Origin of the sequence: Pseudoflavonifractor phocaeensis, from assembly GCF_016901955.1 — a bacterium.
Lineage (GTDB): Bacteria > Bacillota > Clostridia > Oscillospirales > Oscillospiraceae > Flavonifractor > Flavonifractor phocaeensis_A.
Map to the genome: position 1 here is coordinate 1 of NZ_JACJLC010000009.1, position 56892 is coordinate 56892.

At 57.6% G+C, this 56892-nt stretch carries 54 protein-coding genes and 3 pseudogenes; 17 read left to right on the forward strand and 40 right to left on the reverse strand.

Features of this window, described 5'->3' with window-relative positions; translation table 11 throughout:
- The coding region (locus H6B51_RS03435) for a hypothetical protein (protein ID WP_204882344.1) at positions 1–215 on the reverse strand (215 nt) is incomplete at its 3' end.
- 80 nt (positions 216–295) lie between these two features.
- On the opposite strand from H6B51_RS03435, the gene H6B51_RS03440 reads away from it, so the two are divergent.
- On the forward strand, positions 296–475 hold the full coding sequence (locus H6B51_RS03440) for a hypothetical protein (protein ID WP_204882345.1): 180 nt from the start codon (positions 296–298) through the stop codon (positions 473–475).
- Between the two features lie 53 nt (positions 476–528).
- On the opposite strand, the gene H6B51_RS03445 is transcribed toward H6B51_RS03440, so the two are convergent.
- From H6B51_RS03445 to H6B51_RS03480, 8 genes are all read right to left on the reverse strand, one after another.
- On the reverse strand, positions 529–1212 hold the full coding sequence (locus tag H6B51_RS03445; protein WP_204882346.1) for a hypothetical protein: 684 nt from the start codon (positions 1210–1212) through the stop codon (positions 529–531).
- 42 nt (positions 1213–1254) lie between these two features.
- Positions 1255–1977: a helix-turn-helix transcriptional regulator gene (locus tag H6B51_RS03450; protein WP_204882347.1), complete on the reverse strand. Its 723-nt coding sequence runs from the start codon at positions 1975–1977 to the stop codon at positions 1255–1257.
- Between the two features lie 81 nt (positions 1978–2058).
- Complete coding sequence (locus tag H6B51_RS03455; protein ID WP_204882348.1) at positions 2059–5115, reverse strand: type III restriction-modification system endonuclease; 3057 nt, start codon at positions 5113–5115, stop codon at positions 2059–2061.
- 4 nt (positions 5116–5119) lie between these two features.
- Positions 5120–5944 carry an RES family NAD+ phosphorylase gene (locus tag H6B51_RS03460; protein WP_204882349.1) on the reverse strand — a complete coding sequence of 275 codons (825 nt, stop codon included), beginning with the start codon at positions 5942–5944 and terminating at the stop codon, positions 5120–5122.
- Positions 5944–7947 carry a site-specific DNA-methyltransferase gene (locus H6B51_RS03465; protein WP_204882350.1) on the reverse strand — a complete coding sequence of 668 codons (2004 nt, stop codon included), beginning with the start codon at positions 7945–7947 and terminating at the stop codon, positions 5944–5946. Before H6B51_RS03465 ends, H6B51_RS03460 begins: the two co-directional genes overlap by 1 nt.
- Positions 7948–7963: 16 nt before the next feature.
- Positions 7964–8668, reverse strand: coding sequence for a hypothetical protein (locus H6B51_RS03470; protein WP_204882351.1), 705 nt, complete (start codon positions 8666–8668; stop codon positions 7964–7966).
- A gap of 1 nt (position 8669) precedes the next feature.
- Positions 8670–9314, reverse strand: coding sequence for a DUF4391 domain-containing protein (locus tag H6B51_RS03475; RefSeq protein ID WP_204882352.1), 645 nt, complete (start codon positions 9312–9314; stop codon positions 8670–8672).
- A 15-nt stretch (positions 9315–9329) separates the two neighbouring features.
- The gene (locus H6B51_RS03480) at positions 9330–12089 is read right to left on the reverse strand and encodes a DEAD/DEAH box helicase (protein WP_335342099.1); all 2760 of its coding nucleotides are present in this window, start codon (positions 12087–12089) and stop codon (positions 9330–9332) included.
- A gap of 66 nt (positions 12090–12155) precedes the next feature.
- On the opposite strand from H6B51_RS03480, the gene H6B51_RS18285 reads away from it, so the two are divergent.
- Entirely contained in the window at positions 12156–12362 is a 207-nt protein-coding gene (locus H6B51_RS18285; protein ID WP_335342100.1) for a hypothetical protein, read from the forward strand.
- A gap of 240 nt (positions 12363–12602) precedes the next feature.
- On the opposite strand, the gene H6B51_RS03485 is transcribed toward H6B51_RS18285, so the two are convergent.
- Together H6B51_RS03485 and H6B51_RS03490 are read right to left on the reverse strand one after the other, a co-directional pair.
- Positions 12603–13880, reverse strand: coding sequence for an ATP-binding protein (locus H6B51_RS03485; protein ID WP_204882354.1), 1278 nt, complete (start codon positions 13878–13880; stop codon positions 12603–12605).
- A gap of 92 nt (positions 13881–13972) precedes the next feature.
- Positions 13973–14488, reverse strand: a complete 516-nt coding sequence (locus tag H6B51_RS03490; protein WP_204882355.1) for an SLOG family protein — start codon at positions 14486–14488, stop codon at positions 13973–13975.
- 96 nt (positions 14489–14584) lie between these two features.
- On the opposite strand from H6B51_RS03490, the gene H6B51_RS03495 reads away from it, so the two are divergent.
- On the forward strand, positions 14585–14794 hold the full coding sequence (locus tag H6B51_RS03495) for a helix-turn-helix domain-containing protein (RefSeq protein ID WP_101691877.1): 210 nt from the start codon (positions 14585–14587) through the stop codon (positions 14792–14794).
- A 1404-nt stretch (positions 14795–16198) separates the two neighbouring features.
- Here H6B51_RS03495 and H6B51_RS03500 read toward each other — a convergent pair.
- Positions 16199–16372, reverse strand: a complete 174-nt coding sequence (locus tag H6B51_RS03500) for a SelB domain-containing protein (RefSeq protein ID WP_204882356.1) — start codon at positions 16370–16372, stop codon at positions 16199–16201.
- Between the two features lie 305 nt (positions 16373–16677).
- On the opposite strand from H6B51_RS03500, the gene H6B51_RS03505 reads away from it, so the two are divergent.
- The 3 genes from H6B51_RS03505 to H6B51_RS03515 all read left to right on the forward strand — a co-directional run bounded on the left by H6B51_RS03505 (position 16678) and on the right by H6B51_RS03515 (position 18490).
- Positions 16678–17445 (forward strand): winged helix-turn-helix transcriptional regulator, encoded by a 768-nt coding sequence (locus H6B51_RS03505; RefSeq protein WP_204882357.1) that lies wholly within the window; start codon positions 16678–16680, stop codon positions 17443–17445.
- Between the two features lie 455 nt (positions 17446–17900).
- Complete coding sequence (locus H6B51_RS03510) at positions 17901–18308, forward strand: RNA polymerase sigma factor (protein WP_204882358.1); 408 nt, start codon at positions 17901–17903, stop codon at positions 18306–18308.
- Positions 18305–18490 carry a helix-turn-helix domain-containing protein gene (locus tag H6B51_RS03515; RefSeq protein WP_204882359.1) on the forward strand — a complete coding sequence of 62 codons (186 nt, stop codon included), beginning with the start codon at positions 18305–18307 and terminating at the stop codon, positions 18488–18490. Before H6B51_RS03510 ends, H6B51_RS03515 begins: the two co-directional genes overlap by 4 nt.
- Positions 18491–18595: 105 nt before the next feature.
- Here the strand turns inward: H6B51_RS03515 and H6B51_RS03520 are convergent, their stop codons facing one another.
- The 14 genes from H6B51_RS03520 to H6B51_RS03585 all read right to left on the reverse strand — a co-directional run bounded on the left by H6B51_RS03520 (position 18596) and on the right by H6B51_RS03585 (position 30564).
- Positions 18596–19264, reverse strand: a complete 669-nt coding sequence (locus tag H6B51_RS03520) for a DUF7168 domain-containing protein (protein ID WP_204882360.1) — start codon at positions 19262–19264, stop codon at positions 18596–18598.
- 109 nt (positions 19265–19373) lie between these two features.
- Positions 19374–19802 (reverse strand): hypothetical protein, encoded by a 429-nt coding sequence (locus tag H6B51_RS03525; RefSeq protein ID WP_204882361.1) that lies wholly within the window; start codon positions 19800–19802, stop codon positions 19374–19376.
- Positions 19803–19839: 37 nt separating this feature from the next.
- On the reverse strand, positions 19840–20079 hold the full coding sequence (locus H6B51_RS03530) for a hypothetical protein (protein ID WP_204882362.1): 240 nt from the start codon (positions 20077–20079) through the stop codon (positions 19840–19842).
- Complete coding sequence (locus tag H6B51_RS03535; protein ID WP_204882363.1) at positions 20076–20666, reverse strand: sigma factor-like helix-turn-helix DNA-binding protein; 591 nt, start codon at positions 20664–20666, stop codon at positions 20076–20078. The genes H6B51_RS03530 and H6B51_RS03535 overlap by 4 nt, the downstream gene beginning before the upstream one ends.
- Positions 20638–21477, reverse strand: coding sequence for a hypothetical protein (locus H6B51_RS03540; protein ID WP_204882364.1), 840 nt, complete (start codon positions 21475–21477; stop codon positions 20638–20640). Before H6B51_RS03540 ends, H6B51_RS03535 begins: the two co-directional genes overlap by 29 nt.
- Before the next feature lie 39 nt (positions 21478–21516).
- Complete coding sequence (locus H6B51_RS03545) at positions 21517–22602, reverse strand: DUF932 domain-containing protein (RefSeq protein WP_204882365.1); 1086 nt, start codon at positions 22600–22602, stop codon at positions 21517–21519.
- A 26-nt stretch (positions 22603–22628) separates the two neighbouring features.
- Positions 22629–23387 (reverse strand): hypothetical protein, encoded by a 759-nt coding sequence (locus H6B51_RS03550; RefSeq protein ID WP_204882366.1) that lies wholly within the window; start codon positions 23385–23387, stop codon positions 22629–22631.
- 105 nt (positions 23388–23492) lie between these two features.
- Positions 23493–23906 (reverse strand): single-stranded DNA-binding protein, encoded by a 414-nt coding sequence (locus H6B51_RS03555; RefSeq protein ID WP_204882367.1) that lies wholly within the window; start codon positions 23904–23906, stop codon positions 23493–23495.
- A 337-nt stretch (positions 23907–24243) separates the two neighbouring features.
- Positions 24244–24486 (reverse strand): hypothetical protein, encoded by a 243-nt coding sequence (locus H6B51_RS03560; protein WP_204882368.1) that lies wholly within the window; start codon positions 24484–24486, stop codon positions 24244–24246.
- A 98-nt stretch (positions 24487–24584) separates the two neighbouring features.
- Entirely contained in the window at positions 24585–28436 is a 3852-nt protein-coding gene (locus tag H6B51_RS17590) for an S-layer homology domain-containing protein (protein ID WP_243421115.1), read from the reverse strand.
- 100 nt (positions 28437–28536) lie between these two features.
- Positions 28537–29064, reverse strand: a complete 528-nt coding sequence (locus H6B51_RS03570; protein WP_204882369.1) for a hypothetical protein — start codon at positions 29062–29064, stop codon at positions 28537–28539.
- A gap of 2 nt (positions 29065–29066) precedes the next feature.
- Positions 29067–29762: a hypothetical protein gene (locus H6B51_RS03575; RefSeq protein ID WP_204882370.1), complete on the reverse strand. Its 696-nt coding sequence runs from the start codon at positions 29760–29762 to the stop codon at positions 29067–29069.
- Positions 29763–29791: 29 nt separating this feature from the next.
- Positions 29792–30196: a zinc-finger-containing protein gene (locus tag H6B51_RS03580; protein ID WP_204882371.1), complete on the reverse strand. Its 405-nt coding sequence runs from the start codon at positions 30194–30196 to the stop codon at positions 29792–29794.
- A gap of 20 nt (positions 30197–30216) precedes the next feature.
- Positions 30217–30564 carry a hypothetical protein gene (locus tag H6B51_RS03585; protein ID WP_204882372.1) on the reverse strand — a complete coding sequence of 116 codons (348 nt, stop codon included), beginning with the start codon at positions 30562–30564 and terminating at the stop codon, positions 30217–30219.
- Positions 30565–30737: 173 nt separating this feature from the next.
- Here H6B51_RS03585 and H6B51_RS03590 point away from each other — a divergent pair, with 173 nt between their 5' ends.
- Positions 30738–31031: a type II toxin-antitoxin system RelB/DinJ family antitoxin gene (locus tag H6B51_RS03590; RefSeq protein WP_204882373.1), complete on the forward strand. Its 294-nt coding sequence runs from the start codon at positions 30738–30740 to the stop codon at positions 31029–31031.
- Positions 31024–31332 (forward strand): type II toxin-antitoxin system RelE/ParE family toxin, encoded by a 309-nt coding sequence (locus H6B51_RS03595; RefSeq protein ID WP_335342101.1) that lies wholly within the window; start codon positions 31024–31026, stop codon positions 31330–31332. The genes H6B51_RS03590 and H6B51_RS03595 overlap by 8 nt, the downstream gene beginning before the upstream one ends.
- 37 nt (positions 31333–31369) lie before the next feature.
- On the opposite strand, the gene H6B51_RS03600 is transcribed toward H6B51_RS03595, so the two are convergent.
- From H6B51_RS03600 to H6B51_RS03650, 11 genes are all read right to left on the reverse strand, one after another.
- The gene (locus H6B51_RS03600) at positions 31370–32734 is read right to left on the reverse strand and encodes a C39 family peptidase (protein ID WP_204882374.1); all 1365 of its coding nucleotides are present in this window, start codon (positions 32732–32734) and stop codon (positions 31370–31372) included.
- A gap of 22 nt (positions 32735–32756) precedes the next feature.
- Positions 32757–33911, reverse strand: a complete 1155-nt coding sequence (locus tag H6B51_RS03605) for a hypothetical protein (protein ID WP_204882375.1) — start codon at positions 33909–33911, stop codon at positions 32757–32759.
- A gap of 11 nt (positions 33912–33922) precedes the next feature.
- On the reverse strand, positions 33923–35038 hold the full coding sequence (locus tag H6B51_RS03610) for a S1 RNA-binding domain-containing protein (RefSeq protein WP_243421116.1): 1116 nt from the start codon (positions 35036–35038) through the stop codon (positions 33923–33925).
- Between the two features lie 5 nt (positions 35039–35043).
- On the reverse strand, positions 35044–36942 hold the full coding sequence (locus H6B51_RS03615; protein WP_243421117.1) for a VirD4-like conjugal transfer protein, CD1115 family: 1899 nt from the start codon (positions 36940–36942) through the stop codon (positions 35044–35046).
- Positions 36908–38038, reverse strand: a complete 1131-nt coding sequence (locus H6B51_RS03620; RefSeq protein WP_204882376.1) for a hypothetical protein — start codon at positions 38036–38038, stop codon at positions 36908–36910. The genes H6B51_RS03615 and H6B51_RS03620 overlap by 35 nt, the downstream gene beginning before the upstream one ends.
- 165 nt (positions 38039–38203) lie before the next feature.
- Entirely contained in the window at positions 38204–38845 is a 642-nt protein-coding gene (locus H6B51_RS03625) for a DUF6100 family protein (RefSeq protein ID WP_204882377.1), read from the reverse strand.
- Positions 38842–39375 (reverse strand): DUF5697 family protein, encoded by a 534-nt coding sequence (locus tag H6B51_RS03630; RefSeq protein ID WP_204882378.1) that lies wholly within the window; start codon positions 39373–39375, stop codon positions 38842–38844. Before H6B51_RS03630 ends, H6B51_RS03625 begins: the two co-directional genes overlap by 4 nt.
- Positions 39362–42292: a VirB4 family type IV secretion system protein gene (locus tag H6B51_RS03635; protein ID WP_204882379.1), complete on the reverse strand. Its 2931-nt coding sequence runs from the start codon at positions 42290–42292 to the stop codon at positions 39362–39364. Before H6B51_RS03635 ends, H6B51_RS03630 begins: the two co-directional genes overlap by 14 nt.
- Positions 42293–42304: 12 nt before the next feature.
- Positions 42305–43927, reverse strand: a complete 1623-nt coding sequence (locus tag H6B51_RS03640; RefSeq protein WP_204882380.1) for a hypothetical protein — start codon at positions 43925–43927, stop codon at positions 42305–42307.
- A 10-nt stretch (positions 43928–43937) separates the two neighbouring features.
- Positions 43938–44648, reverse strand: a complete 711-nt coding sequence (locus tag H6B51_RS03645; protein WP_204882381.1) for a hypothetical protein — start codon at positions 44646–44648, stop codon at positions 43938–43940.
- 3 nt (positions 44649–44651) lie between these two features.
- Complete coding sequence (locus H6B51_RS03650; protein ID WP_204882382.1) at positions 44652–45035, reverse strand: fimbrial protein; 384 nt, start codon at positions 45033–45035, stop codon at positions 44652–44654.
- 398 nt (positions 45036–45433) lie between these two features.
- Between H6B51_RS03650 and H6B51_RS03655 the strand changes: the two genes are divergently transcribed.
- Positions 45434–46882: an ATP-binding protein gene (locus H6B51_RS03655; RefSeq protein ID WP_204882383.1), complete on the forward strand. Its 1449-nt coding sequence runs from the start codon at positions 45434–45436 to the stop codon at positions 46880–46882.
- A gap of 75 nt (positions 46883–46957) precedes the next feature.
- On the opposite strand, the pseudogene H6B51_RS03660 reads toward H6B51_RS03655, so the two are convergent.
- Positions 46958–47407 (reverse strand): annotated as a pseudogene (locus H6B51_RS03660) (IS3 family transposase); the annotation flags it as partial.
- 21 nt (positions 47408–47428) lie between these two features.
- On the opposite strand from H6B51_RS03660, the gene H6B51_RS03665 reads away from it, so the two are divergent.
- The 8 genes and pseudogenes from H6B51_RS03665 (at position 47429) to H6B51_RS03700 (ending at position 55840) form a co-directional block, all read left to right on the forward strand.
- Positions 47429–48829, forward strand: a complete 1401-nt coding sequence (locus H6B51_RS03665) for a relaxase/mobilization nuclease domain-containing protein (protein WP_204882385.1) — start codon at positions 47429–47431, stop codon at positions 48827–48829.
- 274 nt (positions 48830–49103) lie between these two features.
- Complete coding sequence (locus H6B51_RS03670) at positions 49104–49382, forward strand: hypothetical protein (protein ID WP_204882403.1); 279 nt, start codon at positions 49104–49106, stop codon at positions 49380–49382.
- On the forward strand, positions 49372–49956 hold the full coding sequence (locus tag H6B51_RS03675; RefSeq protein WP_335342102.1) for a TetR/AcrR family transcriptional regulator: 585 nt from the start codon (positions 49372–49374) through the stop codon (positions 49954–49956). Before H6B51_RS03670 ends, H6B51_RS03675 begins: the two co-directional genes overlap by 11 nt.
- Positions 49953–52730, forward strand: coding sequence for an immunoglobulin domain-containing protein (locus H6B51_RS03680; RefSeq protein ID WP_204882386.1), 2778 nt, complete (start codon positions 49953–49955; stop codon positions 52728–52730). Before H6B51_RS03675 ends, H6B51_RS03680 begins: the two co-directional genes overlap by 4 nt.
- 439 nt (positions 52731–53169) lie before the next feature.
- A pseudogene (locus H6B51_RS03685) lies at positions 53170–53593 on the forward strand (sigma factor-like helix-turn-helix DNA-binding protein).
- A 193-nt stretch (positions 53594–53786) separates the two neighbouring features.
- A complete protein-coding gene (locus H6B51_RS03690; protein ID WP_204882388.1) occupies positions 53787–53987 on the forward strand; it encodes a hypothetical protein in 201 nt (66 codons plus the stop codon).
- Positions 53988–54096: 109 nt separating this feature from the next.
- Positions 54097–54273 (forward strand): hypothetical protein, encoded by a 177-nt coding sequence (locus H6B51_RS03695; RefSeq protein ID WP_204882389.1) that lies wholly within the window; start codon positions 54097–54099, stop codon positions 54271–54273.
- 85 nt (positions 54274–54358) lie between these two features.
- Entirely contained in the window at positions 54359–55840 is a 1482-nt protein-coding gene (locus tag H6B51_RS03700) for a recombinase family protein (RefSeq protein ID WP_204882390.1), read from the forward strand.
- A 268-nt stretch (positions 55841–56108) separates the two neighbouring features.
- Here the strand turns inward: H6B51_RS03700 and H6B51_RS03705 are convergent, their stop codons facing one another.
- Positions 56109–56501, reverse strand: coding sequence for a transposase (locus tag H6B51_RS03705; RefSeq protein ID WP_204882391.1), 393 nt, complete (start codon positions 56499–56501; stop codon positions 56109–56111).
- 5 nt (positions 56502–56506) lie between these two features.
- A pseudogene (locus tag H6B51_RS18445) lies at positions 56507–56653 on the reverse strand (hypothetical protein); the annotation flags it as partial.
- Between the last annotated feature and the right edge of the window lie 239 nt (positions 56654–56892).

Below are 56892 nucleotides of genomic sequence, written 5' to 3' on the forward strand. Positions count from 1 at the left end.
TGGGTTGTTGGCATCTTGTACTTTAATCCATTGGCTCGCACGTTTCCGACAATAATTGGTTCGATACTCCCGACAAAATGTGGCTGTGAACTCCCGACGCTAACACTGGTAAATACGGATGAAGTTTTTTCGGCGGTTTTATCTGCGCCGGCATCTGCAAAAAGGATGTGCCGCGAAACCGAACATTTCGCGGCACATCCCTTGATATTGTTCACCGTGATAGGATTTCCTTGTACTTTGAGCAATTATCTGTCAAAATAAAAGCAGATCATTTTAGGTGGAAAGCGAGGTAGGCATGATGTTGGAAAAAGTCCATCCCATACCGCACAATGACCAGCAGCCGGAGAGCGGTCCTTCCCCTTCCCAGGCGTCTCAAGTTGACCAGCGTGAACTGACCGATGACGAGAAGATCGATGCGGCTGCCGCCCGGATTTTGGAAACTTACCGAGATGCGTTTCTGGAGTTGGCGAAATAAGTAGTTGCCCACTTTATGCGCCTCTTAGTCATATGTTCTGCTATGTATTGATTTTAATCAAAACCGTCAAAATACGGATTCTTCTCCGCAAGATTCCGAAGCTTCTCCTTTAACTCCGGCTCTCCGAACCAGTCACAGGCCTCATACAGCATCTTCTGCCCAGTGTCCCAGCAGGCACACCGGAAAATCTGTTCGGCCAGACGGTCGTCGGTTTTCAGCCGCTGCAGCAGTGGTCCCTGGACGAACTGATCCCGCAGGAGGCCGTCCATGTCCCATCCCAAAAACTGATAGGCAACCTCCTTTTCCTGCAGTTTGTCTCCCACCGTGTCCAGCAGCAGTTTCATCATGTCGATGGCCGCCTCCGGGTCTTTCTCGCCAGTCTTGGAAAGAAGGTCCATGGTGTCCATTTCCTCCAACTCTTCCGCCGTCCAGCTACTCACAGCCTCCGGGAAAGCTGCGATCAGCAGATCCCGGCATGCCCATTCATTTTCGTCAAAGTCCCACCGGTGGACCATGTCCTCCAGCTCACTCTGGGAAAAATTACGGGGAGCCTCCTCGTCAGAGGTATCTGTCACTGTAACGGTGACCTGGATGGTGGGTGCGGCTGCTTGCATCAGCTTGGCCTTTTCTGAGGGATGAAGAGACGAGATTGCACCAAAATCACCGCACCAGCCGCACTCCCAGCGAGTACCCCGAATCATCACGGGACTTCCACAGTGCGGACATCGAATTGCCATAGACAACGCCTCCTTTCTGCTGTCATTGTACCGAGAAACCGACTATTTCGCAAGAAAAGAGTCGACCTCTTCTGCACGCTTGCGCAGCCAACTCTGAAATTCCTCGGCTAAACTGATTATGTGCTCTGTGTCCAGACCTGGCTGATCATCCTCCGTTTGGCGAGGAAGGTCATCTTTTTCGATCCCACCCAGGGCCAGTGCCAAGGCCAGTTCTACCTGCATCATCAGATAGAAACAGTCCATCTTCCGATCCTTGGGGTGCTTTTGAATCGCCTCCAGAGCATCCGTCATACCACCCAGAATGCACCGCATACGGTTCATGGCCACATTGGAGTCCCACGCTGTCCACCGGGAACGATCTTTTGGAAACACCGCCTCACGCAGGACATCCAGCATCTCCTCCAGTTCCCGACGGTCCAGAACCATCTGCTCATCCTGGGTAAACGGCTGGCCGGTTTTCTCACTCAATAGGAAGCCAACAGGCCTCAGCGGATTTTCTCTGAACAGGAAGTGATCGTGCCCGTCATCGTCCCGGTACATGAAACAGGGACGATGGAGCAAGGCGTCCTTCTGCTCCTGGTTGATCTCATCAAACAGTTCCGGCTCCAGGCCGAAAAACCGGCTAAGTTGCTCCTTTCGGGCCTCCGGCAGAGGTTCCCGACGGTTCTCCCACAGATTGATGGCCTGGCGGGTGACACCCAGTTTTTCGGCCAACTGCCCCTGGCTCAGATTGCACCGCCGACGGATAAACGACAGTCCGTTCATATGATCCCCTCCTCATTTTGGCACCATTGTACCGGAACTTGACAGGGGAGGACAAGATGAAAGGTGAAAACACAAGAATAATTATGATACAAGACTAATCAGTTGCTCGAAATCCTTCACCACATCATAAGTAATGCTGCTGTTGCTGATTGCTGCAAAATGAGCCTTGGCACACTCAATTTTTGCTTCCTCCACACCGCGCAGTTCCATAGTGTCATTGCTGCCCTTGGTTTCCGCCACGAAATAGACATGCTTCACAGTTCCTTCGTGGAAGGCGATGGCCCAGTCGGGGCTGTATTTTCCGACCGGAGTGGAGATGAAGAAGGACTTGGGCAGTTTCACATAGAGGGCAACTTTTTCGTTGATGTCCAACTGTCCAGCAAACTTACGCTCACCATCCGAATCATAAATCAGATAGTCATAGATACTTCGGTCCACCGGCATGGCATTCTGCCCCAGTTTTCCTCGCAGGGTTGCCGCAGTGAAGATGTCGGTATCATAGGCCGCATCCAACTTGTTATAGGCGATATGCTGAATGATGGCCGTGGCCTTCTCGTTATTGATGATTTTCCCTGCCTTGAGAATGAACTCCTCCGGATTGAGGCGGAACATGGCAAATTTCTGCGGAGCCATCCCAGCAAGAATCGCTGCAACTGTGGCGCGGGTCAGGCCAGTTTCCTCCACGATTTTACCGACCAGATCGTAGCGTACACTGCCCAGAACGGAATGGTCCGCCACTTCCTGATCCGCTTTCCGCTGCTTGAAGCTTTCTCCCTGGAGCAGCTGATCTTTCGACTGGATCTGCGTCTCCTGCTCCCCATATTCCTTTTTCACAAAGATACGGGATACCTCCAGATGACCGTTCAGCTTGTCAATGGCTTTCTGGATGAGGTCTTTTGTGTCAAAAGAGACTGTATAGAAGGATTTCTGGTTGATCTTCTCCCAGAGGGCCAGGAACTCCTTCTTTTTCAGCTTGTCGGGGTCCACCTTGGCCTCTACATTATTTCCGTGGGCATCCTCAAGCTCCACGGAGTGGCTGTCATAGATGGTGGACAGGATGGATACCACAGAGGCGGCGCAGTCTTTGACTTCCTCGGCCACCTGAACGGTGCCGCTGGCCTTGTCGGCGTAGTACTTGTCCGTCAACTCGCCCCGCTTCACATAGCCGTTGCCGATCAAATCCTCATAGATGGCCTCTGCCAAATCACGAGTGACCTTGACGGTATCCCCGTTGGCGTTGGTGAGTACCTTGTCCATGAACAGCTGCACATCCACTTTCTTGGGCCGGTCGGCCAGGGACTCGGCAAGGCCGGACTGGAGCGCCTCAGCAAACTTGCCGAAGGCCATATCGGTGACCAAAGTAAGTTTATTCAGTTCCTGCACCTCGCTGCCCAGCACACTCTCGTCCATCCGCTCGCCCTGCTGATTGACGCACAGGCGCAGGCCGCGTCCGATTTCCTGGCGGCTGCGGATCTCCGATTCGCTCTGGGGCTTCAGGGTACAGATCTGGAACACATTGGGGTTGTCCCAGCCTTCCCGGAGGGCAGAGTGGGAGAAAATGAACCGTACCGGCTCGTCCAGGCTGAGCAGCCGCTCCTTGTCCTTCATAATAAGGTCGTAGGCATCGGCGTCATCGGAGGTTTGGGTCTTGCGGTCCACCTTACTCTCCACAAAGCGGGCCTTCTTGCCCTTCTTCTTGTCGATGGAGAAGTAGCCCTGATGTGTCTCGTGGGCGGAGATTTTGTCCAGGTAACTGAGATAGGCCTCGTCGCCGATTTCTCGCTGGAGCTCGCCTACCACATTTTCATACTCTTCCTCAAACATCCGGGCATACTCGCCGTTGCGTCCGTCATCGTTGTCTCCGTCGTATAGGCGGTACTTGGCCACCTCGTCAATGAAGAACAGGCTGAGTACCTTGATGCCCTTGGGGTAGAGCTCCCGCTCCCGGCGGATGTGGGTGCGGATGGTCTCCCGGATCTGGACCCGCCGCTGGAGGGCGGTCATCTGCTCGTTGCCTTGGATCTGTCCGGCATAGAGCTTCAGGCCATTGAGAAAAGTGACAGAATTGTCCCGACCGTCAATGCCGTCGGGAAGGATCACATAGCGGTCGGAGTATTCCTCCAGGCCGTTGGACAGGGCAAAGAGATCATCACCGCCGCTGACTTTTTTGACCACGGTTTTGGTGCCGGTTGCCCCCTTGATCTCGAATCCCAGGCGGGCAGTGGGAGCCTTGTTCTTGTAGAGGTCAATACCCTCCAGATAGACATAGCTGTTGGTGGCGGTGGAGCCGGTGAGGGTGACGCCCAGCGCGGCGATCTTCTTCACCAGATGCTGGTTGTAGGCGTCCATGGCGTCCAGCCGGTACACCATGTCATACTTCTCCTTGTGGGTGGCGGAGTAGCGCAGGGTGAAGAGTGGGTTGAACTTCTTCAGGCTCTCTTTGGTCTGCTTGCCTTCCACGCTCTGGGGCTCGTCGATAATCAGAATAGGATTGGTCTTTGCGATGATATCAATGGGCTTGCGGCTGCGGAAGGTGTCCAGCTTTTTGTCAATGATTCTCTGGTTCTTGCTGGAGTTGAACGCCTGCATATTGATGATCATCACATTGATGGCACTGTCCGAAGCGAAGCGGTCCACCTCGGTGAGCCGGTCGGAGGAGTAGATGAAGAACCGGATCTTCTTGCCATACTCCCCGGCGAAGTGTTCCTGAGTGGTCTGGAGGGACTTGTAGACGCCCTCCCGGATGGCCACCGACGGCACCACAATGATGAACTTGCTCCAGCCGTAGCGGGCGTTGAGCTCGTACATGGTTTTTACATAAGTATAGGTCTTGCCGGTGCCCGTCTCCATCTCAATGGACAGGTTAATCCCCGGCCCGGCCAAGGCATCGGAGGGCTTTAAGCCGCCCCGGCGCTGGACAGCGTGCAGGTTGTCCAGAATACGGGCGTTGGTCAGCTCCGGCACCAGCGGGTGGTTCCGGAAGCCGGTATCCGTCATGTCCAGGTCAGTCTGGACATTGGTCATATCACCTAAATCCAGGCGGTAGGTGGTAGTGCGCATGGGCTGGCCGTTGAACACATCGCAGACCGCCGCAGCTGCCTCCGCCTGAAAGGGCTGGTGTTTGAATTGAAGTTTCATCTAATCATTCCTCAAATGCTTCAAAAACGCCACTTGCATTTTGAACCCGTAATGTATATTGGTGGTCGCAAATATAATATAATTTAGACGATATGGGTTTGCATTTTTGATAGCTAAAAATGGTATAGTTTCTATCTCGTTTCAGAAATTTCCGATCCTCAATTACTTTTGATGATCGGAATGCAATCCCGTCAAAACCAATATTCTTTGCAAACTCACTGATATATTGACATAGAATATAATCTCGGACATCTCCATAGTGTCGATTATACAATCGAGCAAGTGCAAGCACAAAATTGCGCTTCCACTCCAAAACTTTTGTATCTTCCCCCGTAGAGGTCGCACAATAAGAGCAAAAGCTAAGCAAAGTAAGCGGTTCTAATATTTCAATTTGGGCAACACTAACTTCTGACTTTAGGGGTGGTGTTATTTCTGCGATTGCAGTATTGACGCTATGCGCAGCATAAAGATAGATGATTCTATCTGGATTCGCCCGGCCATGTGGAACAATCTTCACATCACGTGGGACAAAACTATCCTCTTCCCCATATCCGTGAAACGAAGAAGTCTTTTCTTTACAATCTTTTTCCTTATTATACAAGCGTGCCCGATAAAGGATCATTCCTTTGGGTAAGGGAATCGCATTATTACAACACTTGGCATACCAGTAAAGAAGTTTGAGAAATCTAAAATCTGTAAAATAGCGGTTTTGCTCCTGAAGCCCCTTTGCCACCGTATCTAAATATTGATTTGGTGTTCCAAAAGAAAGAAAATACTGCCAATCATCCTCGGTCAGGGCCGAGAATTCTGGTAATTCAAGTTGGCTCATTAAATCACCTTCACCTTGGTATCCGGGGAGAGGTTTTTGAAGATCTCCGTCACATTGATCTTGGCGTCGTCGGAGGCGAAGGCGCTGTCCCGGAAGACGGCGCGGAGGGGCTGCTGCTTTGCCATGTACTCCACCACGGAGCGGGGCACATTGGGGCTGAAGCAGGCCATGAGAGCGCCGTTGTCCACATTGTGGACGGTGCAGCCGTCCAGGTCGGTGCTGGTGTGGGGCAGGTGGATCTCCACGCCCCAGTCCAGCAGGCAGGCGTAAAGCAGATCCAGATCGGTGCGGTCGTCTTTGATGTTGGACACCAGGTCGAACATGGACTGCTGCTCCAGCTCCTCCGGCTGGTAGTACACATCCTTCATGTTGCTGCTGTCCACCCGGAAAACCCGGAAACCAGTGTCGATTATTGGAAACTCTTTTTCATAGAACTCATCTGGTAATTTGCCTAACTTGTCACATTCTTCCTGGTGTTCGACATAATATGTAGTTTGATCCCATTCGTGCTGTATAGTCGATATAGTTTCTAAACGAGCCTGTTGAATTTTGTCTCCAGCCCGGCGAATGCGTTCTTTTCCTATTTCGCAAATATTTTTGTAGCCAGCCTTGAATGCCTCTGATTTTTCATCGCAGGGTTCTGGTAGCTGCACCATGATAAATTTGCGGTGTCCACCATCCTCGGCATTGAGCTGCATGACGGCGTGGGCAGTGGTGGCGGAGCCAGAGAAAAAGTCCAAGATGATGGCTTCTTTATCCGTCTTTGTGCAGATGTCAACAAAAAATTTAAGCAAAGGAACAGTTTTGGGAAAACTGAAAACTTTTCCGTCAAAAATGCGAGTTATTTCTTTTGTCCCATCTAATGACATCCCTACATCGTCAGGTAATTTTGTGCTAACAGACATTAAGCCAAACAAATCACCTGCTTTGTCCATATCATCTTCTTTCCAATAGCGCAAGGCGGGTTTTGAAATGTTTAAAAATGAGTAATCCCCAGGAAAAACTATTCTATTTTGTTTATAATAATCCTCAAATGTTTCTTTGCTTATTGCCCAAGTTCTATTCGGATTGGCAGGATATTCTTCACCTGTTTTCGGATTTACTATAGTGAAATAACTATTTGGTCTTTCACTGGCAGTTGTCTGCTTAGTTAAATCATGAATACGCCATGGTTTGCCCGGATAATCTGGAGTTTCATAATACCTTCGTTCAGTCCCATTTACCCTCGCAATAAAATTTGAAGATTTTGCATAGCATAATATCCACTCATAATCCTGAGAAACTCCAAATGGAACATCTGTTTTTGCTGTTCTTTTCCGCCACGGAAATACTGCAACAAAATTTGACGCTCCAAAAATTTCATCGCAAGTCTTTCTTAAATTAGAGTATTCGTTGTCATCAATTGAAATAACCACAGCACCGTCATCAGTAAGCAGATTGCGTGCAAGTGTCAATCTGGAATACATCATACTGCACCAATCTGAATGAAAACGGCCATTGCTTTCTGTATTCTCAAACATCTGGTTTTCATCTTCATCGTACATTCCCATCTGCTCGTTTTCTTCCTGCTGGGAACGCTGGAATTTATCCCGATAGATGAAGTCGTGGCCGGTGTTGTAGGGCGGGTCAATGTAGATCATCTTCACCTTGCCCAGATAACTCTCCTGGAGGATTTTCAGCACCTCCAGGTTGTCCCCCTCGATATAGAGGTTCTGGGTGGTGTCCCAATCCCGGCTGTCCTCCTTCACCGGGCGCAGGGTCTTGGTGATGGGCCGGGCGGCTTCGGCCATAGCTGCCTTCTTGCCCACCCAGGTGAACTCATAGCACTCGTCGCCGTCTACCACATCCCGGCTGAGCAACTGCTTGAGCACCTCAAAATTGATGCCCTTCTTGATCTGCCCGTCCTCACCCCGCATCTCCGTAATGGCAGCGGGGAACAGCGCCCCGATTTTCTCAATATTCCCAGCTACCATATCCGGGGTTTCAAATTTCATGTGTTCCATATAGAAACCATCCTTTTTATCGATTGAATTCGTAAAGTTTGGATTTTATAATTGGAATGTTGTACCCACTTTGCTGCATCAACAGCTTAACTGTTTCCTCTGCATACGAAGGAGCATAGGGAGATATATAAACCGCCGTGATGAGTTCTGGAATATCGACAGAAATCGCATAACCAAATTCATTAGGAGGAGTATCTTCTTGGTGTAAGTAAAGGCAGCGGACTTCATTTTCATGAGAAAAACTCATCCGCTTATATAGGCCCAAATACAATACATTTCCTTCTGGCAGAAAATCAACATCATAGTCAGCATATTTGACAGGGGATATGAATATATCTCTCTTTTCAGCTTTAAATGAGTTTTGTAATCTCGCGGCATCTGTTTTAATTGCCACTCCACCACTTTCGGAATACAAACTCCACATTGCGGCCGATTCAAACGAATTGGCATGAAAACAAGAAACATACATCCTGCTTCGTCCATAATTCTCCATAGTTGCATAAGTAGCTTCTGGTATTACGTTGCCCTTGCCATATACTTCTGGCCTTAATACCGTATTTGCATGAGGATAAGTCCCTTCGTACACATCTTTGAATTTATCGATACGATTAAACCAAAGTGTTTTTGTTTCAATCAGATATGCAAATTTCAGAAAATCCATGTACTTCCAAAGGACCGTTTTATCAGGAACTATTTCCAGATGCTCATGTGTAGTATACAACTCATATCCCCCTCTCCAGTTTCTGTATCTCCCGCCTTAGTTCCATCTGCCGTCCCAGCTGCTTTTCCTTCTTCATCTTTACTTCCAGTTGGGCGATCTGCTTTTCCAGCTTCTCCCGCTGCTGGGTCTGCTCCACCGCCTCCTTTAGGCTCTCACCCTGGGGCGCGTCAATGGCGTCCCCAGCGATCTGGCGGACGATGCTCTCATAGAGGGCATCCATATCCAGGGCAGTGAGATTCAGGGACAAGTCCTCGGGCTTCATCCATTCCGTGTGATAGCTCTGCCGGAGCTGGAAGGCATTGCTACCGCTCTGGCTGGCCTCCTTATAGGTCACATGGAGCCGGACGCTGCCGTCGGGCCGCTCCAGCAGAAACAGAATGTGGTAGGGAATCTGCTTGTCCATCAGCTCCAGCACCCGTCCGTCCAGTTCCTGCCCCTGGAGCGTCAGGCGGAACACCTCGATCTCCCGCACCATCTGGCCGGGGGCGATGTTCATGGTCTCGGGGGAGAGCTTGTTGGCCCAGGTAATCAGCTTCACCTGCTCCACGAAAAGCCGTTTGACCTCAGCGGATACTTCCAGATTTTCATAGAATTTCTGCTTGGGGAACCGGCGGCCAAAGGCCGTTGATTTAGGAAAGTCCAGCATGGTATTACCTCCATTTTATCGGACGACAAGGAAACAAACAAGCTGAAAATCATCCAGCCCGGACACCTGACTGAGCAGAGCCGAGGTGCCGCCCGCCCGGAACAGGCTGTCCAAGTCACTGTCCTCCTTGGTGTCCAGAATGGACAGAACCGCATCCTCCAGCAGACTGGAATAGACGGCCATATTCCGCCCGTCATCGGTCTCCTGATTGAAGGCCCGGTACAGCTCCTCAATGGGCTTGTCCTTGCCACGGCACAGTTGCCGCATGGCGTCCAGGGTGTCCTTGGGCGAAAGGTGGTCGTGGACGGTGACGCCGTCCTCGGTCAGATAGACCAGATAATAGGGATGAAGCCGGTTGCGGTTGTCGATGTTCACCTCGTTGTGGACATTTTTCAGAATGAACACAACGCCAGCCGGAGCATCCGGCGTGGCCGCCGCCACGGCGCTGATGCCGCCGGGGCAAGTCTCCAGCTCCGGGTGGGTCTTGGCGTACTCCATCAGCTCCATGCGGAACTCGTTGAGGCCCAGGTCGGTGATGGACACGCCGGTGCCCATGTCCTCCAGATCAACCACCTCGGTCTGGAGCCGCTGGAGCTGGGCCTTGCGGTACTCCAGGTCGCCCTGTTCCTCGGGGGAGAGCAGGTTGTCGTCGCCGGTGGAAGTCATGACCAGGGCCTTCATGCGGGTCTCCACCCGGGCCTTCAGGTTGATATAGTCATCCAGCTGCATATCCGGCCAGAAGTTGATGAGCTGGATCTGCTCATTCCGGCTGCCTATACGGTCCACGCGTCCAAAACGCTGTACCAGCCGCACCGGGTTCCAGTGGATGTCGTAGTTGATAAGGCAGTCACAGTCCTGCAGGTTCTGGCCCTCGGAGATACAGTCAGTGGCAATGAGTAGGTCGATGTCCGGGCCGTCCGGCATCAGAGCCGCCTTATCCTTGGAGATGGGAGAGAAGCAGGTCAGCACATTGTTGAGATCGGCCTTAAATTTTGGCACTGTCGTGCGGCCACTGACGGAGCCGGTGACCAGAGCGGTGTGCAGACCATACTTGTCATTGGCAAAGGCACTGACATGGTCGTAGAGGTACTCCGCCGTGTCAGAGAAGGCGGTGAAGATGATCACCTTCCGGTTACCGGGGTTGATGGGGTGGTCGATTTTCTCCGCGATGGTAGAGAGCAGCATCTGCAGCTTGCTGTCGTGCTCCGGGGTGATGTCGGCCACCATGTTGACCAGCACATAGAGGGTGTTGAAGTCCTCCTCCAGATCGTGCTGCCAGGTCACATAGTCCATGTCCTCCAGGGCGATTTTCACCTTCTTGCCCACAGTGAACAGATCCATCTCCTGGTCATCAGCGTCAAAGTCCACCGTGCTGGTCAGGTCGTTGAGCTCCAGGGTCAGGCTGGGATCGTAATGAGCGATGGTGTCCAGGGTGGAACAGATCAAGTCTTGGATGCGCTTTAGGGTCAGGCGGAAGGAGTGGACGGAACTCTCCAGGCGCCTGAGCAAGTTGATGCTCATCAGACGGCGGATACCCTGCTCACGTCCCACCTGAGTCAGGCTGTTCTTTCCCTCATGGTTCAGGTCGGCGTACTTCTCCATACGGCTGGGCAGAATGTAGTTGGAGGGGGTATAGATGCTCAAGGTCAGGCTGAGCAACAGGTCATAGATCTCGTCGTATGTAATGGCGTCGCTCAAATCGGTCAGCGGCGGGCGCTTGGAGATGGGCGGCAGCCGTGTGGGAAACTTGCCGATTTCGCCTACATTGTAGTACTTCTCAATGTGCCGCCGGGAGCGGGCGATGGTGACAGCGTCCAGGATCTCGAAGAAATCGAAGTCCAGCATCCGCATGAGTTTGTCGGTGGTACGCAGCTCCACATCCCACTCGCTCCAGGTGTTAAAAGCTTTCTGCGCATTGCGGAAGATCTCCTCTACCGAGCGGGTGGTGTCCAGCTTGTCCCGCCATGCCTCGCTGTTGCCCTCGTAGGCCAGAGCTAGCTGGTTGCGCAGGTCATAGAAGCGGTTGTTGACGGGAGTAGCGGAGAGCATCAGCACGCGGGTACGGGCACCGGGACGGATGACCTTCTCCATCAGGGCGTCATAGCGGTTATATTTTCCCTCGTCGCTATGGCTGCTGCCGCCATTACGGAAGTTATGGGACTCGTCAATGACCACCAGGTCATAGGCACTCCAGTTGATTTTCGAGAGGTCCAGTTCGCCGGAAAACCCTTTGCTGCGGGATAGGTCGGTGTGGTAGAGAACATCGTACCGCAGCCGGTCACCGGCGATGGGGTTATTCACATAGTTGGCCTTGTAGGTCATCCAGTTATCACTGAGCTTTTTGGGACAGAGCACCAGCACCCGCAGGTTGCGGTTCTCATAATACTTGATGACAGCCAGAGCGGTAAAGGTTTTGCCCAGGCCCACGCTGTCGGCAAGAATGCAGCCGTTATACTGCTCCAGTTTGCTGATGATGGCGAGCACGGCATCCTTCTGGAAAGTGTAGAGCTTATTCCAGATCAAACTGTCCTTGAAACCATTTGCTTCGTTTGGCAGGTCATCCTCGCTGACATTCTCCAGAAAATCATTGAAGATATTATAGAGCGCAAAAAAGTAAAGAAACTCTGGGCTGTTTTCCTGATAGGCAGTGGTAATCCGCTCAAGCACCTGCTCCGTTACATCCTGCATCCGCCGCTTATCCGCCCAAAGTTGGTCGAACAACTGCAGATAAGCCTTGCTTTCCGGTGCATCCAACTGCTGGATCATGCTGAACATATTGCCTCCCCGCTCGCAGCCCAGATCTGCCCGAGTGAAGCCGTTGATGGGAGCATACGCCACTGGGTGTTCGTTATCGACGGCAAGGAAACCTGGCATTGTCTCATCAGTGCAGTTGGATTTGAACTGCGCTTTACGGCGTATCCAATCAGCACATTCTTTGGAGATGGTTTTCTGCGTAAACTCGTTGCGCAGGCGGATCTCAAATTCACTGCCATGCAGAGTTTTTTCGCGTGCCTGGCGGGGAATATAGAATTCCCGTTTTTCCTTTGAGGCAGGTTCGGAGAGAAAAGAAGGAGAAGTGAAGATGAATCGCAGTGCGTCCACCTGTTCCAACCGTTCTCTTAATTCTTCATAAGCATAGATGGAAAAGCAGGCTGCAGCAATAGATACTTTACTATGGGAGGTAAGTTTTACCTGCAAGTCATCAGATAATTTTTCTGTAATGTTATTGATGATCTTCATGTGAATTCTCCCTAAATAAAGATTGAAAAGTTTATCCCAGCATAATCCTTACGGCTTCAGCGCCGTCACAGGCACCACGAACACCCCGTCCGGCCGCTGGTACGCCGCGTTGGCCATGCCGCACAGGACACACAGTACTGCAGGCGGCCTGCCCTTGGGATCGGCCTCGATCTGCTTTTTAATCTCCAGCAGGTTTTCCGCCGCGGCGTCAATCTGATTGGCTCCCAGTTTGATCTCGAAGGCGCACCACTGGCCATCCAGCAACTCGACCACCGCATCGATCTCTTGGTTCTTATAGTCCTGGTAGTGGTAGAGCTGCGCCCCAAAGGACTCGGCATAAATCCGCAAATCCCGCTCACATAAAGCCTCAAAGAGGAAGCCCAGGGTCTCCAGATCCCCCAGCAGGCTGGCAGGTGTGGCCTTCAGCAGGGCGCAGGCCAAGGATGGATCAGCAAAGTGCCGTTTCTCTGCCTGCTTCACCCGTACAGAGGAACGGATGCCGGAGGAGAAGGGCGGCTGATTGTCCGTAATAAACAGCCGCTTGAAAATATCCAGGTAGGCTGCCACCGTGTTGCCGTCAATATCCTCGTCGTCGACCGCTTTGATGTCCTTCATCAGCGTTTTATTGGTGACGGTGGTACTCTCATTCCGAGCCAGAGAGCGCAGCAGCAAACGCATTTTCTGGGTATCCCGCTTCACACCGTCCATGCGGTACACATCATCGTCGATGACAGCATCCAGGTATTGGGCCGGAAGCAGCGCCGCCTGTTCCAAAGTCAGGCCCAGACTTCCCGGCCAACCACCCCGAATAATCAGTTCGATCAACTTTTTCAAATCTACCTCACCGGTCATGGCGGGGGTCAGTTTCCCCTGGCACAGTTGCTCCAGGGATACCTTGCCGCTGGAGTCCCCGGATTCCCACAGGGACATGGGGCGCATCCGGAGTCGGGCGATCCGTCCCGCGCCGCTGTGTAGAATCCCCTTGTGGTTCGGGGTCGCGGAGCCGGTGAGGATGAACTGCCCCTTTTGCGCCGTCTGATCCACTTTATAGCGCACCGCGTCCCAGAGAGGCGGTACCTCCTGCCACTCGTCGATCAGCCGGGGCGTCTCTCCCTCCAGCACCAGAGCGGGGGACAGTTCCGCCAACTGGCGGTTCTGAAAGTTTCCGGCGGGGTCGCCGATATAGATCTCACTCTTGCTGTGATAGGAGGAAGTCCAGGTCTTGCCGCACCATTTCGGCCCCTCCACGCAGACGGCGCCGAAGGCGGACAGGTATTCTTCCACCTGATGATCAATAATGCGGGGCTTATAGATTTGTTTGTCCATGGCAGTCACCTCAATGATTCAGTGAAATCATTATACTCTATTCAGTTAAATCTTACAACTCCATTCAGTCAGATTTTTGATTTTGAGTGTGCTCAATTTATTTCGTTGGGGTCAAGGATAATCACGCTGTGTCCCAATTTCTGCGCGTAGCGTATGGTCGCCGTTGTGCCGCCCCGATACTCGCCGTTATAGACGGCCAGCAGAACCTCAGAATGTGCGACAAGAAAGCGATTGCGCTCTAACAAACAATTTTTTTGGAAGATCCGGCTGACATAAATAATGGAATCCGCCTGCGTCAGAATGGCGTGATACCGGGCCTGGGACGTAGCGGACCACTCCGTTTCCTGCCCCTTATAGGGAAGGATGCAGTGCAGTTTGACACTGGGATATTCGGAGCGCAGATGCAAGACAATCTCCGCCGCCAGCAAGTCAACTCCTTCAGCCATGCCGGAGAGGAAATCCGTCACTCCCTCTTGAACCAGCAAACAAATCTGCCGCTCCAACGCAGCTTTCAGTGCGACGCACCGCACATTTGTCTCATTGTAGCCCCAGGGAAGTTTTTTCGGGCGGTGACCGGTGAACGCACAGGCTTTTCTTGCTTTCTTCAAAAAATCATCTCCCGCATTGCATATGGGGATTATATCCCCTTAATAATGCGGATTATAACCCCCATACTGTATGGTGTCAATGATGGGGGGGTGCAGATGATCGTATTTGATAATTTATGGGTGTTGATGAAGGAAAAAGGCGTCTCCACCTATCAGTTGAGAGAAAAATGCGGCATTGACAGCAAAACTATCCGCCGTCTCCGGGCCAACGATAATATGGAGACCAAGACTTTGAACAAGTTGTGTGCCGTACTGTCCTGCGAGATCGGAGACATTGCCAAATATGTCCCGGATGATCCAGCATAAGGCCGCTTCCACACATAAGCTGTGGAGGCGGCTTTCGATTTTCTGTCGAATGAAGTCGAGAAAATTTTCCAGTTAACATTAAATATATGGTTTAATCGCATTGACAAACACAATATATTGTGGTATATAAAAATTACGATTGATTCTTTGCGCGTACTCGGTGGAACTCCGGGGCAGAATTCACCTGTGAGCGAGAGGGGCATCTCGCATTGCGCACGCTGTTAGGTTTGTACGTTTCAGCCGTTTTCCGCCAGGGCAATGCCCTGCGGCTGTTGTCTCCGTTTCAGTGGACAACAAGGGAACCATGTTCATCGGCTGTCTTTTCCTTTGATGCTGTGGTGCTGCGCCGAAGATGTTAACTTCTTCGGATAGCCATGAGAAAGAATACGAGCACTTGTTTGAGGGTGCGAAAAGTTTGCTGCCTGTGTAGATCAGGCACAGAAGGAACTTTTCGCACCCTCTTTTTGTGCGTTCATAGCCCCGCACTCCCGTTGGGAGTTGCCCCAGACTCTGCCAGTCTGCGGTAAGGTGCCAGAAGAACTTATTCTAAAACATGGCCGTCCCCCTTCTCCGCGTCGAGGTGCGAGGAGTGACTTGGGGTGCTGCACCTCGGAGCCTGTGGCAGCAGGCTCACCCCCTCTTTGTTCCGGCACAGTGCCAGTTCGGCAGCAAAGAGGACGCAATTCCCCTGATCCTAGCCGGAGGGATCAACAGACACACGCAGGCTGCGGCCCTTTGCCGCAGCTTGCAGCCGAGCTTCAGCGGTTGTGTCGGCAGTCGCCATCGGTGCAATGCCCACCGATGGCAGGGTCTATCCCTATACTGCACTCGTACTGACCTGGTTCCAACTGAAAAAGAGACAGAGATTCGCCGTTCATGGCTCGCTTCCTGGAAACGCCTCTGCTGCAAGGGGTTCCGAAGCGATTGTCCCCAGGCTTCAGGAAGATTTTCCTAGAGATCCGGCGGAAACAGACGGCTCTGCCAAGGGGCGAACTGCGCCCATCTGAACTACTTATGAAAGAAAAGGAGCACTTTACAATATGACACGATCCATTCAAAACAAGGGCCTCTATCTGGCCCTGGTGAGCCAACTGAACAAACTGGCCCGCCACAATCGTCAGGGCAGCTTCCGCACCAAGGATCGCTATTACGAGGCGTGCAAGCGGTTCTGCGGCTACCTGGCCGACGAGTACCGGCGAAGGAGGGGCCGTCGGTGGAGGAGGCCAGGCCAAAGTTGTGGCAGAAGGCGGCGCCCACCACCAGACCGGTCAGGATCACCAGCAGGTGCAGTTTCAGTTTCGACACAACAGATTACCTCCCAAAGAATGAATGCTGTCTTTATTTGTATGGATGAGGACCGGTGCTCCCGGCCGGTGTCCGATCCGCTTCCGTAGCCGCATAGGTTCAAGCGGAAAACAGGGCTCCGGGGTCGCCGTTGAGCAACACCCGCCGGTCGCCTACCAACTTGGATACCTTGCAGCGGTCAAAATAATCCAGATACATCTGGGCGTATTTGCGGGAAACGCCTAATTTCGTCTGGAATTCGCCCAGCGCCACCGTATCGGTTTGGTCAAACATTTCCACAAAAGAGTAAAAGGCTGTACGACAGACTGAATTTGTGCTGATGCCACTCATGATAGCGCTATGTGATACGCACATATCCTGGGTTGCTTGCGCAGAAATGGTTCCATTGCAGTGTAACACTAAGACACGTCGGCATTTGTTGACTTTGATTTCAACATAATTATAATAACCTTGTAATTTGATGAAAGAGAATAATTTAGTACAATGAATAGGTAATTTATTGTATGATGTGATAGATTGTGGTGTTGGAAAGATATACAACTAATGTACATGTGTACATGTGGATTTGGAGGGCATATATGCGGGACAAGGTTTTAATTGCCACAAATAGTGGGAAGTTGCATCCTGGCCTGTGCGGCTGTGTGAGCCGGGTAGCTTCTATTGTGCACCAGGCTGTGAGTCAAAGGAAAGCGATGGAACTCCTGTCCCGGTTTCAATATAAAATGGTTATATTAGTGTTCAACCCGCAATTTGCCTGCAAAGAAGATATGATCGAGAGATTGCGGGCGCTGAGTAGCGTTCCCATTTGGATAGCCTCAGGGGAGCCTTCCAGGGAAGAAGAAATCCAACTGCTGGACGCTGGTGCGGATCGGTATTTTGCGCTGGATAGCCTGCTGGATGAGGAATATTTCCGGGCCAATGTGTCTGCCCTGCTCCGGCGTATGCGGATAGAAAATTCCGTAGAATACCAGGAGCTCTGGCTGCCGGACTGCGGCCTGAAGGTCAACCGCCGGTTTCACAAGGTCTATATGCACGGGAGGGATCTCCGGCTTACGCCCAAGCAGTATGCGCTGATGCTGATCCTGACCCAGCGCATGGGAGAAGTGGTGGAAAAGGAAGAACTCTATGAACTGGCCTGGAAGTCCTGCTATGATGTGAACGCCGATGAGGCGTTGAAGTATCACATCCGGGAAATACGCAAAAAGCTGGAACCGTTCGGCGCCGGCGGCCTGATTGAGACTGCGTGGGGCGTTGGATACCGTTTTTGCTGGGAGAATGTGTCGGATAACGGCGAATTTTGCGATATTCCTGACAGAATTAAACCTGAAACTGACAAAAATCCATGAGATTCCACATATTATCCACTATTCTGATGCCATGGCAGAGGGAGAAGGTGGAGCGATATGAGACACAGACGGTAAGATCTGCCTCCCAAACAGGGGCAGATCTTTTTTTATCCAAAGCAGCAAGCGGCAGCAAGGGCTGCCAGGATGCCGGGACACGGTGTAAACTGACCGCTTGTGTCGTCCGCTGACGCGGGAAAGGCGCCACCATGACATCTTGCTGATCGGGGCATTGAGAAGGGTAAGCACGCCACGGAGCGGCGGGCAGGCACAGCGGTTGGGGATAGATGGGATTGGCTTTGCCGTCAGAGCCAGACCATATCCTGTTTCCGTGGGTTTCTCAATGCCGGATGGAATTCCCGCAGGCCAACTGCAAGCCGATGTGGCGCGGGATGCCGGGATCCTCCTTATGTTCTGAATGGATCACATTCAGAGCTGGAGCATGAGGAGGAATCCCTATGGAGTTTAGAAACAGCGGCAGATTGGAAGACCAGATCGTGCAGAATCAGTTTACCGCATATCTCCGGATCGCGGTGCGCAGGAAGGTAAAAGATGTTCTGAACAAGAGGAAAAAGTGGCGGCAAACGGAGATGCTTACGGATTTTCAGGAGGTTGGACCGTGGGAATGGCAGCGTGCCATACGCACGCAGGACCCGGCGGAGGTTTTTGCGGAGTTAGAGGCGCTGAAAGCTCTGTTGGCCGAACTCAGTTCCAGAGATCGGGGGATCTTCCTGGGCAGGGCACTGTACGGATGGGATTTTGAGATGTTGGGCAGGGCCTATGGGCTGACCTATCAGGGGACCGCCGCGGTCTATCATCGTGTGCTCCGAAGACTGCGGCAGGTTTTGGGGAGGGAGTGTACATGAGTTTTGTGGACCTGCTGCGCAGGGCCAAAATAAATGACAAAGAGGCCAGAACGGCCATTCTGGAGATGTATCAGCCCATGCTGCTGAAAGAGTCCATTCTGGACGGGGTATTTGACGAGGATTTGTATCAGGAGCTCTGTGTGACGCTGCTACAGTGTGTAGATCGCTTTCAGATCCATTGAAAAGTTAGAATGTACGGAACAACCGGCCGCCCCAGACATGTGTCTGAGGGGGCCGGTTGTTTGATTTCTGGTACCGTGGAGCGATCCCGCTTTATGACAGCTCGGTCAGCTGGCAGAATTCAGCCTGCGAGAGGGGTCAAAGGCTTTGCCATCCAGGTACCCCAATTTACCGCAGTCCGCGTTCCAGCGGGTGTCGGTACGCCTGGCATAGGTGATCTGGGCCATACGCTTGGTGGCATCCTCCACCGCCTGGGGCACGGCCATGACCAGCGCCCATTCCTGGTGCTGATCAGATTGGGCCTGAAAGGCTTCCTTCAGACCCATACAGAATCCCCAGCCGTAGGAGTGGCACATCTGACGCAGCTCCTGGGCGGAGTACCCCTTCTGCCGACGGATGGCTGAACGGCGGGCGGACACACACTCAAAGGCATAGAGGAGAATAGACTTGCAGATCTGGAAATCCTCATCCAAGCCGACCAGACCGATCTCCGTCCGCTTGGCGCCTTTTTGTTTCAGCAGGAACGATTTACAGCAATAGTGTTTGGAAATGGTAGCTGCCAAGGTGGGGGCCCAGGGGGTGGACAACTTGGTGGTGGTCAACCCAATGCCCTCCTTTCGCAGCTGCTGGGGTCCGGAGGGGGTCACGTCCGCCAGCGTCAGTTTGTATTTTGCCATCAACTGGCGGGCTTTGAGGAGCGCCGCTTTGGCCTCCGCCTCATAAGGGCTGTTGGCCAGGGCCAGCAGATGGGCAATTTTATCTGTCAGGCTTGCCATGGAATTTCAACCTCCCGTTTGTTGTGATGATAATAGAAGAAAGGAATCCGCCCGATACGTGAAGCGCGGCGGGCGGATCCCTTTTCAATGAAATTTCACAGCAGATGCTTTACCCGGCCCTGCGTTTGGACCAGCGCTCAGCCTGGCCCTGCTTGAGCCTGGCATAGTGGATCTCGTAGCTGTCGCAGCCGGCGGAGTGGTACCGGCGGAGCGCCCCCGAGTGGAACTGGAACAGCGCGGCCAGACGGCCGGGCTGTCCGGTATCCGGGTCCCCGGGAGTCCGCCGGTAGTCCACGATATGGCCCAGCTCATTCCGTTCCAGGAAGGCCATAAAGCTGTCGTCCTCCACATCCAGGAGACCGTCCGCCAAGTAGGCCTGGTAGCGGGGAAGGGACTGGCCCAGCTCCTGGGTGATGGTGATCCGTCCGGAGCCGTCAGAGGGCAGGAGCTGCACCTTTAGCTGGGGCGTCTTGGAGCAGCACTTGACCTTCAAACGGTAAGTCTTGCCCTGATAAGTGCCAAGTAACAGGGCGTTCATAGTGATTCACATCCTTTTCATGCAGAGTAAATGACGCTCAGGCGGCGGAAGCCACGGCGGGCACCGGCGGCGCGGATTGGGGCGCCGTGGGCGCCAGTAGAAAATAGCAGGTGTTCCTGGTCTCAAAGCAGATCCGTCCCGGGCTGACGCTGCCAATGGACACCACGGTGGTGGTGCGGATCATGCGGCCCTCGTGGATGATGAGGGCCCGTTGGCCAACGGTCAGGGGGCAGATGAGGATCCCGCTGAGGATCCTGGTAGCCTTTTCGGCTTTCATGGGTTCAATCCCTCCATTCTCAGATAGGTTTGATACAGACGCTTCAAGCGCTTGCTGACCCTCCCGGAGGACAGGCCCATAGCCCGGGCGGTGCCGGCAATGCTGTGGCCCTCCAGACGCAGCCGGACCAGAGCGCGTTGCTCCGGTGTGGCGATGCGGAGCAGGTCAACCAGCAGCAGATGGGCGTCCAGTTCCTGCCACACAAGCGCTTCTTTCTCCCGCAGGCAATCAGAGAGCCGGAGCCGTACCGCCAGCTGCCGCTGTTCCGCCCGGAAATAAACAGCCAGACTTCGCCGCATGGCCCGCCAGGCCAGGGTGGAAAACGGATAGCAAGCCAGCTGGGGCTGGGTCAGATAGCGCCGTACAGCCTGGAGATATCCAAGCGCTGCAATATCGTAATATGCCGGAATGTCCAGCTGCCGCCGGATCAGATAATCGTATATCAGGGAATGATGCCGGGCGGCAAAATCCTTCTGTATCTCCGTCAGGGCGGGCAGAGGAGGGGGCCGTCCCTCTGCTGGGGCCGGCCCCTTTGCCTGGGATGACCGCTCCGGCGTGTTACGCGGGCAGTTTCTCCCGTTCTCCATCGATCACACGGGCGTCGGCAAAGTGGGCGCCGTTTTCCGGCAGCCGGAGGGGCTGGCCGTCATCCTCTTCCTCCAGGGCGGAGGCGGACCGCAGGGCGCTGGCACGCTGCTGGTTCATCTGCTTGATGCGCTGAATGAAGTCGTTGGCGTAGGCAGCCACCTGGGCCAGCTCTTCGCCGGTGAAATCACGCAGCTTGGCGAAGGATACCACGCTGTAGTCCTGATTGGTGCGGGCGTTGGTGGCCCGGGTCAGGCTCAGCCGCACGATGCAGCTGAAGATCCGCCGCCGCCGGTAGACGAAGACCGCGTTGACAAACCGGGAAAAGGCCTTCAGGCTGGTGGGCGGCAGGTTGATCTGCATGGGGATGAACTCCCCGCTGCGCAGCAGGTAGATGGTGCGCATATTCTTGCAGGCCTTGCCCGCCCCGGACTCACTGCTGCCATACTGGTTCAGCAGACAGTCCACGCAGGTGCCGCCGGGGTTGCCGTACCCCAGCTTGCCGTCCAGGGACTGGCAGATGGGGGGCACGCTGCTGTCGTATTCACTGCCGCTGGGCCAGTAGGCGTTATTGTTGTGGCTGAACAGGATCACGCCGTCCAGGTACTTGGTATAGTCCGGGTTCTGGGGATCGCCGGTGGGCAGCTCCCACTGGAGCATCCCGCCGCCGGGCACCTTGATTTGGGGGAAGTCCAGCCGCAGTCCGTCAATGTCATCGGTAAATCCGTCGTCCATGGCCTCGCCGTCCGCCAGGGGCAGCATAAAGGGGGCTTCCAATTCCGCGGAGTTGTGGGCGCTGTTCTCCTGATACATGATGTTATCCTCCTTAAAAAATGACTTTGCCTGTGGTGATTACGCCGCCATGGGCAGAGCCTCCGGCCCTGTGATCTTCGTCTGAAGGGCCCTGGGCATGGTCATGACCTTGTAGCCGATCTCCTCCAGAGCGGTAGCCCGGTCGTAGCTCTCCACATCCTGGCTGAACCGGGTAATTGCATTGGCCAGTCCGTAGAGGGTCAGGTCGGCGCTCTCGATGAGGTGCTGGAGTACGCCCTTGCACTCCTCCTCCGTGATGTGGAAGCTGGCCCCGGTGAGCCGGACCACCTCCGGGATCTGCCGGGTGTCCAGCCTGACCCCCTGGCTCTCCCGCATCTTGTCCACCACCTGGAGGAAACTGGCCTCCCGTACCGCGGCGTCCACGGTGTCCTGGAGCTTCTTGACAAACGCCACGTCGTCTGCCAGCTTGGTCTCCTCGGAGTAGATGGAGAAGTCCTCCTGACTGTCCATGGCCCGGCCCGTGTGATAGCGGCCGGTTTTGGCGTCGTTGACTACCATCCCGTTGGAACAGACCAGCCGGTAGACAAGCGGCTTGACCCATACGGCGCCCTGTCCGATCTCGCTGTTGGAGATGATCACGCCGGCCTGTACCACGTCTCCAGGGACTACCTCAGCCTGGAGCCGGGGATTGACTACCTTGATATACATCCGGCTGTCGGTGATCTCGCAGCTCTCCACCCGGGCCTCCGGCATCTGTTCCAGCCGGGGCAGGGTGAAGCGGGCGATATCCAGGTTTTCGATCCGCCGGTACCGCTTGCTGAGAAAGGCCCGGGCATGGCCGTCAATGGTGCGCAGCATCCGCTGCTCCGGATTGTGCTGGAACCAGCGGTTGACGTTGCAGGCCAGCAGCTCCGGTTCCTCCTCCAGCATTTTGTTGTAGTACCGGACCGGAATGTCCAGATAAGCGCCAATCTGCCGGTGGGCCGTGGCGCGGATATCCAGCGGGGAAAGCTGGACCTCCTCACGGCCGGCCAGACGGAGCTTGGGGACGCCGTCGTCCACCTCCATCCGCAGGCAGTTGGTATTGACCAGATAGTCCTCCTTGGCCGCATCCTGGCGGACCAGCTCCATAAGCATCTCCTGGATGGTGCGTCCGCGTTTCATGGTGGTTCACATCCTTTCTTTTGTTGTTACCAGGAGATCAGGAGACCCCGCTCATCCGTGTCGGCAGACAGGCCCTCCTGCTTCAAAACCTGGGTAAGCTGCGGCCAATACATCCGCTGCGGCAGGTCGGGCAGGGTTTCCCGGGTGGGTTCCTCGCCGCCGTCCTCGTTCAGCAGGACGATCTCGCCGTTCTCCTTCACCGTCAGGCTGCTGTGGCCCCGGGACTGGAGATCGGGGATCAGGGTATCCAGGACCAGCCTGCCCCGCAGCTCAAACCACGCCTGCGGGTCCAGGGACAGATCCCCGGCCTGGCCGGAGCCGGGCGTGACCGGCGCGGTCTTGACCAGCTCGCACCGGAGGTTGGCCATCTGATCCAGGGTGACGTCGGCATATTCATAATCCGGTACGCCATAGAGCCGGAGCCGTCCGGTGCCGCCTGTGACGGCGAAGGCCGCCGGGTCCTCCATGGTCCACTCCCAGCGGGCTTTGGGATAGGCCGCCTTCAGGAGTGCGGAGATCCGGTAATTGACGTGGCGCAGCAGCACGGCGGACGCCTGAGCCCCGGAGGAGGTGTCTTGCCTGTCCAGCCGCTCCAGGCATTGCCGGTAGAGCCGGTTGTTCCGCCATACCGGCAGCAGCCGGGCCCGGGCAAGCCAGATGCCCCAGATGCCAAACGCCGCCAGCAGCAGGGGAATGAGCCAGTCGCCCCGTACCAGGGCCAGGATGGCGATGACCACGCCGATCAGTACGGAGATACCGCCCCTCAGGGGAGATTGCCATTTCATCGATCGTTACCACCTTTCTGTTTGTCTGAAAACAAAAAAGGAACCGCACTGGTGCATGAGTCATTCAAACACACAGTGCGGTTCCTTTTTCTTCGCTCCGGGCCGTTATCCCGGAAGGGTCTCCCGCTCACCGTCGATCACCGGAAGCGGTTCCGGAGTGGGAGGGCTGAGCGGTTGTCCCGCTGGACCGGGCCGGGCGGTTCTGACGCCGGGGGGCAGGACGCTCCACTGGCGCAGCCGCAGCTTCAGCCGCTTGTCCCGGGTCGTTCCGTCCCGCTGGACATAGTCCGCCAGTTCCAGAAAGCCCCGCACCCATAGACGGGCGCCCCGGCCTATCTTCTGCTCCAGCAGGCTCTGAGCCAGATCGTCCCATGCCCAAACCTCAAAGTACTGTTCCCGGGCGGCCTCTCCCCGGCCGATTCGTTCCGCCAGGGTGAATCGCAGGTAGAGCGCACCCTGGTGGCTCCGCTTCGGTTCCAGGTCATGGGTCACCCGGCCGATGGTACGCAGGTCTGCCATATCGCTCCTTTCTGCCCTTATGGGCCGTGTTGTATCTATATAAAAAGCGCCAGCAATCGACCGGAGCTCCGAAGGGCATGATCGTACTACTGACACTTACGTACAAACCTGACAACGTGCGCAGGTGGAGGTTTCGCTCCACACACAGGCTTACAGCCGGTGCCCCGCAGGGGATTTGGCGCATCAATCAATTTCAAAAGGATTATACCATATGAAGCGCCTTGAGTCAACAATAAACACAATATATAGTATATATGATTTTGGCGGTGCGCAGATATCGCGGACGAGACAGGGAAGGGCGGCGCGGGGAACAACCCGCGCCGCCCAGTCACGAGGGTCAGATCCGGACAAAAAGGCCTACGGGGCAGATATCCTGGTATGCGGGATCATCGATGTACCAGCAGCCGGGGCCGGTGACATCCCAGCGGATCTCCAGGCTGATCTCATGCCAGCCGTCGGGAAGCAGGGCGGTGTAGCAGCTTCCGGCGTGGATGCCATAGCCGTTGAGCAGGAGCCTGGGATGTGGGTCGTGGTCCTCCGGGGCGGGGAGCTTCAGCTGGCTGATGCGGCGGGATCTCATAGGACAGGCCTCCTCTATTTTATTGTTCACTGATAAAACAGGAGGCAGCTGCGTATTTTTTGCAGACTATTTGGAAGTTCCCAATCGTGCGCGCATCATTATTTCGCCCAAAGCTCTCCGCCGTCGGAGAAGCTGGCCTGGTGTCCGTTGGCGGCCTCCAGAATGTCATAATAGGCCCAGTAGCCGCTGAGGACGTCGGGGAACCGCACCAGCCCACGGGGGTTATCTGTGATGTATTCCTGGTCGGCCTCACGCCCCAGCAGGCGGTTGACGATGGTGACGACCTCGGCGCGGGTGATTGCGTCGTCGGCGTGGAAAGTGCCGTCGCCGTAGCCTGCCACCCAGCCATACCGGGCGGCGTCGGCAATGTAGCCCGCCGCCCAATGGCCGGGAGACACATCCCCAAAGCCGCCGTACTCCTCCATGATGGCGGGATCGCCGTCGCCATAGGCGTCAAAGAACCGCACCGCCATGGCAGTAAACTCAGCGCGGGTGATGGACTCATCCCCGTGGAACAGGCCGTCGGCGCAGCCCACGGTGATGCCGTAGCGGGCCAGATAGGACACATACCCGGCGTACCATGCGTCGGCGGGGACATCCTCAAAAGCGGAGGCAGCGGGGCCGGTGATACGCTCTCCGTTGCGCTGGGCCAGCAGGCGGGCAAAGATGGTGGCCGCCTCGCTCCGGAGCATATCCCGGTCCGGCCCAAAGGTGCCGTCGGTGTAGCCCACCACATAAGCCCCGTGGGTTTCCAGCTCCGTCACCTCGGGAACTGTCAGCTTGCCGTCCTCGTCGGTTTCCCCGGTTGCCTTCTGGCCCAGGTCGCCCTTGACGGTGACGGTCAGACCCTCCTGGGGCTCACGCTCCTGGTCGGTGACCGTGACGGTGATCCGGTTGTCCTCGTCCATGTCGGTACCCTCCGGCAGGGTGACAGTGATGGTACCGGTTTTTCCGATAGATACCCCGGCATCCTCAATGGGCCGATTGGTTTCGTGATCCTCTACCTTGACGGTCAGGGTGTGGCGGTCCCCGTTGGCGTCCTCCCAGCCCACGGTGCCCTTGCCGTCCTCATTGGTGGTATCCGAGCCGCCGGGGACGGTGAGCTGTCCGGCGGCGTCGGTCTTGCCGCTGCTGAAATTGTTGTTGCGGTCGGTAACAGATACACACATGTCCGCCACGGGGGACTTGTCCTCAGTAAGCTGAACCTGGATGGTGGTCTGGTCGGCGTAGTCCAGCAGACGGCCAGAGGGCAGCCGGATGGACAGGGACTGGTCCTCATGGAGGGTGACTGTGGCCCCGGCTACAGGATTATTGGTGTCCGTGTCGGTGACGGTCACCAGATAGCCGCCCACGATGGCCTCGCCCTTGCTGTCCGTGGTGGCCTGCTTGTAGATTTTCTCGATGGGCCGCTCTTCCAGCTTTTCGCCGCAGACCTCGCACTCCTTATGCTTGCTGCCCTCGCTGTCGGTGGTGGGTTCCCGGTCAATGATCCAGTCGCCGGGCTGATGCCCTGCCGCCTCGGTGCAGTCATCCCTGTAGGTGTCGCCGCAGTTGGCGCAGGTGTGGGTGGTGTAGCCCGGTTTCGTGCAGGTGGGGGCGGTGACCTCCTCCTGGTAGTCATGGCCCAGGGCCTCCGCCAGGACTGCGCCGCAGGTGGTACACAGCTGGGGAGTGGTGCAGGTGGCCGCCTGGCCGGGCACATGGCCTGCGGCGCTGGCGTAATCCGTTTTATAGCTGCGGCCGCAGTTGGCGCAGGTGTGGGTGGTATAGCCCAGCTCCGTGCAGGTGGGAGCGGTGACCTCCTCCTGGTAGTCATGGCCCAGGGCGTTGGCGATCACCGCGCCGCACTTGGTACAGACCTGGGGCTGGGTGCAGGTGGCGGGGTCGCCGGGCACGTGGCCCGTGGCGCTGGTGTAATCCGTCTTGTAGCTGCGGCCGCAGTTGGCGCAGGCATGGGTGGTATAACCCAGCTCCGTGCAGGTGGGGGCGGTGACCTCCTCCTGGTAGTCATGGCCCAGGGCCTCCGCCAGGACTGCGCCGCAGGTGGCACACAGCTGAGGAGTAGTGCAGGTGGCGGGGTCGCCGGGCGTGTGGCCGGTTGCCTTGGTATAGTCTGTCTTGTAGCTGTGGCCGCAGTTGGCACAGGTACAGGTGGTATATCCCATCTCGGTACAGGTGGGAGCGGTGACTTCCTCCCGGTAATCATGGCCCAGGGCGTTGGCGATCACCGCACCGCACTTGGTACAGACCTGGGGCTGGGTGCAGGTGGCGGGGTCGCCGGGCACGTGGCCCTCCGCGGAGTTGCCCTCCAGCCGGGTGATCCCGCAGCGGGTACAGCGATATTCGGTCACGCCCTCACCGGAGCAGGTGGCCCCGGTGATTTCGGTGCCCTCGTCCCAGCTGTGGCCCAGGGGGTCGGTATAATCAGTGACAAAGGAACTGCCGCAGCCCTCGCAGATATGGACGGTCCTGCCGCCGCTCTCACAGGTGGCCGGGGTAGTCTTGGCAGCATAGTTGTGGGCCAGGGCCGGGGTAATGTCCTCAATGTGGCGCTCCCCGCAGACGGAACAGGTCCGCAGGGTGTAGCCGGGGCTGGTACAGGTGGCCGGGACGACGGTGGTGGCGTAGGAATGCTCGCCCTTGGGGGTGGTGGTTTCCTTCACATCTCCGCACCGCTCACAGATCTCCAGCACCTTGCCGGAGGTCTCGCAGGTGGCCTCCCGGATGACCACGCTTTGATAGTCGTGGCCCAGGGCAGCCTGATAGTTCCGCTGTTCCAGCATACCGCAGTCCAAGCACAGATAGCGGTCATAGCCCAGAGTCAGGCAGGTGGGCTCCACGCTGTCCAGCAGCATCCAGTTGTGGTTGTTGCCGCAGCCCTTGTCCACGCAGCAGCTGCCGTCACAGTCCGGGTCGTGGCAGCCGCAGTCCGGGTTGCCGCATCCGCAGGCGCAGGAGCCGTCCTCGTTGGTGCCTTCGTCCCGCAGGTGGACATAGGCTACCCCATTCTCCACCATATCAGCGCCGGCATAGCGGTAGGTGATCTCATAGTACACGGGATAGTCCCCGGCCTCGGTGTAGTTGGGGGCGTTGGTCAGGGTACAGCCGTCTGCCGTGTGGCCGTAGCGGATGGAGGTGGTGACGCCTGCCTCGGAGAGGTCGGACACGGCGACGGTGTGGGGCTGACCGTCCGCCACGCCGAAGTAGTCCGCGACCACGGCCTTGGCAGCGATGTAGCTGGTTTCCGTGTAGCCGCAGTCGGCGCAGGCCTCCATCTCCACAAACCGCTGGTGGCCCAGTTCAGAGCGGATGGCGGTGTCCATGTGGTGCCGCTCCAGGGCGGCGCTGCTGGAGCTGAAGGTGCCGTAGCAGAATCCGCAGTATCTGCCCGAGGTGGTGGTGACCTGATGGTACTGGCTGTCCACCTGGGTGACCTGGGTCTCCTGGGACAGCTCCTGGTAGAATTCCTCAAAGCAGTCGAACAGCCAGTACACGTTCCGGCCGCAGGGATAGCCGGTGAGGCCCATGTTGCTGTTGATCATGCCGCAGTGCTGGCAGATGGCCTTGGTCCAGTGGTGGCCGGTGTAGTAGGCGTTCACGCCGGGGGTGCCGGAATCCAGGTTGCCCTGGGTCTTGCCGTCGGCACAGATGCCGTCCGAATATTTCACGTTCCGGTTCAGGGCCGTCTCCCCGGAGCGGGTGTACTCCGGGGTACGGTACACCAGAAAGCTGGTCTCCATGTCGCACTTGGCGCAATAGAATGTCTCCTGGGTGACCACGGCGTTGGCGTCCAGCTCGTCGGTGCGGTCCAGGGCCTGCTGCCAGTGTTCGGCGGGGTCGTGATAGCTGTCCACCTGGCCTGCGAAGGCTGTGGGGAACAGGGAGAGGGTGACCGCCAGGACCAGGAAGAGGGCGGTCAGCCTGCGGGGAAACCTGTGGACGTGTTTCATATCGTACCTCCATTTTTGACAGGAGAACGCCCTTGAGACAGAGAGCTCAAGGGCGTTCCGGTTTGGTCGTGATTATGTTGTATTATGGGTCGGAAGAAGATCAGAGAGGGCGCTCACCTCCTTGCCCGGTATCCTCCGGGTTTTCCTGACGGCCGCCGGAGTCCGGCGCCCTGTCGGCCCTGTAGGGCCCCAGGTCCTCCATGCCCAGGAATTGATCCCGGGGCCGCAGCGGCTCCGGCAGCGGCTCCGCTCCGGCGAACCCCGCCTTTTGGAAGTAGAACCGGTATTGGTTGCCGATCAGCAGCCGGGTCCGCTTGTCCAGGGTCAGGGTATGCTCCAATCCATGGGCGGTGAGCAGCCGGACGGTCTGCTGCTCCCGCAGAGGCTGGCGCCTGAGCCCGATGCACACGCCCTCTACGGTTTCATAGGCCCGGCTGGCCGCCGCCCGGTAGAAGAGCAGGCTCCGGACCAGCACGGCCAGGGAGAGAAGCAGGCTGAGGGCGAAGAGGAACAGGTCGTCCAGGGCCAGCCAGGCGGCCAGGCCGGCCAGGGGAAAGAGGGCGCAGATTGCCAGATTGACCAGCCACCGCCGCTGGAGGGCCTGGGGCCATTGGGAAAAGGGTTCCATGGTCACACCTGCTCAAAGATGAGCTGCTTGCGCAGATACAGGTTGGCCACAGCGATGGTGACGGGTTCCATACTCCGGGCCTGCCGCATGGTGAAGCCCAGATTGTCGCTGGTGGTCTCCCTGTCGCCGTAAAGGGCGCTCAAAAGTTTGCTTTCGGTGGAGACGTCGGAAACCTGATGCTCCACACACTTGATGAGCTCGGGGACAGAGAGCACCGCCTGCCGGGACAGATCCAGAACCAGACGTTCCTGCTGGCTGGGCTTGTCCCGGCGAAAGACCCGGACGGCGTCGGGGAGCGGGGCTCCCTGGGTCAGGAACAGGCTGAAGAAGGCTGCCAGGCGGAGCGGCAGACGCTGAGGGACGGGGATGGGGTACAGACCGGTGAACAGATCGTAGAGAGCGTCCAGGGCGGTCTCCCCGGTGCCGGCAGCGATGAGGCCCCGGTGGAGCAGACGATACAGGCAGGTCTCAAAGTCCCGCCTGGGCGCGGGCAGGAGCTCCCGTTCCAGCCTGTGGTAGCCGCGCTCCAGCTGCCTGGACTCCATCAGATGCCAGGCCAGGCAGCTCCAGAGCGTCATCTCCTGGGGGTCCACCTCGTAGACCCTGTCATTGCGGATCACCACGGGGTAGCGGTCCCCGGCGGCGGTAGATCGGCACTGATAGTGCCCCACGGCGGTATAATAGCTGTGCTGTGGCATAAGATACCTCCCAAATGAATTTGTATGGACTACGACGCCAGGCCGGCGGACTTGGCGATCTGCCGGCAAAAAGCGATGACCTGGTCGCAGCGGTCCATGGAAAACTTCGCGATGTGGGCCTCCTCAGGGGGTAAGCCCAGGTGGAGCTGGAGCAGCCGGTAGGCCTGGGTGCGGCTCATCAGGCCGCTCCGCCAGAGCCGGTCCAGGGCCTGGTGGGCCTGGTTGCGCTTTTTTCGCAAGGCCGGGTCCGCCAGGGTGCCCATGGGCATGTGGGTGCGCCGGTGGGCGCTGACATAGCAGTCGCAGGCGGGATATCTGGCGCAGACATAGTATTTGGCGCTGGGATCGGGGGCTTTGTCTCCGAAAATGACGCTGGCAGGGCGCAGCAGCGCCTTGGAGTGGCATTTGGGACAGGTCAGATGTACTTTTTTCATGGGTGGATCACCTTCCATCATCAGAGTGACGAGGGGATGAAAGGCTGGCCGCTCAACCGGAGCAGGGGGCATTCCGTGCTTGTGTCCAGCTGCCACTGGAGATAGCGGGCGTACAGCGCCTCAAAGGCAGCTCGGCTGAGGGAACCGACGCACTCGTCGGGCTCGATCCTCCGGCCCAGGGCGGCCTCCAGCCGATGAACCGGGAACACCACCGGTTTGCCATCCCGGTCCGCGGTCAGGAGATGGCCTGCATGGCGCCTCTCACAGGGCTGACAGCAGGGATCACAGGGAAGAAACATGGCGTTGCGCCAGTTCCCGCCGCAGCAGGAGAGAAAGGCGCACAGGGCTTGGGCAGCTGCTGTTGTCATGAAAGACCTCCTAAAAATCCCCTCATAATAATACGCACCGGATCAGAACAAAAACGGCCGGTTATTTTGTGAACATTTTGTAAAAACTCCAAAGCGGCAAGGCCGCACTCCCTATGAGATTGACAATGTATATGCGTTGCAGTACAATTTGTGGGAAAGGAGCGGTGAGAACGATGCCAGGAGATTGCAACATCAGTATGCGGGTGGACTCCGCATTGAAGAGTCAGGCCGAAGAGGTCCTGTCCCAGGTGGGGATGACCATGTCCGGCGCCTTTACCATGTTTCTCAAACAGATCGTCAGGGAACGGTCGGTTCCCCTGTCCCTTTCCCTCCAGTCCAGCAATACGGTTTACGCCGACCTGCTGGAGGCGCAGACTGAGCGCCTGCGGGGTTATCAGGGGCGGGACGCCCGGACGGTGCTGGCGGATATGGAGCGGGTGATCGGGGAGGTCGAGCGCGGTGGGTAAGTATACCGTGGTCGTATCCCGGCGGGCGGATGAGATGCTGGTGCGGCACGCCCGGTTTCTGGCACAGGTCAGCGTGCCCGCAGCCCGGCGGCTGGTGCGGGAATTTGAGGAGATCCTGGATGCCCTGGAGAGCAGGCCCTTCCAGTTCCCGCCCGAAGAAGACTACAACCTGCCGGAGGGCGTTTACCGAAAAGCGCTGTTCTGCAAATGGTACAAGGCTTTGTTCACCATCGGGGAGGACCGGGTCTATCTGGACGCTGTGCTGGATTGCAGACAGGATCATACCGGGTTTTCCACCTGAGGGGTGGCAAGCGGTCAGCGGGGCGCTGGCCGCTTTTTTATCCGATGATCCAGAAGGGCCCGCCGGCGGCAGCCCGGCGGCTGGCCTCGTTGAGGATGATGGACAGGTCCCAGGCCTTCTGGCTGCGGGTGTAGCTGGAGGGATCCGCCACCAGGATCTTGTCTCCCTGGACGCCCCGGAGCACGATGAAGTGGCCGCCGGAGGTGAAGTGCCCCTTGGTCATCAGGGCCACCACCAGCTTGCCCTGGCTCAGGGCGTCCACCAGACGCTGGGGCTCCGAGGGGGTACAGCCCTCCACGGGGAGCCCCCAGGCTTTGGCCGCGTTGGGGATCAGGGCGTGGAAGGAGCCGCTTTTGCTGCACCAGTAATGATGCTCATAGGCCCACCGGGCCATCTCCACCGGGTCCACCAGATCGTCGGTCAGAGAGGATACCACAATGGCCATGGCGGTGGGGCCGCAGCCGTAGCCGCCGATGTGATCGGTGCCGTAGGGCTGGGAGGCGTACCGCTGATCCAGTTGATTGTAGTAGACCACCGGCGTGGCGCCGTCGGTGAAGCGGATCTGGCCCAGGGCGGGGATGCCGTTGACGGCGTCCTCCGAGTGGATGCCCTGATAGGTGCCGTCCCCCAGGAACTGGCTGAGGTTTTGCGCGAAATCCTCCGCGATCTCCTTCTGATCCTGGGACAGATGGAAGATCTGGTCGGCAAAGTAGGCCTCCCCCTGGTACACGATGGTGTAGACATACCAGGTTTCCGACCCGCTTTCGTCCTCCGGTGTGGTGGGATCATCCTCGGTCACCCGGGTCTCGGTGGTCATGGTGTAGGTATACAGATGCTCCTTGCCCCGGCGGATGGTGGCTTCCATATGTTCCAGGGAGATGTTCTCCCAGTCCTGGTCCATGGAGGCGCAGTATTGGCCGATGAGGATGTTGGTGTTGCTCAGCAGGTTTTCCGCATAGGGGTTGACGATCTCATAGTGCTCCCCGCCGGTGCCACTGAAATCCGCCTGGATCCGTTGGGTCACGTCGTCGATGCCCTCCCCCAGCAGCGTCTGGATGGAGGCGGTGATTCGGGTCATTTCATCGGAGATGACGGTCTCGTCGTTCAGCACCGGCTGCTCCGAGTCCCCGGAAAAGGCGTCGGCCAGCCCGCCGAAGATGAGGGCGGGGAGCATCAGCAGAAAGAGAAGGGGGAGGGCCAGCAGCGCCGCGGCCGCGGCGCAGGCTTTGGCGATGGTGTGCCGGGACTGGACCACAGCCCCCAGCACGGCGCCGAAGGGCCCGGCGGCAGCGCCCCTGGCGGCTCCGGCCACGGCCTTGCCGGTCTTGACCGCGCTGAGTACGGTGTGGGCGGCGCTGGCGGAGCGGAGCAGGCTGTTCTGATCTTCCTTATGTTCTGCCATGGCCTATCCCTCCCGGCGGGCGTCAGGATTTTTGAGGTGGATCGTGTGTTTCATGGGCTGGATCGTCCTCCTGATCGATTCTGAATGTGTGCCAGTCTCCCGCCCGGCCGCCGCGGACGGTGTAGCGGTGCTCCCCTTGTGTCCAGCGAACCGTAAAGGTCTGGTTCGCCAGCCGTCTTGCCAGTCTGGGCCTGAGTTCCACCGCCACCATGCCGTCGGGGCAGGGTTCCACCGTCCGCAGATCGATTGAGGGGTGGGCGGCGTCTGTTCGGAACCGGGCGATGAGCCGCCAGTCCCTGGGCCTGCCGCTGGGGATGTAGACCCGGACATTGGTCCGCCGGCGCAGACAGACCAGGACCAGACTCATAAGTGCCGCCGCCAAGGGCACGGAGGCCAGGACTATGGACGGCACAGGCAGAAGGGAAAACGAAAAGGGGATATCCGGCTCTGCCGCGGGTTCCGCGGGCTGCCCGGTGTATACCACGGTATAGGTGACGCTGTCCACGCCGGAGTTTGTGACCTGGCCGCTGTACTGTGCGGTGGTGAGATAACCCGTGGCGCCGCTGTAGCTGGTGGTGGCGGCGTAAATGGCCACCGCCTGATACCGGGGCACGGCAGGGACTTCTTCTGACGGCGCTTCTTCCTGCCACTCCACATGGACCAGAGGCAGGGTGGCCCCGTCCCGTTCCGTGCTGGCGGGGATCTGACCGGCGTCGTTGCCGGGCAGGTCAGAGAACACCTGGATGTCTGTCAGGGTACCGTACCGCTCCTCGTGGCCAGCCGCCTGGATGTCCAGGGCGGTGTGGTCCAGGATGAGCTCCCCGGTATAGCCGTCCTGGTCATAGGGAATGACAGAGTCCAGTTCCATCAGGATGGAGGCCAGATCATCCTCCTGGGTCTCCACCGTAACGGTTTCCGTCACCGATTTGACATCCAGAGCGGTGTGTTCCTCCTTGGTGGTATAGGCCCAGGTGTAGGTGCGGCCCTCATAGAGGAAGGGGTCTTCCCTGAGAGAGTCCGGGTCGGTCTGGGGTGAGACCACGAAGGTTTTGATCAGACGCTGGCTGCCGTTCCGGTCTTCCACCACTACCTGCTCCGGAAGCTCCGCCCCGGCGGCATTGGCGGCCAGCCCCAGGGCCAGCAGAAAGGCCAGAAACGGCCGGTACAAATACCTCATACCGGCGGCTCCTACAGATGCTGTTTGATGACCCGGGTGATGATCCCCACGGCCACGCCCCGTTCCTGGTCCAGCCGGGTGACGGCGAAGCTGACCTCGTCCCGCCGGCCGGGCAGCCGCCGGTCCAGACAGGTGTGGGCGATGGCGTTGGCCCCGTTGTGCAACCGGATGTAGATGACCCCGTTGCGGGCATCGGTGACCTGCCCGGCGTAGCGGCACTGGAGGGAGCACTGTTTCAGGGCGTCCCGGCTGGTGGCCCCGCTGACGCTGCGGACATCCGCCGTGATGGAGAGGGAATTGGGGTCGGATTTGTCGATGGTGCGTACCCGGACCAGCACCCGGTCCCCTACGCTGTACGTGTCCCTGGCATCCCCCATCCAGGCGTCGGACAGATCCCGGGCCAGAATGGCGCACTCCACGCCAAATACCTCCACCCGCAGCAGCTTGTCCGTCACGCCCACTACCCGGGCCTGGACCACCCGGCCCTCATAGATCAGAGGCCGGCCGTTGTCGTCCGTGTCCAGATAAAAGGTCTGGCGCTTGCGGAGCATGGCCGCCCGGCGGCTGGCCACCACGCTGCGGGTGTTCTTGTCCAGGCCCCGGACGATGAAGTCGATCTCCGCCCCCAGCATGGAGGCCAGGATACGGTTTTGCCGTTCCACCAGGGCGCGATGCTCTGCCCCGTGGGGAATGGGTTCAGGCTGGAACAGCATCTCCTTCAGGGGGATGGCCACCCGGAACCCCTGATAGATCACCACGGCGATGGTCATGCCCGATTCCGTCCGCTCCACCCCGTCCAGGGTGCCGGTCAGGATGCGGCCGGTGATGTGGGAGGTGCGGAGGGCGTGCCACACCAGTTCGTCCCGCTCCCACTGGGTCTCCACGTGGTCCCCGGCGTCAATGGTAAGCACAGGCGCGTCCTGGCTTGTCCGGGTTTCCGGAGCCCGGGGAACAGCGCGCCCGGCGGGAGGCAGGGTCTCCTCCGCAAGGGGCGGCGGGTCAGCCTGGGCGGGGGACGGGGGTTCCGGAGAGCCCTCAAGGGAACCGGGTGCGCTTGCGGGAAGGTCCGGTTCCTGATCGGGCCGCAGGGTCTCCGCCTCCTGGGGGAATGGATTGTTCATAGACATAGGCGTTAATCCTCCTTTTGCTTCATAATGGCGTTTTTGGTTGCGCTGACGATCCGCTGGGACGCCCGTCCGGCCTGGCGGGACGCCGACCTGGGGGCGGACGGGGCAGGCGGGGCGGCGCAGGCCTGCGGGGGAACGGTCCCCCGCCAGGCGGGCACATGGTCCGCCGCTTTGGCGGGCCGCAGCTTTTTGGATTCGGGATGCTTAGAGTAGTCGTATTTTTCTACCTCCAATACTTTTTTGCCCCGGAGGATCACCAGCGCCCGGTCCACATCCAGGCGCAGCACCTCGTCCATGGTCATCAGCCTGCGCTTGCCTACGCCGCTGGTCTCCCGGTATTCCGGGGTGTAATTGGACACCCGCCAGGTGCCCAGATGTCTGGCCTGGCTGGTGACGCGGATGCTGGCCTCGCCGGTGCGCTGGGAGATGAAGTCCGCCGTCAGGGCATCGGTGCAGCCCAGGAAGAGCTGTACGTCGCAGTTGCCCAGAATCTCCTGCCACTGATTGTACGGATAGCGGTTCTGGAGCCCGGCCAGGTTCTGGAACACGCAGGACATACTGATGTTCCGGGAGCGGATGACCGAGATCTTCCGGGACAGGTCGGGGATCACGCCGCAGGCGCACAGCTCCTCTCCCAGCACATGGACGGGTACCGGCAGGGCTCCGCCGGGGCAGCGCTCGTCGGCGTAGCGTACCAGGCGGAGGAAGGTGAAGGAGAGGAACAGGGAGGAGAGGAAGTCAAAGGCGCTGTCCTGGTCGCTGGTGACGCAGTAATAGGCGCAGGGCTCCTTCCCGGGCAGCTCCAGGTCGATCTCGTTATAGCCGGTGATGTGGCGGATGTCCTGGTTTTGGAACACCTGGAGCCGGGAACCCAGCCCGATGATGACCCCGCTCCGGACGCTTTCCGAGGACTGGCGGAAAATGCTGTAGGGGGCCTTGGCGGGGTGGCTGACCGGCAGCACGTCGAACAGAGCGTTGAGCTCCCGATCCGAACTGCTGGCCAGCAGCTGGTAGACCTGGCCCATGTTCCGCCTGTCCGGCGGGAAGCACCCCTCCACGTAGAGAACCAGGGCTTTGAGCAGATTGAGCTCCGCACTGTCCCAGAAGTGGTCGCCCCGCTCACTGCCGGTATTTTTGATGATCACATCGCAGATCAGCTGGGCCATCAGCTCCTGGCCCCGGATCTCGGACAGGCAGTTCCAGGAGTCGGAAGCGGTGGGGGTCACCAGATTGAACACCTTCACGGTGTAGCCCTTGTCCCGCAGATAGGCGCTGGTTTTTTCATAGAGTTCGCTTTTGGGGTCCGTGATGATGATGCTGGACCGCCGGGCGGCGCACTGGAGGATCATGTTGACGCAGAAGGCCCTGGTCTTTTTGGAGCCGGAGGCGCCGTATACCGCCAGATTGCCGTTGAACCCGGTCTGTTCCGGTACGCAGACCACCTGCCCGTCCAGTTCCCCCAGGATGATCCCGTGGTGTTTCCGGACGTCAGGCGTCAGGTCCAGCACCTCCCGCAGTTCCCGGCGATCCATGAAACCGGCGGTGCCGTAGGTGCCCTTGTCGGAATAGGTGAGGTTGCGCCGGCTGTCGTAAGCCCCGGCGTCGCCGCTGCCCATCCGCATGACCATCAGAATGAGCAGAGCCAGAGCGGCCGCGCACAGCCCCAGACCATAGAGCCCGTAGGGCAGGCGGAAGGCGGAGGACAGGCAGACGGCGAAATGGGGATCGGGGAGCGGGGGCGCGGTGCCGGGGAGCTGTCCGGCGGCGGACCAGTCCTGGTAGTTGGAAATGAGCTGGGACAGATACCCGCTGCCGTACAGCAGGGCCAGCAGGGCGGCGGGACCGGCCAGCAGCAGGGGAAGGATCTTCTTAGGGGTGATGGAAAACACTCCTTTCATACGCATCAAAGTCAACGCTCTGGAGGGTGATCCGGGGGCCGCAGACCTGCCGGAGGGCGGGGGCCTGGAAGTCAAAGCAGATCAGCGCGCCGTCCATCCCCCGCAGCTCCAGGGCGGTGTCGAATTTGCGGATACGGGGCATATCGCAGAGATAGGCAAAGAGCACCGGCAGGCCGTCCCATGTGCTGGCGTCGTGGTCCGCCGGACAGGCGGGGGTGGGCGGGGCCAGGTTCTGGCGGAGGATATCGTCCAGGTCCGCCCGACAGGCGGAGTCGCACAGCAGCCACACCAGCACCTCGCCCCGGTGGTCGCTGGGCAGGAAATAGAAGTGGTCCAGATCGCCGTCCAGCACATAGTAACTGTGTCCGGCCCCTTTGGAGCCGTCTAGAATGGGGATGACCTGCTCCATGCCGGAGCCGAACACCAGGGCGATGATCTCTGTGCCCACCGTCTGCCCGCCCCATTGTCCGCGGCACAGCTCTGTCTGGAGCAGCGCCTTCAGCCGCAGTTCCGATTTGTACTCCCACTTCATCTGGGCGTCCGCCGTATTGTAGACCAGAACAATACCGCCATCCGTCAGCAGGATGCCGGTGGCCCTGGAGTTTTTGATTTTCATACCCAGAGGCTCCAGCTCTTTGAGCTCCCTGGAGGAGTAATAGAGGGGGAGCGGGTGATCCCAATGGGCGGACGGAGCGGCCTGGAACAGCGGAGGCTTTTCCCAGCGCAGGGCGGGGATGCCGGCCAGGCGCATGGTCACCAGCACCTCGGCCATCCGGTGGAGCCGGAGGCGGCGGGGCAGCTCGCTTTTCAGGGTGTTGGGCTCGGACCGGCCGGTCAGGTAGGGCCTGAGCCGGTCCGGCTGCCGCTCCAGCATCAGACGCTTGGCGGCGGCGGTCAGGCGATAGCCCCGGGTGCTGTCCCGGTAGTAGGTTTTGAGCAGGCCGGCTCCCTTGAGGGCCTTGACCACATTTTTGAGATAAGCCGGCCCGCCGTTCAGCCGGGAAAGCTGTGCCGCCGGGAACTCCCCGCAGACGGCGGTCAGGGTGAGCAGCTGGTCGGCCAGCGTATCCGGCGCCGGCAGGCGGCGGGGGCTGTGGCCCATCACGATCAACTCCTTATGAAAAGCGCGTTACCGTAGGGCTTTATAACTTGGGTAAAATCCGGCGATGCCTGGGCCGGCCCAATGCCGGAAAACACAGGGATCCGGGCCTTTCGCCCCACGTCCCAAAGGAAGCGGGACGGATCGGCTGAAAATGGGACATGGCGCTCAGGCGTTCCGGCGCCGGGATAGCCACTGGGGGAAGCGGTCGCCGGACATGATGGAGATACGGGTGCAGTCCCGGGGCCCCAGCTCGGTGGTGTGGTAGGCGTCGCACAGCAGGCCGCTGTCGTCTGCCAGCAGGAAAGAGGCGGCTACGTCCAGAAACTGCTTCCACTCCAGATTGTCATAGTCCCGGACCCGGCGCTCCGGCAGCTCCCGGCAGTAGACGTGGGAGAAGCACACCACGCAGTGGGCCAGCCTGGGCGCGGGATGCTGCCGGGTATACCGGGCCAGGGCGGTGCGGAAGGGGTCCAGCAGATATTCTGCGCTTTCCCCCTGCCGCCGCTTGGGCAGCAGGCCGGGCAGGGTGATCTCCAGAATGCCGTCCTCCGCCTGGATCTGGATACCCTGCATGACAGCGGCGGAGGTGAGGTAGTTCTCTTTTTTGATCGCGGTGGTGGTGTAGACCAGGTGCCGCAGCCGGCAGGCGATCCGCTCCCCCCGGAGGGCGGCGTCGGTGGACAGCAGCTCGTATTGATGGGAATTGCGCTGGAGATCGATTCCGTTCATGGCGTACAGCGCCCGGTTCAGCCGTTCCACCTCCGCCAGGATGGAGACGATCCGTTGGGACAGGATGGCTCGATTCATATACACGCTCCTTCTGTCTGATAATATTGCACCGTCCCCTGGGGGGAGACGGTGCAGAACCCCCGTACATTGGGGATGCGGATCAGGGGGATCTGCTCCGGGCCGTCCACCAGGACGATGAACTGGGAGGCGTGTTCTTCCGCGTGCTCCAAAAGGCGGTTGATCCACTCCTCCTTGCCCGGGGCAGCCCGGACGATCTCGTAGACCTGGCCGCCGGCGAAAAAGATGAGGGTGGCGGGGTAGTCCCCGGCGGCGTGGAACTCCACCTGGTCGATGAAATCCAGCAGGACCCAGACCGAGGCGGTCAGGGCCGGGTCGGCAGAGTCGAGGGACTGCCCGGCGGGGAAATAGGTCTCGCCAACCCTGCGGACCCGGCCCTGCCGGACCAGATAGGACAGCAGATTTTTCACCTTGTCCTGCCTGCCGGGGTAGAGCCGCAGCAGCTGGGCTTCGGTGAGCGCCCGGTACATGCACAGATCCCGCAGGATGCCGGCGGCCTCCTGGCGGTAGAGGGCTTCACGGGTTTTCACAGCGGGGCCTCCTTTCCGGGTGGGAGCCGACGGCCAGCAGGGCCTGGAGCTCCCGGCGGTCGGTGGTGATGAGCTCCTTTTCCAGCTGGCTGCATTTGATCTCCACGGCGATGTTATTGTTGTTGGTGCTGATAAGGGCGTTGCCTCGCTCAAAGTGTGTGATCTCCATCACCTCCGCCTCGGACAGGCGCAGGATGCTCTGGACCCGCTGGGCCTCCTCGTCCTCCAGGTTGAGCACGATCTTGGTTTTGGCGTTGTTGATGATGCCCTTGCCGAACTTGCCGTCCTCCAGGGCGAAAAAGTCATTGATGTCCTGGGTGGCGCAGATGGCGCTGCCGCCGTAGCCACGGATGATCTTGAAGATCTCCAGCACAAATTCGGCGGCCAGCCGGTTGCTTTTGGCCCCGATGAGCTGCCAGCACTCGTCGATAAAGATGGCCTTTTCCGCGGTGCGGTTTTCCTTGGCCTTGTCCCACACGTAGTCCAGGGCCACGAACATGCCCGCCGTCAGCAGATCCCCGGTGAGCTCCGAGATATCCAGCACCGTGTATTTGTTGTCCAGGGATACATTGGTCTGCTGGTTGAAGGAGCGGGCGGAACCGTTGACCAGGCGGTTGAGGATATTGGCCAGCCGCCTGGTCTCCGGGGACTCCAGCAGGACCTGGTGGAGATCCCCCAGGATGGGCATCTCCCGGTAGCGGCCGGGGTGCTCCGGGTCTTCCAGGGTTTCGTTGGCGTGGGTGATGCCCTTCCGGGCATACGTGCGGATCATGGCGTCGTCCAGAAGCTGGCGCTCCTCGTGGTTCATGTCGGGGATGAGCAGGGAGAAAAAGACATGGAGCTGCTGGATTTTGGCGGCCAGCAGGGACTTTTCCGCCCCCGGCCCATCCAGCAGATCGTCCACCGATTTGTCCGCCTTCCGGATCTCCATGATATTGATGCAGCTGCGGGAGGCGGGGGAAATGGAGATGAACTCCCCGCCGATGTTGGCGCAGGCCCGGTGGAACTCATGGCCTTTCAGGGGAGCGATGATGAACACCTGGATGCCCCGGCGGCGCATCCGCAGGGCCATAAGCTGGAGGGTAAAGGTCTTGCCCGCGCCGGAGGTGCCCAGAATGGCGATATTGGCGTTTTTGTACACCTGGGAATCGAAGATATCCACCACGATCAGGGAGTTGTTGTGCTTGTTGACCCCCAGCAGGATGCCGTTGTCGTCGCACATCTCGTAGCTGGTAAAGGGGTAGCAGCTGGCCGCACCCAGGGTGAGGACGTTGCGCCTGGAGCGTTCATACAGCCTGCGCTCCAGGCTGGCCAGAGGCATGGCGGATAAAAAGGCCTGCTCCTGACAGAAGGAGCAGGTCTGTACATCCAGGTCCCGGGATATCATCAGCTTTTTCAGTTCGGCGATTTTCCACTCCAGATCGTCCAGGGTGGCGGCGGTGACGGTGACCAGCAGATTGAGGAAGTAGAAGTCCTCGTTGTTGCTCAGGCCGTCTTTCAGAAAATATCCGCTCCGGATGGCTCCGTCCAGGTCATCGAAGTCGGTGTTGGTGTCGCTGGTCTCCTTGATGCGGCTGCGGTTGATGCGCAGCTGCTGGCCCAGCTTGCGGACCATCCGGTCCTTGGGCTGGCGGGTGAGGAACATATCCAGGTCGATGCCGTCTCCGGCGTTGACCAGCAGGCTCAGCCACCCGGCGGGCACCTGGGTTTTATAGCCGCCGGAGGGCACCAGAAGCCAGGCACAGTACAGCCCGTCTACCCGGAGGTACCTGCTGTGGGTAAAGTCGATCTCTCCGGGAGCGTAAAACTCGTTGCTGGGGATGTGTTCCACGCTCCGGCCGGCGGCCAGATAGCGGGCCAGCACCTCCTCGGCCTTTTCGGCAAAGGGGCGGACGCTGCTTTCTGCCCGGCAGAAGATATGGTATAAGATCTCCGCCGTGGCCTGGTCTTCCTCCTCCGGCAGCAGCACCTCGTTGCCGCACTGGCGCAAATAGTTGGCCGCGGTCCGGGCGGCAGTCTGGAGGGAGGCGATGGCCTCGGACTCCTCGCTGCCCCGCCGGGCGCCGGGCAACGGCTCATATTCAAAGATGAGGAAAAACCGACGGGTGATGGCCTCCCGGGAGCCCAGCCGCTGGATCAGCTTCAGATAGTCCTCCTGCAGGGCCCGGCAGCGGGGGTCGGTCTCCGCCTGGAACTCCTTGCGGACGGAATCCAGGTGGCGGTTGATATCCGCCCGTTTGCTCAGCACTTTGAACTGGAGCTTCACCGGTGAGATCTTCAGGTAGCTGATGAAGGAATAGATGATATTCCGCTGCTCCCGGGCGCTGCGCAGCAGGAAGTTCACCGGAACCACCTCCACCAGTTTGACATACCGGTGATCCCTGGTGTAGAGGATGCCGTTTTCTACCTTCTCGATGGGAATATATTGGGCCAGCGGGTTGAGGGGCGCTCCCGCCTCATCCGCCAGAAAGGTTTTGAAACGGTCGATCCTGTGCCCTTTCAGATCAATGGAGAGCCGGTTCCGGCTTTTGGACAGGGACTGCCCCTTTTCCTGGCCGCCGCGGTCTCTGGCCCAGCTGGGCAGCAGCTTGTTCTTCCCACGCTTGCCGCCGCCCTCCGCTTTTTTGCCCAGCACTCTGCGATTGCGCAGGAAGCTGAGACACAGCAGGAAAAAATCGGACAAGCTGGAGCCGTTGATCCCGATGAGGGCCAGCAGAGCCAGGGGCAGGGCGGTCACGCAAAGCAGGATGATCCGGGTGGTGAGAGAGAGGGACAGATTGAGAATGGGCAGACCTGTCACCGCCCCCAGAATGCCCGCCTCGATGACGTTGCGGACCTTGAACGCGCCGCCCAGCAGGGTGCCGCCCTCGATAAAATTGGGGGGTATCACATAGAGCTCGTGATCTTCTGATTTCATGGCGTGGTCTCCTTACAGACGGTCCTTCCGCTTGGGCGGATCAGGCAGCCGCTTGACGATGGTTTTCTGAGAACTGATCTCACCGTCGGGGGCCTGGTAGGGCGTGGAAGACACGGTATCCGCCCCGTATTCCTTGTACCAGCCGGCGCCGTCGGCGGTGGTGATCCGCTGGTGGGGGCCCTGGGGCCGGGTGTATTGCTGGGTGTGGTACATCCCGAAGGGGATGCCCTGGGGATACTCGGGAGAGTATTCGGTGCCGGTGATCCGTCCGCCGCCCATTTCCACATCGGCGTATCGGATTTCCGGGGCGGCGTTGCCCTGGGCGGTCAGCCCGGTGTAGCAGGACAGGGCCTGGGCGGCAAAGGGGCCGGAGATGGTACCCTCAGAGCGGATCTCACCGGTGGCTACCCTGCCGATCACCTGGCTGGCAAAGGCGCCGCCGGACTGCATGGAGTGGAAGAAGAGCTTGCCGCCCAGGCTGGTGTTGTGCTGGACGGTTTTGTGGTTGGTTTGCGCGGAGGAGCTGACGCCGGTATTTTGTACCGTGGTATGATCCGCCCGGACGGCGGGAGACTGCCGGCTGTCGGCGGAAGGGGCGTCTGCCCGGTCCGTCATCACAGTGTGGACCCCGGCGGCGCTTTGCTCCGCCGAAATGACCTGTGCTTCGGCGGGGGAGCGGTCTGTCAAAAGGGTTTGGGCATCAGAAACACTGTGGGTTTCTGTGACGGCCTGGCTCTCCGCGGCGGTATGGTCCGCCTTCACCGTTTGAACGTGGGATGCGCCATGCTCCCGCGAGAGGGCCTGAGTGTGGTCGGCAGTGTGATCCGCGGAGACGGTTTGGATATCGGTGACGCTGTGGTCTGCGGAGACAGTTTGAGTCTCGGCAGCGGTGTGGTCTGCGGAAATGATGTGAGTCTCGGCGGCAGAGTGATCCGATGAGACAGTCTGAACTTGGGTATCGCTGTGGTCACCCGCAACAGTCTGAACGTGGGTATCGCTGTGGCCATCTGTGGCAGTCTGGACGTGGGCAGCGGTGTGATCCGAGGGAACGGCCTGTGTGTCCGACCCGGGGGGCTGTGTGGGAGCCGGGCCGGCTTCCGTTCCCATGGGGCCGGAGGTGTGGGTGTGTATGGTCTCTCCACCGCGGCCGGTGGGGGGCGTTTCAGCCACCCGTTCCGTGGTGCTGGCGGCGGTTTTGGCGGCGTCACTGGTGATTTTGCGGCTGATCACGCCGGCCAGTCCGCCCCGCAGAAAGCCGGAGTCTCCGGCGGAGGGGCCGCTTCCGCCGGACTTTCCGGCGGAACCCCGGCCAAACCCGATGATCTTGCCGCCCAAACCGGCCGCCATGGACACACCCCGGGCGGCGATCATGGCCTCCGCCAGCATGGAGCCGCCGGTATGGCCTACGTTGACCCCCAGGCTGGACAGGAAGCTGTCGATTTTTTGGGAGACCTTCAGAAAGCCCACGGCGCAGAAGAACCAGATCAGCACATTGCCGCTGACCGTTTCCTTGCTGGTGGCGCTTACCGCGGCCTCCACTTCGCTCTCCTCAATGGCGCCGGCGGTGATGGTGAGGGCCATGGCACACAGGAGCAGAACAGTGAATGCGGAAAACAGAGTTCGGGATAATTTCACAGCGTGCCTCCTAGATTGACAAGGGATTGGCGATGAACGAGCCCACCATGCTGGTAAACAGCCGCAGGCACCAGGCGTTCATCAGGAGCAGGAAGATCTGGCCGCCCAGCATCCGGCACCAGCTTTTGAAGATGCCGGAGGTGCTTTGTGCCGCTCCCATGGCAAAGGCCACCGGGGCGGTGTAGACCAGTACCCCCAGAAGCACGTACCGCTCTGCCGCTTCAAACAGCAGTTTGATATAGTTCCAGGCCAGGATCAGCACCAGGATCAGGACGATGAGGGTCACGGCGCCGCTGGCACAGACGCCGACGATGGTGAGCATGGCGGAGTTGAAGCTGGCGAAGTCCAGGGCGGGCAGAGCGGAATTGAGGATCCACTGATAGGGCGTGCCGCCGATCTCCAGGGCCAGGTCCACGATCTGATTGCTGTAATAGGCCAGCAGAATGAAGATGATCGCCCGGAGGGTGAGCTTGACCGGGTCTTCCGCCTCGGCGCCCATCCCCAGCCAGTAGTTTTTGAACAGGTTCCAGATCCAGAGCAGCAGGATCAGGCCGATGGCCAGCGCCACCAGCAGCTCATACATGGTCTCTGCCGCCGGGAAATAGCGCAGAAATACGTCCATATTGCAGCCCAGAGCGCCCAGAACCGAGGTGTTGATCAGATCAAGGCCGTGCATGACCTGTTCCGCGATCCACGCGACGATGCCGTCTAAGATGCCCATGGCTCAGCCGGTCCACTGGCCGCCGCTGAAGAAGGGCGTGATGTAAGCCATGATGAATCCCAGACTGTTGAGAATGGCCCAGGTGATGATGATGCGTTTGAGCCAGGCCCTGGATTCATCCACCGTCCGGCCGGAGCGGGAGAAGTTCATCAGCAGCAGGGCCACGGCGGCGGTCACCACGGCCGCCACGGTAGAGATGCCCAGAATCTTGTTGTAGACGTCCTTCATCACGTCGCTGGCTTTCTGCCAGATGGTGACGCCGGTAGCCGAGGCGGGCATGGCGGTGAGCAGGGCCAGGTTGGCGGCCAGCCAGGTGTGGCCAAGGACAGACTTCAGTCCACGGCGGCGGCCGGCGGGGGAGCGGGGCGGCGATTGCGTTTGTTTCAAGACAAGACCTCCTTCATTTTTGGAAACAAAAACAGCACCCGAACGGTTCGGGTGCTGCTTGTTGTTCCGGGCGCAAAAAACGCTGGATAGCGTTTGTGCCGGACGATATTTGGTTTTGAACATGGTTTTAAGCATATTTAGTGTAACATATAGAGATTCCCGGTTCAATAGCAAAACCATGCCAATTTACTGCCAATTTGCTCTTATAGCAGAAGGGCTGCCTCGTTGGCAGTTTGGCAGTGCTATGATCCTGAATGACATGGTATAATAACACCACACTCTGGATAGTATAGCAGCGTAATTATCAATATTAGCTGTATTTTATTATAAGTATACTTATAATATTTATTGACAAATATGAAAATTAGAGCTATTCTATTATGGAAGGAGGTGGCTGCATGGCTATCATCAGCAAGGAAGGACTGCTGAAAGTGCTGGTCTCCTACAACCCCTGGTGGAAAACAGGAGTCGTAAACCCGAAACTGTCCAAAACCTATAAACGGTTCGCCTTTTATGAGGCCATGAAACGCCTGAATCAAACGGACATCCGGCGCACAGTGGTTTTAACCGGAACAAGACGGGTGGGAAAGACCACCATACAGTACCAGATGATCGAGGCTTTGCTCCAAAGTGGTGTGCCGCCTCAGAAGATCGTCTTTATCTCCATGGATCATCCCATGCTGAAGCTGAGCGCCATGAACGAGATCCTGGAGTGCTATCACGAAAATATCTATCCCGAGCAAGATGTCTACTACTTTTTTGACGAGATCCAGTATGCGCAGGATTGGGACAAATGGCTGAAGGCGATCTACGATATGCGGCCGGACACCAAAGTGGTAGCCACCGGCTCGGCCAGTCCGGTTTTGGTCAAGGGGAGCCAGGAGAGCGGCGCCGGGCGGTGGTCGGCCATCCAGGTCCCCACGCTGTCTTTCTATGAATATTGTGAACTGCTGAATGTGGATCGCCCCGACCTGCCGGACGATTTGAAGATCACCCCGCTTCTGTATAAGACCCAGCAGGAACGCACTCAGATCATGCTGCAGCTCTCCAAGGTGCAGAACCACTTTAACCGCTATCTGCAAGTGGGCGGCTTCCCCGAACTGGCCCTGGCCGACAACGACATCTTGGCCCAGCAAGTCATGCGGGAGGATGTGGTGGACAAAGTACTCAAGCGGGACCTGCCATCCCTTTACAAGATCCGCAACGCAACAGAATTGGAGCGTATCTTCCTATATCTCTGCAATGTTTCTTCTGAGATCGTTTCTATCGAAGCCATTGCAAAGGAACTGAATGGCGTTTCCAGACCTACCATCGAAAATTATATTGACTATTTGGAAAGTGCCAACCTGATTTATCAGAGTTGGCCGGTTAATATGGCGGGGAAAAAGGTCCTCAAAGCCAGTCCCAAGATCTATATTGCCGATGCGGCCATCCGCAATGCGGTTTTGATGGATGATTCCATGCTGAGCGACCCGGTGGAAATGGGAAAGGTTGTGGAAACGGCCGTTTATAAGCATGTGGCCGCATTTTATTATCAGCAGGCCGCATCGGTGGGATTCTATCGTGGTGGCAAGCGGGGAAAGGAAATCGATGTTGTCGTGGAATACTCCAATTCCAAGAACATCCTCATTGAAGTGAAGTATCGGGAGGGTGCCCCCATACCAGATGATTCCGCCATCGTAGAGTTGAGCGGCGAGGCTGCAGCCTCCATCGTGGTGACCAAAACCGCCAATGATTTCGGCGTCCTCAATACAAAAAGTGGAAAAGATCTGATCCGTATCCCGGCCTTTGCGTTCCTTTATCTGCTTGGTCATGAAGAAAAGCACGGCTACCGCAGAATGGAGTAATGACAGCACATAAAGGGCCTGTCGCAGAATGAAGTGACCCCAAAAAGTTAGACAATATTTGAAAGTAAAAATTGTTTAAGCAACCGAGAGGGCTTGCTGTCTGTGAATTGCAGGCGGCAAGCCCTTCAGCTTTGCCTTGATGCGACGGTTGTTGTAGTAGTCCAGGTAGTCCAGCAGTTCCCCCTTGAAGTGTTCCATAGATTTGAATTCTTGCAGATACAGCAACTCACTTTTGAGTAAGCCAAAGAAATTTTCCATGACAGCATTGTCCAGGCAGTTTCCTTTGCGGCTCATGCTCTGTCGGATACCCTTGCTTTTCAGCATCTGCTGGTACTGCTTGTGCTGGTACTGCCAACCCTGGTCGGAATGAAGGATTAATCCTGTTCCATCCGGGATTGTTTCAAAGGCTTTTGTGAGCATTGTTGTCACCATGCTCATAATCGGACGCTCGGAAATAGTGTAGCTGACCAGATAGCCGTTGTGCAGATCCAGGATTGGAGAAAGATAGAGCTTCTGACCGAAGAGGCTACGGCCACAACGCGGATCATGCCCCACCATATCAGCAAGGGGGAAACCATCGCGCAGTCCTTAAAGGATCGTTTCGACTATGGACAAAACCCGGAGAAAACCCAGGGCGGCGAATTGATTTCCGCCTATGAGTGCGACTACCGTACCGCCGACGCCGAGTTCCTGCTGGCAAAGGCAAAGTACAAGGCAACCACAGGCCGGGAGCAGCGCCGGGATGCGGATGTGCTGTGCTATCAGATCCGGCAGTCCTTTCGCCCTGGGGAGATCACCCCGGAGGAGGCAAACCGGGTGGGCTATGAAACGGCTATGCGCTGGACAAAGGGGAAACACGCCTTTTTCGTCGCCACCCACACAGACCGCCAGCACATCCACAATCACATTTACTACAATTCCACCACCCTGGACTATACCGGGAAATTCCGGGACTTTTTCAGATCGGCGGCAGCCCTGCGGCGGCTCTCTGACCGGGTATGCCTGGAGCATGACCTGTCCGTGATCCAAAACCCGAAGCTCCACAGCAAGGGTCGCTTTCTCCACTATGGACAATGGATCGGGGAGCGCCCGCCCTCGGCCCAGCAGCGGGTGCGGCTTGCCGTTGTGGAGGCCCTGGGGAAACGCCCCGCCGACTTTGCGGCGTTCCTGCGGCTCATGGAGGAGTCCGGCTTTGCGGTGAAGCGTGGCCGGGGCGGTGTCATTTCCTTTCTTGCCCCTGGGCAGGATAAGCCCACCCGCCTGCGCTCGTCCACCCTGGGCCCCGGCTTTGACCCGGAGGACATCCGGGCGGTGATCGCCGGGGAGCGTCCGATCCCGGAGCTGCCCCAGGAGGGCCCGCCCCCGCCCCGGCGTGTCGATCTCATCATCGACATTCAAAACCGTCTGGCCCAGGGCAAGGGCCCGGCCTACGAGCGGTGGGCCAAGGTCTATAACCTAAAGCAGATGGCCGCCGCGCTCCTGTATCTCCGGGAGCATGGGCTGACGGACTATGCGGCGCTGTCAGCCAGCACCGAGGCGGCGGTGGATCGGGCGCACAAGCTGGCCGGGGAACTGCGGGACACCGAGGCGGCGCTCTCCCACACGGCCCAGCTCATGGGGGCGGTGGTACAGTATGCAAAGACGCGGCCTGTGTTCGATGGTTACAAGGCGGCCCGGTATAGCAGAAAATATCTGGCCCAGCATGAGGCGGAGCTTTCTGACTACCGGGCGGCAAAGGCCGCCATGAGCGACCTGCTGGGCGGGGCGAAGCTCCCGAAGATGGACGCGCTGAAAAAGCGGCGGCGGGAGCTGGCGGAAAAGAAAAAAGCTCTTTATGCGGAATACCGCAAGGCCCAGGCGGATATGCGGGAGGCTGTGGCGGTCAAGGGGAACATCGACTGTTTGCTCGGCCACACGGACGAGCGGAACAAGGCCCAGGAGCGATAGCGCCGGGGCCGCAGACAACAAGGACTTCTGGACAAAGTGTCCAGAAGTCCGGCGGGTTTGGGGATCTCCCCAACAAGCATTTTTGCGGTGCCCCCGGCCACGCAAAAATAGCAGGTGTGGGCACACCTGCCCTGCTTGCCGTTTCGTGCAGCCCCCGAAAATAGCGTGAAAACCGCAGCGCGCGCATTTACAGGATTTTGCTTTGACCGCTTGAAAAATAGCGGATTTTGTGGTAGCATAATTGTGTATAGTTTTGCAGAAAGAGGTCTTGACAATGGAAGCGAAAGGCGGGAAAATGACTAAGCAAGCAAGCAAGCAAGCAAGCAAGCAAGCAAGCAAGCAAGCAAGCAAGCAAGCAAGCAAGCATAGTGAAAGTCTGCCCTTTTCCCCTGTCAATAGCCAAATTGCATATTCTTTTAGGCGTATTCCGCCCGTTTCTTTGCGGGTGGGGTGCGCCTTTTTTGCGTTTCGCAGCGGGAGATGCAAAAGATTTTTCACGCAGAATTTACCACCCGGTCAATCAAGGGACGGGGAGGTGAACTGTGTTGCATGAAAAAGGGATTCCGGAGCGGCGGGTCGCGTTTTTGGAAACCTGCTTTGATGTATTCTGTAAAAACGGGCTTGAAAACACCAGCCTGAAAATGCTGGCGGACGCCTGCGGTGTAACAAATGGAAATCTGCTCTACTACTTCGGCAGCAAGGATAACCTTGTTATTGAGGCCACCGCCTACGGTATGGCAAAGGTGGAGGATGATTTCATGGAGCAGGCCCCAACCAGTTTTGCGGACATCGAGCGTTTCCTGCGGGAGATGCCCGCGCTCACGGCAAAACTCCACGGGGCAAAATACCGCTTCATGTATCAGGTGTACGCCAGCCCCAAATACCGGGAGCATGGCAAGGCATTTTTCAATGGTGTCAATGTCCGTTACCGCAAATATGCCGAGCAGCTCTCCGGCAAGCTGGGGCTGCCGGTGGAGCTGATCCAGGGCATGACCTATTTATTTGTCCGCGCCTGCGTCCACTTTGCCCTGTTTGAGGACGAGGACTATTTACAATTACAGCTCAATGCGATACGCGCTTCCCTGCGGGCGATTGTCTCAGGGCGCGGGGAGGAGGAAACAAGATGAAAAAACGATTCTTTGCGGTGGCGCTCTGCCTGTGCCTGCTGGTTGGGCTGGTGCCGGGCATGAACTTTACAGTTTTTGCCGCAAACGATAGCGACTATGTCATTGGAGATATTGTGGCATTTGCCGGGTATACATGGCGCATTGCCGGCACCGAAACGCAGGGCGCAACAGCCCCTTCCGGCTATTATACCCTGTTTGCCGACAAAAATGATTTCGGCAGCATCGCGTTCCGGGCGGGAGTTGACGCCACGCAACCTGGTGACAACCAATACTACGACAGTGACCTGCAACAAAAGATGGAGGAGATCGCAGGCACCTTTTCTGAAAAGGACAAAGCCAATATCTATACCCGCACTCTGAGGTCGGCAGAGGGTGAAGTAACTGGACCTGATGTATATAATCAGTATCTTTGGGCACCTCCACAGGGGGAGCTTAGTTTCTTTCGTAACATATGGACTTCCGAGTACGCTCAGTTTTGGAGCTGTACTGGGGATAACGGCACCGGTGGAACTTACGATGTTTGGTTCGAGTACACCGGGCAGACTGGAGATCCTTTCCTCAGCACGCCTGTTGCCCCTACGTCAGTCTTGCAAGTCCGCCCCGCCCTGTATGTAAAGGCATCCGCTCTGTCCGACTATGTTTTGGGCTTGGACACCATTTCCAACGCCTATGTGGGCGGCGACCTGGAGTACAGCCGGGGCACGGATGGCGGTCTTTACATCAGCGACAGCCAGAAGGCGGATGTCCGAGTAGGCGACTCGAAATTCACGCAGAGCGGCGAGTTCCTTTCGTTCCGCCTTTACGGCGACGGCACCACCACCGGGGAAAACCAGGTGTTGGCCTGTTTCCTCACCGACCAGAACGGCACGGTAAAGTATTATGGCAAACTGGTGGACTGCTCCGGTTCGCTCCCCGCGGAAACGAATTTTACCATACCGATGGCGGGGGTGGCGAATGGGACTTATACTCTCTCCATCTTCTCGCACAACACACAGACCAATGAGATCAGCCAGCCGTCCCCCACCATGACGGTATCGGTGTCCAACCGCGTGGGTACGGTCAGCAATTATCAGGGTGGTAATTTTTTTGATACTCCCCTTATCGTTGAGCAGTACCCTCCAGAGTTCACGAAGCACCCGCAAACCCAGATCGTGGGCGAAGGCGAAAGCGTGACCTTTTCTGCTGAGGCAGAAGACCTTAATGGGGGCACAATCACCTATTCCTGGTATGCACAGGACAAAAGCAGCGACCCCGATGGTACCTGGTATCAAATTTCCAGAATAAGTGGTGGTGATGTTGGTCTCGTTGTCGCATACTCGGCACCCAACCTTACCATAAGCAATGTATCCAGGAGTTGGTCAGAGTCGAACTTGGTTCTGGACGCCGGTTTCCAGCCAAGGGATGCCCGTTTCCGCTGCGTTGCGACAGGCCTCTATAATTTGTCGAATTCTAGTGAAGCTGCCGAACTGCTGGTGGTGGACTTCGACGGGCAGGAGGTGGAGCTGCGAAACAACGGCACCAGCATCCAGTGGCGGTACGAGGGCGAAGCCGATAGCGCATGGCGTGATCTGGTGGCGCTGGACGCCATCACCGGCGGCGACGGCAGAGAAGTGGCGCTGCAAATAGACAATGGATATATTCAGTGGCGGTACACCACCGGCGGGGACACCGCCTGGAAAAACCTGATATCCCTTTCTGACCTGAAAGGCGACCCCGGCGAGGATGGCCAGGAGGTGGAGCTGCAAAACAACGGCACCAGTATCCAGTGGCGGCACGAGGGCGAAGCGGAATGGAAAGACCTGGTTGACCTCTCCGCCATCACCGGCTCAGACGGCACGGACGGCAAACAGGTGGAGCTCCGGGTTGAGGGCGGCTATATCCAGTGGAAATACGACGCTGACGCCGACTGGCAGAACCTGATCGCCCTGTCTGCCCTGCAAGGGATCAAGGGCGAGCAGGGCGACAAGGGCGATAAGGGCGACCCCGGCGAGGACGGAAAAACCCCGTACATAGGCGACAACGGCAACTGGTGGATCGACGGTGTTGACACAGGTATTCCGGCCACCGGCAGCAGCGGCAGCGACGGTTCTGACGGCTCCAACGGTAAGGACGGCCAGGACGGGAAAGATGGTAAGGACGGAAAAGACGGAGAGGATGGCAAGGACGGCCTGACCCCGTATATCGGCAGCAACGGCAACTGGTGGATCGGCACCACCGACACCGGCGTGAAAGCCGCAGGCGCCGATGGCAAGGATGGCGCGAATGGCAAGGACGGCAAGGACGGTGTTGGGATTGCCGACATTACGCTCAATGGGAACGGCGAGCTGGTTGTCACCCTCACCGACGGCACCGTGAAAAACCTCGGCAAGATAAGCGTCACAGGCTCCGGCGGCAGCGATGGCGAGGACGGCGCAACCGGCGCGGACGGCTCCGATGGCAAAGACGGCGTTGGGATTGCCGACATCCGGATCAACGAAAACGGCGAGCTGGTCGTCGCCCTCACCGATGGCACCGAAAAAAATCTCGGCAAGGTAACGGGCGCGGACGGCGTGGGTATCTCCGGCGTGTCCATCAATGAAAATGGCGAGCTGATCGTTACCCTCACCGACGGCACCGAACTGAACGCCGGTGCGGTTCCCACCACCGCAGCGGAGACTTCTGAATTGAAAACCATTGTTTATGTTTCGATGGGAACCGCTGGCGTTTCTCTTGCCGGTATGCTTGGCCTGCTGGCTTTCCTGCTGACAAAGCGCAAAATGCTGATCGGAAAGTAAGACGGGCCGCAGCCTCATATTGACTTCTGGACAAAGTGTCCAGAGGTAAGGAGATGAAAAAGTAAGCGCGATGCCCCCCAAAAAGGAGGCCGTCTGTGAAGATTACATATCCCTTTTGCGTTACCCCCCGGACGGGGGAAATGGCACGATAAAATACCACCACCCACTTTAGGGGCGCGGACAGTCAACAAACTGTCCGCGCCCCTTTTCTGTTCGACGGTTTTCTTCGGCATTTGCTATCAGAATTTAGCAAGTGTCAAAGAAAGCCGTCGAGTTTTCTTAGCGGATTTTCCAGCCCATGAACTCGATACGGCTTATTTTGGAAAAATCAGCGTTTTCCATAATGAAAAGCGGTTTTTTGTCCGGGGTGCCGCTCCCCGCCAGCCCTCCATTTTGTTTCCGATCAACCCATCAACCGAAACAAAATGGAGGACAAGCTATGACAACGATCAATCTGAAAGATTTTTATTATTGGTACTTAACGGACGAGCTGGTGGAGGTGCCTGACGAGGTGGCCGAAGAGCTCATGGCAAGCAAGCGGCGGGAGGCCGCCCATGCGGAACGGGTGCGCTACAACAAGGCTTACTATTCCCTGGACTGTGACGATGGGATCGAATACTCCGCCTGCCTGCACGAGCCCAGCCCCCAGGAGCTCATGGATCGCAAGGAGCTGTTCTTCCGGCTGTGGAATGCCCTCAACTCCCTGCCGGAGATCCAGGGCCGCCGGGTGGACGCTCATTTGATCCTGGGAAAGAGCTACCGTCAGATCGCCCGCGAAGAGGGCGTGGAGAAGAGCACCATTCGCCGCTCGGTAGAACGAGGGAAAGGAGCAGATGAAAAAATATTTGCGGGAAAATTTTTGATTTACAGTCTCCATTTGCCCCTTTTTTCTGGTGGTATGTGAGAGGAAGTTTTCTCTCCGCAAAGGAGGCGCGGGGGCCGCAGGCCGCCGCCCCCTTTGTGGGGGAGCGCCGCTGCCGAGTATGGCTGTCTTATGACGGGGCAAAAAAATGAGCGCGGCGCTCCCCACCATTTATGAAAGTGAGGGATAACAGAATGGACTACGATCCTATGTTGGCTGCTATGCTGTCCCAGCCGTGGAGCAACAACGCCTGCCGTGGCTATGTCATCTACGCCATGGAGAACTGCGGGTTTTCTCCCCTGAACATCCGGCGCGTACTGGCGGAGCTCTATGAGGTTTTCGACATCCGCAGTCTGGAAGAGGCCCAGCAGCACTTTGAGGAAAGCCCTTACTGACTTCTGGACAAAGTGTCCAGAGGTACATATCCGGCCAAAGGCCAGCACTTTCGCGGTGCTGGCCTTTGCTATGCTTCAAAACATTCTTTGATTGTATGGGAGGGATTTTATGCAGGCGCAGGTCAAATATGAAAGTGAAGTTAAATCGGCTGTTCTCGGAGATCGGACGATCACCGTCAAAAATCTCACCCCCGTTTTTTCCCCGCAGGAACAGGACAAGCGCAACCGCGAGATCGAGCGGCGGCTGTTTGAAGTGTTCCGCAAGTATGCCGGGCAGCGGGGGTAGGCCGGAGTCATCCTTGTTGTAAGGGGGCAGCAGAGGTATAATATACTTGTAGGTTGGCTCCCAACGGACAGAAAGGGAGCTAATTATGGATAATAGAATTGATGCAATTTACGGGCGGCAGTCGATTGACAAAAAGGACAGTATCAGCATTGAAAGTCAATTTGAATTTTGCCGATATGAGTTAAAAGGCGGTGAGGGTAAGGAATACAAAGATAAAGGGTATTCCGGCAAGAACATTGAACGCCCCGACTTCCAGCGGCTCTTGCAGGACATCCGGCTGGGCCTGATTAAGCGGGTGATTGTCTACAAGCTGGATCGGATCAGCCGCTCCATTGTAGACTTTGCAAAGCTCATGGAGCTGTTCAAGCAATACGATGTGGAGTTTGTTTCCTGTACGGAAAAATTTGATACTTCCACCCCGATGGGCCGGGCGATGCTCAATATCTGCATTGTCTTTGCCCAGCTTGAACGCGAGAGCATCCAGATGCGTGTGCAGGACGCTTTCTATTCCCGGTGTGCCAAAGGCTACTATATGCGAGGCCGGACACCATACGGCTTTGATACCGAGCCCATCGTCATGGACGGGATCAAGACAAAGAAGCTGGTGGAAAACGCGGAAATGGATTTTGCCGAGCTCATGTTTCAAATGTATGCGGAGCCGGGCAATTCCTACGGCGATATAACCCGGTACTTTGTCAAACATTCCATCAAGGTCTATGACAAGGCGCTCCAGCGGGCCTTTATCTCTAAGCTGCTGAGAAACCCCGTTTATGTCCAGGCTGATATGGACATCTACGAATACTTCAAGGCCCAGGGCGTAAAAATCGAAAGTCCCCCGGAAATGTTCACAGGGGACAATAGCTGTTATCTCTATCAAGGGCGCGAGGGCGAGGAGCCGATCCTCGTGATTGCTCCCCACCAGGGACGCATCCCCTCCCAGCTCTGGCTGGCTGTTCAGCGCAAGCTGTCACAGAACACCTCTTTCCAGAATGGCCGCAAATGCCATCATACATGGCTGGCAGGGAAAATCAAGTGCGGGCGCTGCGGCTATGCGCTGGTTGCGCTGAGAGCTGCAAACGGCGTTACCTACCTGCGGTGCAAGCAGCGGGCAGATAACGGGAGCTGTGAGGGGGCCGGTACGCTGACGGTGCAAAGCATGGAGGCGTTTGTGTACGGCGAGATGGTCAAGAAGATGCAGAAATTCCACACGCTGAAAGGCGGAAAGGAACAAAGCTACAATCCGAAGCTGACCGCCGCCCGCGTTGCCCTTGCAAAGACAGAGAGCGAGATCGAGAAACTTCTGGACACTTTGTCCGGGGCAAATCCGCTGCTCCTGCAATACGCAAATAACCGGATTGAGGAGCTGGACGCGGAACGTCAAAAGCAGCTAAAGCTGGTGGCCGATCTCACCGCTAATTCCGTTTCCGCTTCACAGATTGACAGCATTACGGGCTATCTGGATAATTGGGAGTCCGTGAGTTTTGATGATAAGCGCAAGGTGGTTGATATTCTCATATCACAAATTGACGCTACCAGTGAGAGTGTTACAATCCATTGGAAGATCTAAAACCTTTTCACTTGGCATTATGCCTTTGTAAAAAATAGTTTGGCATAGTAAAGCACCCCACTTGTTATCCAGTATATCATACTGTCTAACAAATGGGGTGCAGTTCAGAATGGAAGAATTCTGCGGCAGGCCCTTTTTTGCCGGGGAAAGGGCAAACAGTTCTAAATGTTCATAAAATGTGGCTCTGTTCAGCCCAAATGTGTACAACAGATCAGGCCCAGGCTGTTTACCTGCGTCAATGTGGAAAATTTTTCTGTTTTTTGGGGGGCTACGAGGTCATTTTCATGGACACACGGGTCTGGAGCCTGCCCTGTTCCCGTTTCATCCACAGCTTTTTCAGGTCAAAGGCCAGCGCCAGCAGGAACAGCTCTGTGCGGATGTTGGCCTTGCCCCAGGTCAGAAAGCGGCGGAATCCAAAGTCGTTTTTGAGCAGGCCAAACGCGCCCTCCACCTGGATGGAGCGGCAGAGACGCAGATGGATTCCACGTTCCGTCCTGATATTTTTCTCTGCCTGTTCCCGTTTCTCCCAGAAGGTTTTCTTGAGGATGATCTCCTTTGGCTTATCCAGTGCCTTGGCCCGGCAGCATTGCGACCGGCAGGGACAGCCGCAATGCGGTACTGACAGGCCTCCTCCAGTTTCCGGCTGGAGTAGATCCCGCACAGATACCCGTGCACCAATACGTTGAACAGCACCTGTGGTTCCGCCGCCGATTTTCTCCCTTTGGAAGAATACGCTTCGTACAGTTTCCCGTACTCCAGTTCCTCAAGCTGGGCGCTTAGCAGACGGACGGGTGCCCTCTCCGGTATCATCATTTCTGAATTCAGGGCAAGTACCAGTTACCGTGGCGCTCATATACCTTATACTGGTCTTGCTTTTTCTTTGGCTTCACAAACTAAGAATAAAGCAACGAGCGAGGTTTGGAAACCCTTTCGGGCTCCAAACCTCGCTCGTTTTTATGGGCTCATTTTGCAACGGGCCCTTGTTTTGTCTCTCCAAAGGGGGCATCACTCAAACGATATGCTTCTTTTGATTGGTGGAATGAGCGGTACAA

Excerpts from the sequence above, each read along its gene's own strand:
- H6B51_RS03655 (WP_204882383.1), top strand. The coding sequence starts at position 45,434 with ATGGCTATCATCAGCAAGGAAGGACTGCTGAAAGTGCTGGTCTCCTAC.
- H6B51_RS03575 (WP_204882370.1), bottom strand. The coding sequence starts at position 29,762 with ATGCCACAGCACAGCTATTATACCGCCGTGGGGCACTATCAGTGCCGA.
- H6B51_RS03515 (WP_204882359.1), top strand. The coding sequence starts at position 18,305 with ATGAGTTTTGTGGACCTGCTGCGCAGGGCCAAAATAAATGACAAAGAG.
- H6B51_RS03570 (WP_204882369.1), bottom strand. The coding sequence starts at position 29,064 with ATGGAACCCTTTTCCCAATGGCCCCAGGCCCTCCAGCGGCGGTGGCTG.
- H6B51_RS03555 (WP_204882367.1), bottom strand. The coding sequence starts at position 23,906 with ATGGCAGACCTGCGTACCATCGGCCGGGTGACCCATGACCTGGAACCG.
- H6B51_RS03620 (WP_204882376.1), bottom strand. The coding sequence starts at position 38,038 with ATGGGCCACAGCCCCCGCCGCCTGCCGGCGCCGGATACGCTGGCCGAC.
- H6B51_RS03465 (WP_204882350.1), bottom strand. The coding sequence starts at position 7,947 with ATGGAACACATGAAATTTGAAACCCCGGATATGGTAGCTGGGAATATT.
- H6B51_RS03525 (WP_204882361.1), bottom strand. The coding sequence starts at position 19,802 with ATGAACGCCCTGTTACTTGGCACTTATCAGGGCAAGACTTACCGTTTG.
- H6B51_RS03560 (WP_204882368.1), bottom strand. The coding sequence starts at position 24,486 with ATGAGATCCCGCCGCATCAGCCAGCTGAAGCTCCCCGCCCCGGAGGAC.
- H6B51_RS03455 (WP_204882348.1), bottom strand. The coding sequence starts at position 5,115 with ATGAAACTTCAATTCAAACACCAGCCCTTTCAGGCGGAGGCAGCTGCG.
- H6B51_RS03510 (WP_204882358.1), top strand. The coding sequence starts at position 17,901 with ATGGAGTTTAGAAACAGCGGCAGATTGGAAGACCAGATCGTGCAGAAT.
- H6B51_RS03670 (WP_204882403.1), top strand. The coding sequence starts at position 49,104 with ATGGAAGCGAAAGGCGGGAAAATGACTAAGCAAGCAAGCAAGCAAGCA.
- H6B51_RS03485 (WP_204882354.1), bottom strand. The coding sequence starts at position 13,880 with ATGGACAAACAAATCTATAAGCCCCGCATTATTGATCATCAGGTGGAA.
- H6B51_RS03610 (WP_243421116.1), bottom strand. The coding sequence starts at position 35,038 with ATGTCTATGAACAATCCATTCCCCCAGGAGGCGGAGACCCTGCGGCCC.
- H6B51_RS03450 (WP_204882347.1), bottom strand. The coding sequence starts at position 1,977 with ATGAACGGACTGTCGTTTATCCGTCGGCGGTGCAATCTGAGCCAGGGG.
- H6B51_RS03695 (WP_204882389.1), top strand. The coding sequence starts at position 54,097 with ATGCAGGCGCAGGTCAAATATGAAAGTGAAGTTAAATCGGCTGTTCTC.
- H6B51_RS03500 (WP_204882356.1), bottom strand. The coding sequence starts at position 16,372 with ATGTTTGACCAAACCGATACGGTGGCGCTGGGCGAATTCCAGACGAAA.
- H6B51_RS03700 (WP_204882390.1), top strand. The coding sequence starts at position 54,359 with ATGGATAATAGAATTGATGCAATTTACGGGCGGCAGTCGATTGACAAA.
- H6B51_RS03460 (WP_204882349.1), bottom strand. The coding sequence starts at position 5,944 with ATGAGCCAACTTGAATTACCAGAATTCTCGGCCCTGACCGAGGATGAT.
- H6B51_RS03480 (WP_335342099.1), bottom strand. The coding sequence starts at position 12,089 with ATGTTCAGCATGATCCAGCAGTTGGATGCACCGGAAAGCAAGGCTTAT.
- H6B51_RS03680 (WP_204882386.1), top strand. The coding sequence starts at position 49,953 with ATGAAAAAACGATTCTTTGCGGTGGCGCTCTGCCTGTGCCTGCTGGTT.
- H6B51_RS03585 (WP_204882372.1), bottom strand. The coding sequence starts at position 30,564 with ATGACAACAGCAGCTGCCCAAGCCCTGTGCGCCTTTCTCTCCTGCTGC.
- H6B51_RS03625 (WP_204882377.1), bottom strand. The coding sequence starts at position 38,845 with ATGAATCGAGCCATCCTGTCCCAACGGATCGTCTCCATCCTGGCGGAG.
- H6B51_RS17590 (WP_243421115.1), bottom strand. The coding sequence starts at position 28,436 with ATGAAACACGTCCACAGGTTTCCCCGCAGGCTGACCGCCCTCTTCCTG.
- H6B51_RS03495 (WP_101691877.1), top strand. The coding sequence starts at position 14,585 with ATGATCGTATTTGATAATTTATGGGTGTTGATGAAGGAAAAAGGCGTC.
- H6B51_RS03615 (WP_243421117.1), bottom strand. The coding sequence starts at position 36,942 with ATGCGTATGAAAGGAGTGTTTTCCATCACCCCTAAGAAGATCCTTCCC.
- H6B51_RS03645 (WP_204882381.1), bottom strand. The coding sequence starts at position 44,648 with ATGGGCATCTTAGACGGCATCGTCGCGTGGATCGCGGAACAGGTCATG.
- H6B51_RS03535 (WP_204882363.1), bottom strand. The coding sequence starts at position 20,666 with ATGGAGAACGGGAGAAACTGCCCGCGTAACACGCCGGAGCGGTCATCC.
- H6B51_RS03590 (WP_204882373.1), top strand. The coding sequence starts at position 30,738 with ATGCCAGGAGATTGCAACATCAGTATGCGGGTGGACTCCGCATTGAAG.
- H6B51_RS03665 (WP_204882385.1), top strand. The coding sequence starts at position 47,429 with ATGCCCCACCATATCAGCAAGGGGGAAACCATCGCGCAGTCCTTAAAG.
- H6B51_RS03605 (WP_204882375.1), bottom strand. The coding sequence starts at position 33,911 with ATGAGGTATTTGTACCGGCCGTTTCTGGCCTTTCTGCTGGCCCTGGGG.
- H6B51_RS03690 (WP_204882388.1), top strand. The coding sequence starts at position 53,787 with ATGGACTACGATCCTATGTTGGCTGCTATGCTGTCCCAGCCGTGGAGC.
- H6B51_RS03635 (WP_204882379.1), bottom strand. The coding sequence starts at position 42,292 with ATGAAATCAGAAGATCACGAGCTCTATGTGATACCCCCCAATTTTATC.
- H6B51_RS03600 (WP_204882374.1), bottom strand. The coding sequence starts at position 32,734 with ATGGCAGAACATAAGGAAGATCAGAACAGCCTGCTCCGCTCCGCCAGC.
- H6B51_RS03550 (WP_204882366.1), bottom strand. The coding sequence starts at position 23,387 with ATGAAATGGCAATCTCCCCTGAGGGGCGGTATCTCCGTACTGATCGGC.
- H6B51_RS03520 (WP_204882360.1), bottom strand. The coding sequence starts at position 19,264 with ATGGCAAGCCTGACAGATAAAATTGCCCATCTGCTGGCCCTGGCCAAC.
- H6B51_RS03580 (WP_204882371.1), bottom strand. The coding sequence starts at position 30,196 with ATGAAAAAAGTACATCTGACCTGTCCCAAATGCCACTCCAAGGCGCTG.
- H6B51_RS03545 (WP_204882365.1), bottom strand. The coding sequence starts at position 22,602 with ATGAAACGCGGACGCACCATCCAGGAGATGCTTATGGAGCTGGTCCGC.
- H6B51_RS03440 (WP_204882345.1), top strand. The coding sequence starts at position 296 with ATGATGTTGGAAAAAGTCCATCCCATACCGCACAATGACCAGCAGCCG.
- H6B51_RS03530 (WP_204882362.1), bottom strand. The coding sequence starts at position 20,079 with ATGAAAGCCGAAAAGGCTACCAGGATCCTCAGCGGGATCCTCATCTGC.
- H6B51_RS03475 (WP_204882352.1), bottom strand. The coding sequence starts at position 9,314 with ATGCTGGACTTTCCTAAATCAACGGCCTTTGGCCGCCGGTTCCCCAAG.
- H6B51_RS03540 (WP_204882364.1), bottom strand. The coding sequence starts at position 21,477 with ATGTATCAGGAGAACAGCGCCCACAACTCCGCGGAATTGGAAGCCCCC.
- H6B51_RS03505 (WP_204882357.1), top strand. The coding sequence starts at position 16,678 with ATGCGGGACAAGGTTTTAATTGCCACAAATAGTGGGAAGTTGCATCCT.
- H6B51_RS03445 (WP_204882346.1), bottom strand. The coding sequence starts at position 1,212 with ATGGCAATTCGATGTCCGCACTGTGGAAGTCCCGTGATGATTCGGGGT.